Here is a 43,737-nt window from a genome sequence, read left to right as displayed (position 1 = left end):
GCTTATCGGTATGCTCTATGTTTATATTATACACTACATATTAAAATATGTCAAATATATCATTCGACTGCACAGCTTTGGCTGTGCTTTTTTGTTGTCAAAAGGAGGTGGTAATTTTGGAAGAAGTTAATTGGTTTATCTTTATTCCTCTTGGAGGATTATTGTTAATATTGATGTTTAGTGTAGGAGTTTTATTTAGAAATCCTTTTATTCCAATCATAAATATTGCACAGAGTATAAAAATAGGAATAAAATTCATCTTAAAAATAGCTAAGAGTTTATCAAAAAAAATATAACAGCAGCAAGGAGTGAAATTAATTGTATTGCTTTTTGGTAAATGTTTTTTTGATTTTAATCGGAATCTATATATCATATATAATTATATACTTAAGTCCTAAGAAACACAATATAAAACATGTTATCAAAGAAAAATCAGAAATCACAAAAAACGACCATAATAAAAATAAGAATAACCTATCTGTAAGACAACAAGAGGCACAAAAACACGTTGAAACTTTTAATTTTATGTTTGAGGAAATATCAAGATTGCAAACAGAAAATACTGAACTTAGGCTTGAAAATTACAAGCTAAAAGAAGAAATTCAAAAATTAACAGAATCTCAAGAACAAGAAAAACATAGAGGAATTAGACGATAATTTATGCACAGCTCAGACTGTGCTTTTTTGTTATCAAAAGGAGGTACATATGATAAAAGTCAAAATCACAAAGAATGTCATAAACAAAAGCGTAAGTCCTCTTGGAAGTGCAATGACTCCACGATTGATTGTATGCACTATACTCGGATTGATTGCTGCTGTTTCAACATTTTTTGCATTAAAAGACAGTGTTGAGTTCAATACACTTATGTGGATAGTTTTCGGAGAAATAGCACTGTTTGTTTCTTTAGGAATACAGATAAACGGAGTAGGCATATTGAATCTTTTGTTCGGTAAACAAAAAGATACACGACCATTTAACAGAAAGGGAGTATTTAACGATGATGATGGAACTATATTCTAAGATATTTTCGATGTTTTCTAAAAAGCCAAGTGATTTTTTTGGAAAGAGAAAGGCAAGAGTACCAAAAACGGCTCAAGATACGATACCATTTATAGAAGCCTATGAAAATGGAATTTTCCTTACTGGTGAAAACACATATACACTGATTTTTGCTTATAATAATATAGATTATTTTCTTTTCAGAGATGATGAAAAGGATGAAATTTATGAAAAGTATATGCGTTTGCTCAATGCTCTGCCATCAGATATAGAGTATCAGGAATTTACTATGAATACTGAGGTTGATTCCGATGTGCTTTATAAAACGCTTTTGCCGAATCAAGAAGCAGAAGTAAAATATCCTGATATTGCAAAGGACTACAAGAAAGTTATGGGAAGTTATATAGAAAATACTTCCTCTGCTGCAGCCAAAAAGATTATGCTTATTGCAATGACCTATACTCCTCAGAATAAGATAGATAATGCAAATATCCTTTTTAAGTATTATCAAAACTTACAGCAGTTATTTACAAATCTTCATTCAGAAACGCACCAACTTGGGGCTGAGGAAGTGCTTGAAATTCTATACAAGCTGTACCACCAATTCAGCAATATTCAGTTTATGCTTCCCAGAAATGTTTTATCTACAGGCAGCAGAATTAAAGATTATATCGCTCCGTCAATATTTGTATTCAGACAGAAGTGTATTGAAATTGGTGATTCTTACACTCGTGTGCTGTTTGTAAAAAGCTATGACCGCAGTATAGATGATGAATTTATCTATGATTTGCATGACAACAACGAAAAAATAGTCATATCTAAACATTTACGCAGGGTAGACAAAGGTGAAGCTGCAGATATGGTTAAAAAGAATTTAAATAACCTTGAGGGCAGCATACAAAAGCGTATGGAAATTAATCATAAAAATGGTACTAATTACATTCCGTATTCGTTAAGTGACAGAGAAAAGGAGCTTAAAGACCTACAAGACCGTCTTGGCGGAACAGGTTGTGAACTTTTTGAAGTATCAATTTTTATAGCTGTTACCGCAAAAACGGAAGATGAGTTAAATGAACTTACTCGTTATGTGCAAAATAAAGCTAAGACACATCAAGTAGTGCTTGATACTCTTACCGGACAACAGGCTAAGGCACTTGATGCTATCACACCATTTGCATTAAGTAAATTCAATTCAAAATTTAATAATAATATAAAGACTTATCTTCTTAGTGATGCTGCCGGGGTTATGATACCGTTCTCTCATGTTGAACATTTTGCAGAGGGCGGTATTTTTTATGGAGAAAATCAGATTACAAAGTCAATTATAACTCTTGATAGAACGCAGGAAATGAATGCTAACGGCTATATACTTGGCTGTTCTGGTTCAGGTAAATCTATGTTCTCAAAGGCTGAAATGTTTGATGTTTTGCTAAAATATCTAAATGATGAGATTATTGTTATTGACCCAGAAAATGAATATCATCAACTTGTTAAGTATTTTGATGGTTCAATTCTTAAGCTATCTCCGTCATCGCCGACAAAACTGAATATTTTTGATATAGACTTGACGGTATCCGAGGAAGGTACATCAGCTGTAGCAATGAAGTCCGAAACAATTATGACTATTGTTGAAACAGCAAAGGGTCAGGAACTTACAAGCGACGAAATAACCATTATTGACCGCTGTGTAAAGCTTGCTTATCAAAAATACATTCAAACAAACGGAGATGAGCGATTCCTTCCAACCTTTGAGGATTTTTATAATCTTCTACTATCTGCACCAGAGCCTGAAGCACGCTCACTTGCTGTTACACTTGAGATTTATGTTAAAGGTTCGTTCAACATCTTTTCCGGCAGGACAAATATTGACACAGGCAAGCGTTTTATGGTGTTTGATATTGCCCAGATGGGTGAACAAATTCGTGCAGTAGGTTTACAGGTTATACTTGAGTATGTGTGGCAAAGAGTTGTTGCAAATAAAAGGCGTGGGGTTCGTACTTGGGTATGGATTGATGAATTTAGCATTATGTTTAACGATGGTGCAGGAAGAACGACTCATAAATCAGGAGAATTTTTCTCAAAAGTTTATAAGCGTATCAGAAAATACGGCGGTGTTCCAACAGCTATGACACAGAATATAACGGAAGTCCTTGAATCTCCTCAAGCCCGAACAATGCTTGCTAACTCGGAGTTTGTCACACTGCTTCAACAGAAAAAAGAAGATTTGGACGCTGTTTCAAAGCTATTCTCATTATCACCTTATCAGCAACTGCCATTGAAATCTGGCAAAAAAGGTACAGGCATTATCGTCTGTGGCAGAAAGATTATTCCGTTTGAAAAGATAATTCCAGAGAATAGCTTAATGTACAAAATATGTACAACAAAATTCGATGACATTCGATAGGAGGTTATTATGTTTGGATTTGGCGAAAGGAAGATTAAAATTAACCAGCTTCCTGAAGATGTAATAGAAACTAAATCTCAAAGTAAAGCAGAACAAAAACTTACATATACAGAAAAAGAATCGGAAAACAAGGACAATAGCCATGATATAAAAAGCTATAAGCAGCTTGATAAGCTGCTTATGAAGCTTTATGATATATCTGCTTTATCAGTCTATTCTTACGATTATCAACAAGATTTTATCAAGCCTAAGCGAATATACGGTATTGAAATACCAAGATTGAGCATAGAAAACTATCTATCACTTAAATCTCCAACAGTAATGCGTAAGGCTACTGGCTTTGAGGATGCACCTTTATATCGTGCAAGATATATTTCAAAATATCGTGCCGGCAGCAAGGAATATCTTGTTATTATGTCAAGCACTCGCTTTGAAGGATTTTCTATTCCGGAATTGATTAATATACCTGTGTTAGTACAGAACGCAATATCTAATATAACGGGGTGAATTAAATGAACTTGGTCATAGCCTGTGATAAGAAAATTCAGAAACAGGTTTCTGGGTTTAATTTTAAAAAACATAATCATAATGTTTTAGTATATATAAATGAGGTTGGCAGCAACTTTGCAGATAGAATTGAGAATAATCTTCCTCATATTCTGATTGTATTCAATGGCATTAGGGATAAAGATAATATTCTTTTTAGAGAGCTTGAGCATATGCTTAAGCTCCTTCCGCATTTGCGGATTATATTTGTTTATGGTAAGCCTGATGATAACTTTCAGGAAACCAAAAATAAATTAATATCACTTGGGATTTATGATATTCTATTGACAGATTTATCTAACATAAGGTTTAAAAATAATCTTATGTCTGTTATTGATAAAAGTATGAATGCAGAAGATTTAGAGAAATCTATTGAGAAGTATGAATCAATGACAAAGCCTATTGAGGTTGAAACAGTCCGCAACTATATTGATGATGATACACCTGTAGATTTATCTAAATCATCATTAAACGAAGAATACCACAACGAAATCGAGCAAGTCGATATTCCGCAAGAATACATTGGAGAAGGCAACATTACGATTGCTATATCTTCTGTAATAGTCAATAGTGCCGGTGTAGTCCTGACTGCTATGGAAATAGCAACGGTTTTAAAGCAATCGAAAGAAACAGTTTCTCTTTTTCTGCGTGATGAAACATATAAACGATTCTTAGCATTTCATAATATTGAGAACGCCAACGGAGGTTTCACCCTCAATAAGTTGCCTATTTATCCGCTTTCTCTCTATGAACAGCGTAAACGACGCAGCCGTTTTGATGTTATAGACCTAACTAACAATGGCAATATGACTGATAGAGAAAGAAAAATCTTTGAAAAAGCCGAAATCAAGTTGCAAATGTGCAGAGGTACTGAATGGGATATAGCTGTGCTTCAGGAATATCTTAATTCAGGTCTGCCCTATCTTAAAGAGATAAGCTATTGTTTCTATCCAATTTCTCAAAAAGACTTTCTCAAGTATAATAAATCTATGATACAAGGTCATTGTAAAGCTTGCAGACTGCGTACCAGTCCAAATTATACAAGTCCTTGTGATTGGAACAGAGATGTGTATGCAGATATTTTGAGCCGATATACAAGTATCGGAAAATCTAAAAAGAGGAGATGGTAATATGGAGTGGATTATTATTTTAATGCTCTTAATTCTTGACCTTATTGAGGGACTTGTAATAAAAAAGCTTAGAAAAGAAATTGCTCGTCGTGACGGTGCAGAAATAAAGCCAAGTCGTGTAGGAAAATTCTTTAAGAACTTATTTAGGGATATTGTAGGATTTTAATAGACCCTAAAGGAGGTTTTCAAAATGTATGATAAAGACTTTCTTTACGATTATTTGATTAACTTTTATGAATTTTCCGGTCGTATAATTGATGGCATTTTGGATATGTACGATTACATAATAAATGGCAATGATGAAGATTTTCCTAATAATTTGCCAAAAAAACTACAGATTTTTTTGGCAGATTATTGGTCGGAAAAGCGATTAACTATATATAAAAATATATGTGAGAAAACATCTGAAGAAAAAATTTCATATTACTTTAAAAATTTTAATCTTCAACAACTGTCTGTAATATTTTTTGCACTTGGTTATGGAATAAGTGATGATGAAATTTATCTTCTAATGAAAAAAAGTATGTCAGCAAGAAATCTTGAATTGATATTGCGAGCATTAATTGAATGGGATTGGAAAGATACTCAACAACTTGAAAAAGAAATTGCTCAAAACTTTAAAACCAGTTTTAATGAAGAAAAATTTGTCACCTTTATCAAGGAATATGCACAACACAAAGATGTTTTGAACAGAAAGGTTAATTTTTATGATTAATAAATCTGATGGTTGGTATCAAGAACTGCATGAGCTTGTTCTTTGGATTATAAATACTAAAAATTTTAGTGAGTTTATCGAATCTAAAATTTATCTTCTTAAATCTGAAATAAAAGATAACTTAGATAAACATATTCAAGAATATAAAACAAATCCAAAAACTTCAAGTAAATGTTTAAGTAAATCAATTAATGATGAAAAAAAAGCATTAACATTTGATAGAATATGTAGATTAGTTTTAGCGGATATATGTGGTGTATCTAACGAAAATCAGGAAACATTAATGAACAAAAAGCTTTCTATCAAGCAAATGGATAAATTACTATTTGACTATATAAATAACTTAAATTAATCTAAATTACACATTTTCAAATATTAAGAATAAAGGTTCTCTTAAAACAGAGAACCTTTATTTATCCATTTAACTATATACATCTCGACGATGACCAATATTTAGTGCTGTTATGATAAGCCTATCATCTTCAATGAGGCATATAAGCCTATAATCACCTATTCTGTATCTCCATTGCCCTTTTCTGTTTGCAACTAAAGCTTTGCCATGAATTCGTGGATTTTCACAATCAATAAGATTTTTAGTAATCCATGATTTAATCATCAGTTGAGTATATCTATCAAGTTTTTTAAATTCTTTATCAAACCTTGAGGTTGTTTCAACTGAATATTTCATAAATCAAGGTCCTTCCACAATTTTTCAATAGGTGTACTTTTTTTGCCCTCTTTCAAATATTCATCATATGCTTCATTGGCAATAGCAATATCATATTCATCTTCGATTTTTTCAAATAAAGCCTTTTTAAAGGCTTCACCAATGGATATAGAGTGTAGTTTGGCATAGCTGTCAGCTAATTTTCTTTCTTCATCTGTTAATCTAATTGAAAATGCCATAAAATCATCTCCTTTATATAGTACATAGTACTATATAATTCTTATTTTGTCAATAGTTTTATCTTATGTAGATATAAAATTTTTATAATAAGGAGGAATACAATGAAAATCTTAACTTTTTCTGATTTACATACACCTTGCATTGAAGCTATATCCAATATTGATTTTAATAATCTCAATTATGATATATGCTTCACACTTGGAGATATAGATTTTGAAACATTGAAAACTATACGAAATAATGTAAAATGCAGTATTTATGCGGTTCTCGGCAATCACGATGAATATAATCTCTTATCTGATTTAAATATTCAAAGTATCAACAGAAAAAAGATTAATGTTGCTGGCATTTCTTTTGTAGGCTTATCTGGCTCATCAAGATATAAACTTGATAATAAATCTATGCTTACCCAAAAAGAAAGCATACAAGTTTGTAAAGAACTTGAACCAGCAGATATACTTATTTCTCACGATTGTGCGTTTGGTTTATATGGTTCAAAATCAGATAATACTCATTGTGGTTTGAAAGGTATATCGAAGTATATAAAAAAGTACAAGCCTTGGCTTAATATTCATGGACACTATCATCAAAATAAGATTATAAAGTGTCGTAACACAACGGATATTTGCATTTATGGTTGTGCTATTATTACTCTTAACACTAACCTCAATTTTGAGATTAAGCATATTTTTAGTTAATAAAATTAAAAACTGTTGATAGACAAGTAAAATAAATAATGATATAATTGAAAGGAAAAATTATGGAAAATCCAGAATTAAAAGAAATATTTTTTAACCGAGCTAATGTAGAAGAAACTGAAAGAGTAGTTTGTGACAACTGCTTTGAGCATATGGTCTTTATGCTGCGTGATAATCAACAACACGAATTTTCTGTTGGATTGAGTACAATATTAGAGTGTCTTACATATGCAATAGGTACCGGAGATTTGCCAAAGCTACCCTTAAGCTGGCTTGATGCTGTTGACCATGTTTACAACACAGCTTTTTCTGATAACAAAAATATTTCTTATTATGATGATAAAATGTATAAGGAGAGATACAAACATAAATGAAATATTTTAAAACAGAAGACACTCGTACTGCTCCAAGATATGAAATAACAACTAAGGTATTTGAAGAAGTTACCGGACATAGGCACCCATTTGAACAAGTAAATCATAACCGAACAATTTCACAATATGGGATTTGTCCATCATGCTTAAATCCTGTGCAGCTAATAGGTATTGCTAAACAAATAAAAGTGAGTCCATACGGTAAACACACAGGAAAAAATATAGCTGGATTTCCACAATGGAATTATATTAAATATGAATATTGTCCATATGCTTCAAAAAATGACCATAGAAATATAAATGATGATGAATTATTACCTGAAATAACTGAAGATATTATTGAACTATATGAATTGTTAAAGAATCAATTTGATAGAGTTGTATATGTTATATCTCAGGAATTAGATGTAAGATGTTCTTCTTCATTTTGGGAAAAAGCTATAAAACAGTATTTAGTGAATAGGTTTTATTGTTACCCTTGGCTTACAGAAGCAAATTTACCATATATCTTTGCATATAAAAGTATGCAGCATCAAAGCATTTATGGACAGCAATTTGTAGTTGATTCTGATTTATTTAACGCTTTAAAAAAGCATAAATATGTAGACTTTATACCATTAAAAGATGATAATAGTAACTATATGCGTTTGGTAAGTAATGGTGGTTTCTTAAATCTTCATTTTAGATTTACTGAACATACGCAAAAAGCTATTAATGGTGAAGAACTAAAGGAATCAATGATTTTTTGTATTGATGATTTGATAAGTGAACAAACTATCTTTCAAAAAAATATAAATTTCAGTGAGAATTATTTTATGAATATAGTAAATAAATCAGGAAATGAAGATAAACGACAACAATATCTACTTGATATTGCTATTGAGAATATGCCACCACTAAATCTGGGATAAACTTAATATAAAGAACAAAATTGCTACAGTATTTATGCTGTGGCAATTTTAATATGGAGTGATAAAAATGGTAGTAATCTATGCTGAAAAAGCAAGTCTTGCAAAAGAAATTGCTTCTGCACTACACGCAGGGAAAAGAATAGCTCACCCTAAAGAACCGACCATCGGACACTATGAATTTATATTCAAAGGTGAAAAAGCTATTCTCTGTCATGGTGTCGGACATTTATGTGAGCTTGCAAACGCTAAAAGCTACGGCGAACGATATGCAAAGTGGGATTTGAATGTATATCCTTGTATTCCACAAGAATATAAAATATCAGTAAAAGATAAGACAAAAACTTGCTTTGAGTATGTGAAAGGCTTTTTTGATAAAGCTGATTGGCTTATCAATGCAACAGACCCAGACAGAGAGGGCGAATTGATATTTGCGTACATATATGAAGCTATGAATTGTACAAAGCACTGGAAAAGAGTATGGATTGAGGACTTAACTCCTCAAAAAATCCAATACGCTTTTGCTCATCTCAAAGAAAGTGGTGAAGTTATAAATATACAAAAAGCTGGTCGAGCAAGAGGAATAGCAGACTGGATTTGCGGAATAAATCTTACTATCGCAGCAACTAAAAAACTATCATCATCAAAAGATATGCTGTCAATAGGCAGAGTACAGACACCTGTGCTTGCTATGGTTGTAGAGCGTGAGAAAAAGATTTTAAATCATATAAAAACACCTTTCTGGAAACTATTTGCAAAGTTTACAGCTCCGACAGGTGAATTTATCGCAGAATATGAAAAAGGTCAATTTGATAATGAATCAGAGGCAAAACAAATACTTGCAAGCTGCACTGGAAATGGCATAGTAAAATCTAAAACGATTAAAAAGAAAAGTGTAAGTCAACCTTTGCTTTTTAATGCTACGCAACTTCAAGCAACAGCGGGCAAAAAGCTTGGCTGGGATTTGAAAAAGACTGTTAAGATTATGCAGGAACTTTATGAACATAAGTTTATGTCATATCCTCGTACAAGCTCAGAGCATTTGACGGTAGCTATGCAGCCAGAAGTTACAACAACACTTAAAAAGCTATTTCAACTTCCTGAATATAGCCAATATGCAATTCCTGAAGAACAATGGCAGGCATATAGTAAAAGACACTTTGATGATAGCAAAGTTGATAGCCACCCGGCTATTATTCCAACTATGAATGTTCCCTCCTCCCTATCAGAGCTTTCTGAAGATGAAAAAATGTTATATGATTTGCTTGTTAAGTCGCTAATAAGAGTAGTATATCCAAAAGCACAGCTTGAAGACACAACAGTTATTATTGATGTAAACGGTAATAATTTTAAGACAACAGGCAGTATCATAACTGATAATGGTTGGTATGCTGTTGACGCTATTCCGGAAAAGAAAGCCGTATTGCCACAAATAAACGAGGGCGAAAGCTATCCTGGCAAATATGAACTTAAACAAGGCTTTACAGAACCACCGAAGCGTTATACTGAACCTGACCTCATAACAGCAATGGAAACAGCAGGGAAAAATCTTGAAGATGAAGAAGCTCGAACACTTATGAAGCTTGAAAATAAAGGTCTTGGAACAGCTGCAACAAGAGCAGCAACTATAAATGCTCTTTTCGCAAGAGAGTACATTGCAAAAAAAGGAAAGACGATATATCCAACAGAAAAGGGAATTTTCATAATTGATAATCTTCCGGTTGCAGAACTCAAAAGTGCTGAGCTTACAGGAGAATGGGAAAAGCGTTTGCACGACATATCTGAAGGCAAAGAAGAATATCAAAAATTTGTAGAAAATATAGAACAGACTGTTCGTAGCTGGTACGAAACAATAGCACATTCAAACACTGAAACTTATTCTTCTCAGACTGAACAGCTTTCCTGCCCTCTTTGTGGTGCAAAGGTGATAAAGGGTAAATTTGGATATTTCTGTTCATCAAAGAAAGAAAAGGGCTGTAATTTTTCAATTCCTGCTGAAATATGTGGTAAGAAAATATCGGATACACAGGCATTAAAGCTTATTGAAAAGGGCAAGACAACAGTTATTAAAGGCTTTAAGTCAAAAGCTGGAAAAGAATTTGATGCAGCTCTAAAACTTGATAAAACAACAGGAAAAATTGAATTTGAATTTCCTAAGAAAAAGAAAAACTAATACAGTAAAACTGAATAATCTAAAAGAAGAATGTGTTTAAATGCACATTCTTTTTTTATGCTCAAAATTAGGAAAGGAAGATATATTATGAATGAAAAATTCACACCAGAACAGCTTGAAAAAGCTTATAACGCTGATATAATTGAATTTTTGCAAATGTATAAGGGATACGATTTTGTGAAGAAAGGTAATTATTATCAGTGCAAACAACACGATAGCCTTATGGTATATGGTAATAGAAAAGGATTTGTTTGGAATAGTCAAAAAATTGGCGGTGGAGGTGCTATTGATTTTCTATGTAGAGTTGATGGATTAAGCTTTCCAAAAGCTGTTGAAGCAATTATAGGCGAACGAGCTGCAGAATACAGGGCGGCTCCTAAATATGAACCAATGGCTCATATAGGAAAATTAGTTTTGCCTGAACGAGCTGAGGGAAAATACAGCAGAGTTTTTGCATATCTATCTCAAACAAGAGGTATAACTCCAGAAGTTGTTGCCGATTTTATGAAATCTAAGCAGCTCTATCAGGATAAAAAAGGAAATTGTGTATTTGTAGGGTATGATGAAAAAGGTGTTGCTAAGTTTGCTTCTGTTCGAGGTACTCTGACCGAAAAGAAATATCGTGGTGACTGTAAAAATTCTGACAAAAGATATGCTTTTCAGCAGGTTGGAACAGATACAACAAAATTATACATATTTGAAGCACCTATCGACCTTATGAGTCACTGTGCATTAACGGATAAACAATTTGGTACTGGTACATATAAACAGCAAACAAGAATTGCTCTTTGTGGTACATCTGATGTGGCTTTGGAAGCTTTTCTTGCAAAACACCCAGAAGTCAAAACATTAAATTTCAGATTGGATAATGATGAAGCCGGAAAAAAAGCTGTAAAGGACTATAAAGCTAAATATGAAAAAATGGGATATATTGTTAAGGCTGTATTCAGTAATGGCAAAGATATAAACGAAGATTTAATTAAACAGAATAAATCAGCAAAAAGAGTGAGATAGAAAATTTAGAATAAAGGAGAGTAAAATGGATTTTTATAATATTTCAGAAGAAAAATTATTCGCAGAATATAAAGTTCAAAAACATTATAAAGAAATTGAGAGGCTAAATATTATATCTTTACAATTTATTACGGAGATGTTATTATGTAATAAAATAAAGATACAATGGTTACCTTTTGAACTAAGGATTTCTAATATAGATTTTTATATTTCTGCTTTTCGAGTAAGCAGAAACACATCAAAAGAACGATTTATAGATGATATAATGCTTCTTTATGATGATACAAAGAAAAATTTTTCTAACAACAAAAAATTTATGGAAATGTTGCTATTAACTTTAGAACGCTATGACTTTAAAGGTGAAGAACAATTTGAAATTATTAAGGCTAATATTACAAAAGAAATATTGCTCAAACTGTCTGTTAATAGAGAGTTATCAAAAAATCATAAATAAACTTTCTACAGAAAATGAACAAATGAAAACTCAATATGATACAGCTAATGAGCTATTAAAAACATTGGATGAAAAAATTGATATAAGAAGAAATGTAATTTATTTTAAAGCCAAAAATGAATCTATACAATTAATTACTATAGAACCTTTTTATGATTATGAATGCAAATTAAAAAGATTAGAACTTTATGGTTATTTTTTCAGAGTTCGGGAAATTGGTCGCATTACACCTCAAACTATGAGTGTTGATGTGTTTTATGGAGATTATATTTATAATAATATAATAAGTCATTATGTAAAGCACTTCTATATTGCTGCACTTGATTATATACCAAATAAGGGCTATGGTTCTATAATGATGGAGCAATTTTTAAAATACATAAAACCCTTTGGTGCAGAATATGTAAATGGTATGATCACTAATTACGATGCAAAGGATATTGAACACAAAAATAGATTATTTCATTTTTATAGAAAATTTAATTTTGAAATTGGTTCTCTTAATGAACAGGGGGATTACCCAATAAAACTAAATTTACATACTTGAATAATATTTCAATAATTTAGAGGTATTATTTATTTTTATAAAATTAAATAAGGAGCGAAAAGCTATGCAGGCATATTTTAAACTTGGAAACGATGTACTTGACTGCGGACTCACACCAAACGAGCTTAAAGTAGCAGTGTGCTTGTATAGCTGTGTTTTCAGAGGTTGTTATATAATCAAAATCAAGCAAAAAACAATCGCAGAAAAATGCTGTATAAAGAAACTGGAAACGGTTGCGAATATTATATGCTCTTTACAAAGAAAAGGTATTATACAAAGCGTTAGCCGCCGTCAGAAAGCTAATGGCTTGCTTGGAACATATATTTATAGATTAAAAACGATTCCCTCAAAAGGCTACTTTAAAGTTAAAAGGTACATTCTTGGAAAGCTGAGTAATGTTCAGCTAAGAATGTACCTTTTTATTTGTCGCTGTCTTACTAAGAGAAATGATATGTGGAATAGCTTTAATGACATTGCTCGTGCCTTGCAGATTGGCAGAAGTAAAGTAATATCAACTATAAATGAGCTTGTGCAACTGGGATTTATTCGTAAGCTTAAGATTCTAAAAAGTGATGGCAGTTATTCTGATAATCACTATTCAATCTCTGAACCTGAACAGCTGATAAAAAAAGAAGAAAGCCCCAAACAAGCCACTACACCGTTCAGAACTTTCAATAAAAGCAATTACAGTTCTGATTATAAGCGTTGTGTGGCTATATGTCAAGTGAAGTTCAATAGCTTGCTTGACTTTTTTAGTGGGGTAGTCCCCTAAAACGGAGTATGTATAGTATATACCCATTTCTTTATCAAAAAAGAAAAGAAATATTTTATTATATACTAAGAGTATAATATTTACTTAGGGTGATACCTGAACAGCTCTGATAGGAGAGGAAGCTTAGCCTGGCGGAATTGCAATGCCAGGCATAATTATTTTGCAAACATTCTTTCTTTTTCTTTCGATAATTCCTTTCCTACATACTAAAAGTGTTCGTAAAGGTGTCTGCAAGATTTTTCGGAAAAAGTGTTCGTAAAATAGCTAAAAAGTGCCTTTTTTACATAAAATTTAGGTATTCGCAAAGGTATACTTTTGCGAATAGAAGTAACTTAGAAATTCGAATTTGACAAACTTTATTTATATAGAATAGGAGATATATTATGATTTCAAAAATAAGCGGAATGAGACAAGCACAATTACAAAATAGTTTTGTTTCTGATAATAATGATTTATCCCAATGGCAATACATCATATTTTCTGATGCGGAAAATATGAATAAATTCAAAGGAATTATGTTTAAAAAGCTTTATATAGAGGATTTTTGTATGAAATATTCAAGGAATGATTTATGCTTTTGCGGAAGCGGAAAAAAATATAAAAATTGTCACAGTGATATAAATCCCAACAGTCTTGTTGCACACCAATATAGGATAATGCATTTATTGGATGAAGAAATTAAAAACTGCCCTTATACTATATGTCAAAAAGGTTGCAGTGATTGTTGTACAGATGACTTTGAAGTTTCAGTAACAGAATTTTTTACAATTCTGAATTATCTGCAAATACATTGTAATAACCAACAAATCGAAAACATATGTAAATTATCAAAGGTAAAAATTTCTAGTATTTTATCAAATGAAAAGACAATTGCTTTTTCAAGATGTATTTTTTTGAATGAACATTCAAATGCTTGTGAAATATATGAAGTACGTCCTATTATATGTCGTAAGTATGGTTATTACAGCACTACAACAGATTGTAGTAAAATAATATCAGATAAAAAAGCAAGTATGTCACTTCTTAAAAATACAGAGGTTGATACTTCCAGTAATATTTTATCGTTTATTCTCCCAAACAACACAAAATTGCTCCAAAAAAGTCATCCCTTAATCTATTGGTTTTCAAGAGTTGAACAAGGAAAATTATCCAGTAATAAAATGAATGATTTATATAGGGTAGCAGTTAACTCGCCTATCTCAGAATATATTCGTATTTTACAACTCTAATAACAGCAGAGAAAACACTTGCCATATCTTTCAAAACTTGAAAGATAGTGACAGAGCATAACCGTTATCAGTACGATTATGCTCTATTTTTTTAATATTGCAACTATTACGGAGGAAAACAAAAATGAGTGAAACAAGAACTTACTACTATGCTCGTGTCAGCACAAATGAGCAGAGTTTAGATAGACAGCTTGAAGCGTTTCATCAGCTTGGTGCAGAAGAAAAATATATCTTCGCAGACAAGCAATCAGGAAAAAACTTAGAAAGAACCAACTATCAGATTTTGAGAAACAACATACTCCGAAGTGGTGACACCCTTGTTATAAAATCTCTCGACCGCCTGAGCAGAAATAAGCTTGACATAAAATCTGAGCTTGAGTATTACAAACAAAACGGTATTCGTGTAAAAGTCATAGATATGCCTACAACTATGATTGACCTTGAAGGACAAGAATGGATTATTGAAATGGTTAATAATATCATTATTGAGGTTCTATCTGCTGTTGCAGAGCAAGAGCGTCAGGAAACAAGAAAACGACAAGCCGAAGGAATCGCCGCAGCAAGAAAGCGTGGACAACATCTTGGCAGACAAGAAATAGACTTCCCCCCTAATTGGTTTGAGGTTTACATCAGATGGAAAAAGAAAGAAATCAGAGCTAATACAGCTATGGAAATCTTAAATCTGAAAAGAACAACTTTTTATAAGCTTGTTAATAAATATGAGCAAGAAAATAAGTGGAATATATCTGTAGAATAAGTGGGACTTGAAGTCCCATTTATTACTCTTGACATACGATAACTAATATGTTATCGTATAAATATATTAAGGAAGTGATAAAATGAATAACGCTACTACTAAAAAATATCAAAACGAATTTGAGACTAAGTTGATTAGCAAACTAATAGAAGCAAGAGAATCAAAAGGACTCTCACAGCGTGAACTTGCTGAAATAAGTGGAATTAAACAACCTGCTATTGCAAGATTGGAAAATATGCGTTCTACACCTCAAATCGACACATTATTTAGACTTCTTGCTCCTTTGGGATACACATTATCGATTGTCCCAATAGAAATAAAATGATTTAAGAAAGGAAGATTTTTATGAGTAATTATTTGGTTACAGCACAAGCAGAAGTTTTATACGAAAAGGCATATGGAATATTAGCAAAATACTCAAATTTAAGTAACGAAAATGATATTCCTGAATGTATTAAAAAAATTGAAGATAACTTAGCTGATTTTGCAAGAAAAATTATTTTATGTGACACCATAGAAGATATAGAAAATGTTAAACAAAATCTTACTATATATGAAAATATAATTGATAATATATCAATATTATCTTCAAAGGATATGGCGGTATGAATAATATTGAAAAATATTCAGAAGATGAATTTCTTATTAAATATAATTTTATTATAGAAAAAGCAACAAAACCATTATCGCCCGTTTCTCAACCAACAGCTTACATACTGGGAGGTCAACCGGGTGCAGGAAAAACAACAATTCAAAAAATTCTTGCAAAAGGTGATAGCAACATATTTATTGTTAATGCAGATGCTTATAGACAATATCATCCACACTTCTACGAAATTCAATCAATATATGGCGATGATTCGCCTAAATATACACAATCATTCATAAATAAAGTTACAGAGAAACTGATTGATGATTTAAGTGACAACAAGTATAATTTACTGATAGAAGGTACTTTAAGAACAGCAGAAATTCCTATAAAAACGGCACAAAAATTAAAACATAAAGGCTACCGAGTAGAATTATGCGTAATGGCTGTTAAACCTGAAATATCATTTGAAAGCACAATTTTAAGATATGAAAACGCTTTGCTTTTTGGTGAAATCCCAAGAGCTACAAGCAAGGAACATCACGATTTAGTTGTTAATAGGATTGCAAATAATTTAGATACAATATATAACAGCAATATTTTTGATTGCATTAAAATGTTTACAAGAAGTAAAGGCTGCATTTATTCATCTGACTTATCTAGCCAAAAACCATCAGAAATTGAGAAAAATATTATTTTAGGAAAATGGTCTAATTCTGAAAAAGAAAATTTATTAGAAATTATACAAAGTATAAGAGAGTTAAAACAAAGCAGAAATGCAGATGATTTATCTGAATATATAAAACATTCGGATAAATTGCTTTTTATGCTAAATAATTTGTCTACTCAAAGCGAACTTGTTAAAAAATCCAACTTATCATTAGAACAAGTAGCATTACTTTATAAATCAAATATTCCATTTAAATGCAAGAAGGTAGCAGAGGATAATTTTACGATAGTGTTTAATAGGTCAAATTCAGAAATAGTAAAGCATATATTAAATACTACATTAAATAAACAAAATAAGCCTAAAAGATAGTGAATAAGTGGGACTTCAAGTCCCACTTATTCTACAGATAAAAATTTTTAAAAATTGGATATATTATTTATAGAGAAAGGAATATCCAATCTCGGTGTAACTGACACCTAAAATCTGAGATATGTGCTGAATATGTATGTCAGCAGGTTGGGAAGCAACAGAAAAACTTCAGATATGTGCTAGATATGTAGGCTAGCAGGTTGGCAGACAACAGAAAAATCAGTTAATTTGATATTTCAAAGCGGGATTGTGCTTATGTACAATCTCGCTTTTAGTTTTTAATTAGGGAATGTAGAAAATGAAAAATTACTCACATGAAGAAGCTTTAAAAATAATATTAAGATTTATTTGAAAATAAAGATTTTATGATAATATATAAGAAGAAAAAATATAATGATAAGGTTAATCAAATACTTAGCCAAAACTCTCGTGGAAATTTAAAACATAAATTATAAAGAAAGCCGTAGCCTTGCAAATAAATACTTGCAAGGCTACGGCTTTTTTTGCGTAACTGGGACTTCAAGTCTCAGTTATAATTTTATTCGTAAAAAGAAATGAATAATTAATTATAAATTTTTATTGACAAATATATCCAAACGAGGTATAATAGTTTTGTAGATAAAATAAAAAACATCTACAGCCCATTAGTTGTTGGAAGCAACCAATGGGCATACGCCGTAAAGGTAACCAAACTTACCTAACGACTTATAGATGCCATTCTTAGGTTTCATTATAACCTATTTTGGATATATTTGTCAAGTTTTATGCCTTTACGATTGCAGTTACAGGGTATAAAACTTGACCTTTTTTATTTTACTCTTAAAGTTTGCCCTTATCAAGTTTCATAGATATATTATTATGGAACTTGATAAGAGCAAAATACTTACAATATTTTGCTCTTAACACAAAATCAAATACACAAGTATACAAGTCAAACCGGTTTTAAGGCTGTGTGTTTACACACGCTGTAGTGGAGATGTCTGTGGAAGGCTCTCCCGTGGAGAATAGTTCCCACATTCAGGACGATAACGATTAGCGGGTTATGCGTCGGTACGGTCACTGACAAATGTATACTTAATCTAAGGCTTTTCCCCTCCCACCTAACAAAGAGGGGATTGCCTTTGAATAAGGACACACACTGTATATCTTTATTCAAGGGCAAAGATTTTTTCTTAGCCTTTGTTCTTCTCTCTTTTAAGGTAATCTTAATTTCAAGGTTGCCTTTGAGCAATACCATCGCAACTTGATGATACTGCTCAAAGACAACAGGTATACACCTATTGCCTTTGAAATCTTGGTGGGAGAGGGTGGATTCGAACCACCGAAGCCGAAACAACAGATTTACAGTCTGCCCCATTTGACCGCTCTGGAACTCTCCCATATGTAAGGGCTGTCTTTTGAACAGCCCTCTTTTTAGTCTGGAGCTGGTGGACGGATTCGAACCCCCGACCTGCTGATTACAAATCAGCTGCTCTACCAGCTGAGCTACACCAGCATCTCCCTGACGCTCATATATAATAACACAACGAATTTTATTTGTCAACACTTTTTTTAAAATTTTTTGATTTTTTTTGAATCTTTTTCAGATTATTTATCCCACTCAAATTCTCTTAATCTACCATGCTCAAGAAGCTCAGGATAATCCCATTGTCTAAGAATTTCATAAACACCAATCGCAACTGAATTAGATAAATTAAGACTTCTCGCCTCATCAATCATAGGAATACGAACTGTTGTTTCAGGATTATTATGTAATAACCATTCCGGTAAACCTTTTGTTTCTTTGCCAAAAAGTATGTAGCAACCATCGGGATAAGAAATATCTGTATGCTTTTGAGGCGCTTTTGTAGAAAAATAATAATATTTGCCGCCCTTTGTACGCTCAAAAAAATCATCAAGACTTTTATAATAAGTTATATCCAAAAGATGCCAATAATCTAAACCAGCTCTTTTAAGTTTTTTATCATCAACTTTAAAACCCATAGGTTCTACAAGATGAAGTCTTGCACCTGTTGCCGCACAGGTTCTTGCAATATTACCTGTATTCTGCGGAATCTCAGGCTCAACTAAAACAACATTTAATTCTACCATAAAAATTTTCCTCCATACAAAACATAAATAAATGATAATACTTTGCAAAGGATAAATCAAGAGCCTTAATTCTTAAAGTTTAAAACTGGTAAATTTTTTCAGGCTTAAATTAAGCAAAAGGAAGAACACTATGAATACGGTTAATTTCATACTTTTTATTTGGAGGTCAACAATTATGGTTAAAAATACAATGAGTGTTGTTAAAGGTGTCGGTGCAGGCCTTATCGCAGGAGCGGTTGTAGGTTATGTAGGAAGTCAAATGAAACAGCAGCCAAAGAAAACAAAGAAAAAAGCTGTTCATGCTGTGAATGCTGTAGAAAGTCTTCTCGACAATGTACAGGCAATGCTTAAAAGCTAAAAAAATTTATTAAGGGCTGTCGCAAATGATATGTACCCTCTTTGCTGGACAAAACCAGTAAGGAGGGTTATTTTTATGCGTTATAGTTATGAGTACAAAAGAAATGCCGTAGAATTATATCGACAGGGTCAATGGCCTGATACACCAGATGGTCTAAGCACTAAGGCGTTTCATATAACAGTTCGTAAATGGGTTAGAATTGAGGATGCATGTGGTCCTGATGCATTAAGACACAAAGGGAATAACAAAGAATGGACTCCAGAGGAACGTTATGCCTTAGTTGCACGTGTTTTGGCTGGTGAATCTAACAAATCTGTTGCATTTTCTGCAGGAATAGGTGATGGTCTATTATATCAATGGGTTCACAAATATATGATTTTGGGATATAATGGTCTTGTAAATTGTAAGAAAGGTCGTCCCAAAAAGAATCTAGATATGAAGAAGATTAATTACAATAAGCCAAGGAAGTTAGAAGAATCAGAATATGAAGAATTAGTTAGACTTCGTGCCGAAAATGAATATATCAAGACAGAGATTGAAGTAATAAAAAAAGAGATCGCCTTGAGAGAAAAAAAGGAAGCTGCGCATCTCAAGGCGAAAAAGCGGCAATAATCAAAGAACTCAGAGAAAAAGGATATCAATTAAAGTATCTTCTTAAAGCTATGCAAATGGCTAAATCCACTTACTACTTTGAGCTTAGCAAAGAAGATGTTATTGCTGTAAAAAATGCGGATTTGGTTAAAGAAATCGAAATTATCTTTGAACAAAACAAATGCAGATATGGCGTTAGACGTGTCTACAGAGAACTACGTAATAGAGGCTATGAGGTGAATCACAAACGAGTACAGCGCATTATGCACGAAACTAGAATGATAGGCAAGCGTCCAAAGGAGAAATATCATTCTTACAAAGGTGAAATTGGAAGAATTGCTAGCAACATAATAGATAGAAATTTTACTGCCGATAAACCACTTCAAAAGTGGACAACCGATATATCTCAGTTCAATTTTTCTTGGGGTAAATGTTATTTGTCTCCAATACTTGATATGGCAACAAATGAAATAATATCTTATGACATCTCATTAAGCCCCAATATGGAACAAATAAAAAGAATGCTTGATCAAGCATTTAGAAGTTTCCCAAATGTAACTGGATTGATTTTTCATTCAGATCAAGGATGGCAATACCAGCACACTTACTATCAGAATTGTTTAAAAGAACATGGCATTATCCAGAGTATGTCACGAAAGGGCAATTGCTACGATAACTGTATTATGGAAACATTCTTTGGTAGGATGAAGAATGAAATGTATTATGGGTACGAAAATGCTTATAAAACATTTGATGAGTTTGCAAAAGCTGTCAAAGAATATATAGATTATTACAACAATAAAAGAATTCAGGCAAAAACAAAATGGATGCCTCCTGTACAATACAGGAAGACATCCATGTGTTCAGCTTAATTTATAAATATGTGTCCAGAATTCTGGGTACATATCAAAATGCGATAGCCCTTAAGGTTTATTTAAAATCAGTTTTATTCAGATTTTGTTGAATTATCTGTATTTTCAGATTGTGATTTATTCATATCCAAGCCTAAGAACAAATTATCTGAACCATAATATGTTGGCATTTTTCCGTCCCACTTGTTTATAAATTCAAGATAAATAATATTCTGCGAAATTTGTTCATTCTTGAGTTTCATAGCTTCAGCTTCGCCTTTAGCTTTTGTAACAGCTTGTTCAGCCTCAGTTTTTATTCTTTCAAGGTCATATTTTGCTTTTAAAGCATTCTGCTCCGCTATTTGCTTTTCTTCTATCGCTGTATTAAAAGCGTCTGTAAAATCAAAATTAACAATATTAAAACTATCTACAAGAATATATTTTTCTCCTAACTTAGTCTGTAAGAATTTCTTCATTTCATCAGAAACTTCAGTACGCTTTGTTATAAGTTCTTCTGCGGTATATCTTGATGTGACAGACTTTATACATTCTGAAATAGCCGGATTTATAACCGTAGATTCATAACTCATACCTATATTCTGATATAAATCAGCTACATGGTCTTGGTCTATGCGATAGTTTACTGCAATAGAACTTTTAATTGTTTGCAAATCCTTACTTGCGGAAGAATTATCTTTAGACTCATACTTCTTAACTCGAACATCAATAACCTCTGCACTCTGAACAAACGGAATTTTAAAGTTAATTCCCTCATTCATAACCGCCCCTGTGACCGCTCCCATATTGAGAGTAACACCCTTGTGGCCGGCCGGAACTATTGTTATTGATGCAATAGCTATCACCGCTATAAGTAATACTGCAACACAAACACTAACAATGACCTTAATCTTCTTGCTTTTAGGATTGACCGTAAAAATTTTCTTTCCTTCTTCAGCCATAATTACAATTTCCTTTCTTTTTAACACATAAAATATGAATATTCTTTTTATATTTTAAAACGGATTATAGCATATAAATTTTATACATTAATTCTTTAATAGAATTATTGCGTTAATATATTTAAGATTTAAAATATATTAACAATTTTCTATAAAATTGAAAAATCCTCACAGAAATTTATTCTGTGAGGATTTTTCAGGTTTTAAAGCTTATTTAACTGTTACTGTAAAATACTTAGTAACATACTTGCCTGTTGAATCAATTACTCTGACTGCATACTGATAATCACCTGTTTTTGTTGGCTTATTAGTATAGCTTGTTACTGTTGTTGCATTCTTGAGAGTTACCCAATCAATCGCTCCATCCGGTTTGCAGAAATAGCTGTACTTATATGGCGCAGTACCGCCTGTTGCCTTTGCTGTCATTTTAACTGATGAACCAAGATTGATTGATGTTGCGCTGATTGTAGAAGCATTTGCAAGAGCTGCAACACCATTAACTTTTACAGTAAATGTCTTTGTAATATATTTACCTTTTGAATCAATTACTCTGACGGCATATTGATATGTACCTGCCTTAGACGGCTTATTTGTGCAAGTTGTTGCTGTTGTTACACCTGTAAGAGCTGTCCAATCAATATCTCCCTGTGGCCTAACAAAATACTTATAACTATATGGCGCAGTACCGCCTGTTGCCTTTGCTGTTATCTTAATTGATGAACCAAGATTGATTGATGTTGCGCTGATTGTAGAATTATTTGCAAGAACTGAAACATCATTAACTTTTACAGTAAATGTCTTTGTAATATATTGATTCTTTGAATCAATTACTCTAACTGCATACTGATATGTACCTGCCTTAGACGGTTTATTTGTACAAGTTGTTGCTGTTGTTATGCCTGTGAGAGCCGTCCATGAAGTGCTGCTCTGTGACTTAACGAAATACTTATAATTATATGGTGCAGTGCCACCCGTTGCCTTTGCTGTCATCTTGATTGATGAACCAAGGTTGATTGATGTTGCACTGATTGTAGAATTATTTGCAAGAGCTGCAACACCATTAACCTTTACAGTAAAGTACTTAGTAATATACTTGCCTGTTGAATCAATTACTCTAACTGCATACTGATATGTGCCTGCCTTAGTTGGTTTATTTGTACAGCTTGCTGCTGTTGTTATGCCTGTGAGAGCTGTCCATGAATTACTGCCCTGTGATTTAACAAAATACTTATAACTATATGGTGCAGTACCGCCCGTTGCATTTGCTGTCATCTTGATTGATGAACCAAGGTTGATTGATGCTGCACTGATTGTAGAATTATTTTTAAGCTCTTGAGTTACTTCAGTAACTGCAATAGTCTTATCATCTGAAGCTGTATTTCCAGCTGAATCCTTAGCTGTTACTTTAATTGTATAAACACCGGCTTTTGATGGCTTCCATGTGCAAATCTTAGATGAACCATAAGCTTGAATAACCTCATTGCCGACTGAGAACTGATATGTAACAGAACCGTTTCCGCCTGTACTGTTTGCCGTCAATTTAATTTCATTGCCGAGGTCGATAGAAGATGCTGAGCTTGAAAGACTTACTTTAAGCTCTCCAGCAGGAGTTTCAGGGAGGTCAATAAGATTACCGTCTATAAAGAGCTTCTTCTCTGTTGCAGCCATTTCAAGACCTGGCTGGTTTGCACCTGGAAGCTGTGTGCCTGAACCATTGCTGAAAATAATATTAACTGTTCCACTGAATTTATCAGGAAGCTCATATGTCCAGTAATCGCCGTCAACCTCTGTCATTGCAGCGCCTGGCCATGCACCATTGTTGCCGTCCTTTGCGCTATAAACATAAGCATAAACATTAGACCAACCGTAGCTTGCATTATCAAATACTATGCCAGCCTTGCTAAGCTTTGGATAGCCTGTTCTTGGTGCTTTCTTTTTAAAGATAAATGTTTTTTCTTTACTTGTTCCGTCATCAGCAGTTGCCTTAATAGCAATTGTAACAGTCTCACCTGATGCAATAGAAGAACCTACTGTAATTGTCTTGCTGCCTGTGAAAGAACCCTTATCGCCTTCACTTGTTTCGTAAGTAGCAGATGTAGCATTCTCTGCCTTCATAATAACATCAACAGAATCTGTTGTAAATGTTGTTGAACCGTCCTGTACGTTTGCTGAAATTTTAATAATTGTTGGTTCTACTGGAGATGGGTCAGCATATTGCTTTGTAGGATTATATACAACAGCAATACCGTCCTTGCTTCCAACTGTACCAGAAATTTCACCACCAGAAACAGTAAACTTATTGCCAGAAACCTGGTCTGTATAAGTGCCGTCTTTCATATCTACGCTAAAGCTTACATCGCCTGCGCCGTCCATCTTAGAGATGACAACACCGCTGTTGCCTCTTACATTATAAGCACACTCGCCTGAAGAACCAAGCTGTTCACTTTGACCAACAAAGAAGTTATGGAATCTGTTGACCTCAACAACTTCCTTATCAGCCCATGTTAATGTACCAACATCGCCCATCTGTGTATAATCTGTTTGTGCAAGGATTTCATCATCAGTCTGTCTTGCACTTGTAGTATCATCCTTGAGAATATACTTTGAATAGAAAGGACGAGCAAAGAATAAAGCTGTTGAATCCTTTTTAGAAGCAACCATAGCCCAAGTTTTCTTTATATCGCTATCTGTACAGTCATAAGAAGAACCGCCACCCATATATGTATCGTGAGATTCTGCCCAAAGAACGCACTTATCACCTTCGCCTGCAATATATCCGCAGTAACCACCCTGTGCAGCACCACTTGCAGACTTATACTTTACGCTGTTTCTGATATTATCACTTGTAGAGTTGTCTGTTATAGACATCTTACTTCTGTAATAAGCCTCAGCATTTGTATCATCAATACGGTTAAGAACTTCGCCATAGAAATAAACACCATCATAGTGATTTACTTGCTTATAGTAATCTCTTGCACCGTCAAGAACTACATCCCAGAAATTACTTGCAAAAGCTGGGTCATCAGCAGGAGTTTCTATATGCTTAGCTGCGTCAAAACGGAAACCGTCAGCACCGCAGTCTATACACTCTTTCAAAAGATTAAGTACCATCTGCTGAACCTTGCTATCACCTGTATTAAGGTCAGGCATACCCATATTTCCTTGAGTAACATCAAAACGACCATCGCTTGAATGAACCCAAGATGTGCTTATATGCCAATAAGATGAATCTGTAAGCATATCAGGGTTCCAGAATTCACCTACCTGTGGAGAAATATCTCCCATAACTTCTTCAACGCTGCCGATTTTCCAGCCCTTGATATTGCCCATATGGTTAGCAACTATATCAACAATAACTCTTACACCATACTTCTCAGCTTCATCACACATAGCCTTAAATTCAGCCTTTGTGCCAAACCAAGTGTGACCATTATCACAGATAGACATAGTAACAGGCTGATAAACCTTCCACCAGTTTCCGTGGTCAGAATCGCCAGTACCATCAGGAATACCAACATTGCCATAAGCAATACCCTCCCAATAGTAGTCCTTTGGCTGTGTAACAGGAGAAGTCTGAATAGATGTATATCCAGATGCAGCAATATCCTTCATATACTTCTTGATATTGCTATAAGACCAGTTCCAGCAGTGAAGAATAACGCCTTCCTGAGAAGATTGTCTAAGACCGTTATCAACAATAGCTGCTGCCTCTACTTTACTCTGCTCAGAATTAATCGCACTCAATCCTGAAAAAGCAGAAGTAATCATAGCCGCTGAGAGTGTAAACGCAGCAGCCTTTTTAGCAAACCCGCTTTTTTTAATTACTTTCACTAAAATTCCTCCAATTTTCTTTCCTTAAATAGCTTATGGGCGAAATATAGAATGCTTTTATTTTTGTACTATAATAACTTATCCTCCTTTATATGAAATCGTCTACATTCTTAAACTATTATATATTATCAATCATCTTATGTAAAGGACATAATTTGTTCATAATCCCCAATTAGCACAATTATTTCATTAAAAATTAATCATTAAAATCATTTTTTAGTTTATTTTGCCAAAAAAATAAGCTCTAAATTCAGCTTATTAAATAACACAAAAACAACACAATATGCAAAATGCACAATGACATTTCTTTCAAAATGTCATTGTGCATAAATTTAAATTATAAATATCTAATCAAAACATCATAAAATCGTTAGCTAAAACTTAAGTTCAACAATAGCTTTGAAAAGTTACAGATGCGAATAATAAAGTATTAATTTTCGGAATATTTTTCTGCCCTCCTACGCTTTGAGAAGTATAAAGTGTTTCGCTTTCTGCGGAAAGCGACCAAAGGCTCTGCCGTAGGTGACTACCTTTGGAAACTGCAAGCTTTTGAAAAAGCTTGAGCAAAACTTTTAATTTAACTCCATTTTATTCTGATAAACTCTTTTCTATTGCCGAAATAATAACTTCTAAAGCTTTAATTCTTGCATATAGCTTACTATTAGATTCAAGCACCGTCCATTCAGCAGCTTCTGTTGTTGTTCTGCGGAACATTTCATCAACTGCCGCTTCGTAAAGTTCCCACTTTTCTCTGTTTCGCCAATCCTCGTCAGTTATTTTCCAACGCTTCTGAGGATTTTTTTCTCGTTCTTTAAATCTTTTAAGTTGCTCATCTTTATCAATATCTACCCAAAACTTAACAATGACCGCTCCCCAGCGTCTTAGTTCGGCCTCAAATTCGTTCATCTCACGATAGGCTCTTTTCCACTCATTTTCTGTACAAAAGCCCTCTATTCTCTCAACCATAACTCTGCCATACCAACTTCTATCAAATATAGCAATATGTCCGTCTTTAGGTAAACGCTTCCAGAATCTCCATAGATAATGATGAGCAAGTTCATTTCTGTCAGGTACAGCGACAGGATTAACAACATATCCCCTTGGGTCTAAAGCTTCACTGACGCGCTTAATATTTCCGCCCTTACCGGCTGCGTCCCAACCCTCATAAAGCACAATAACAGGAATTTTTCTGTTATAAATAACACTATGCAAATATCCAAGGCGCTTTTGAAGTTTATCAAGCTTTTTGTTATATTCTTCCTTATCCATACTAAGAGTTAAGTCTATATCATTCAGAACCGGATAATTTTTCAGAATCGGCTTAACAACTATGCTCGGGTGAAGTCCTCTTTCATTTTCAACTTCGTGACTATCGTATAAAGCTTCTCCAGACTCAACACATTCAACCGCTCTTTTAAGTTGAGTTGTAATAACCTTATACATTTCAAGAATTGCATACTCACTCTGCTCCGATGGAATAACATTCCACCTTGCATAAGGTGTATTTGTTTTCAAAAGAAGTTCATCAATTCTCTTGAAGTATTTTTGATATTTTTCATTTTGCTTAATATCCTTTTTGCTTACCTTCCAAAGAGTATTTTCGTCAGAACGCAAGTCATCAAAGCGTTCGCTTTGTTTTTTCTTGCTTATGTGCAAGAAAAATTTCAGAATAAGGGTTCTGTTATCTGCAAGCTGTCTTTCAAAGGTATTTACACTTTCAATCCTTTTTTCTATTTCCTCATCAGAAAGTCCGCCATTATAAGCGTCGCTATAAATATCGCTATACCAACTCTTATTAAGAATCAGAATTTCTCCGTCCTTCGGAATGTTATCCCAATAACGCTTCAAAAATGGATAACGCTTATCCACTTCTGTAGGAATCGTGCCGGAAAAAACATTAAAGTTTCTTGGGTCAAGCGGTTCAATAATTTTCTTAATTGCTGTACCTTTTCCAGCCGCTTCCCAACCTTCTATGAGGATTATTACCGAAATTTTATGCTTCTGAATAGTTCTTTGAAAAATCTCAAGCTCTGTTTTCAAAGGTTTGATTTTTGTTTTATATTCGTCCTTATCAATTTTCTTAGAAATATTAACTTCAGAAAGCATATCAAAATCTCCTTACTTCTTTTTACTATTTGATGAACGTCTTTTAATTGAATATGTAGTTTTTTTCTTTAAAGAATTTATAACTGACTTAGCCTCTCTGCCCTTTTCGCTATTAGGATTTACCGCATGAATAGGTGTAGTCACAAGAATTTTTGATGTTTTAATCTTATTCTTGGGGATTTTTCTCTTTCTTAAACGAACATGAACAACTCTTCTTAAAATTGTATATAAAACCGAAACAATCGGAACTATAACAAGCATACCAACAAAACCAAATACCTTGCCGCCTACAATAATTGATGTCATAACCCAGAGTGCAGGTAAGCCCATAACACTACCCGCAACTCTTGGATAAATCAAGTTACCCTCGATTTGCTGAATAATAATCATCATAACAACAAACCATATAGCCTGCGTAGGATTTACTGTAAGAATCAGCAAGGCACCTATAATAATACCTATTGTTACACCAAACATAGGAATCAAAGCCATAACCGCTACAATAACACCAATCATCATAGCATAAGGGAAACCAAATATAAGCATAGCCGTAATAGTAATCGTACCAAGAATAGTACATTCTATCATAGAACCGGCAACAGAACGAGAAAATGTTTCTCCTGTTAGCTTAAAGATTGAAACAACCATATCCGCTTTTTTTTCTGGAATAAAAGCATAGGTCAGCTTCTTAAATTGTGCATAAAGCTGTTCCTTTTTGAGTAGAAAATAAATAGAGAAAATCAAGCCAAGAAAAATATTAACTACAAGACTTACAGTTCCAACAAGAATATTGAGAGCTTGAGAAACAAAGTTTATAGAAATATCCTGAATAGTCCCAATAAAGCTATTTACTATTGAGTTCCAGTTTATATTCGTACTCATAAAGAATTCTTTAAACTGTGGGTGGTCTTCAGAAATTTGTTCTATCCAGTTTTGTAAATTTATAAATGTATCAGGCAAATTCTGAACCAATGTAATTATACTATTTATAAGTTCAGGAATAATTAAAAGCAAAATAGCTGCAATTATTGCAAGCACAAGCAAAACGGAAATCAAAAGTGAAATAGGTCTTGTTGCCTTACCAAGTCTTAATGTTCCATCTTTTCTTGTAAAAATCTTACGCTCAAAAAATTTCAGAGGTACATTAAATATAAAAGCAAATGCGAGACCTATCAGCATTGGTGTAAAAACTGAAAGTATCCACCCTAAAAAACCGAATACCAAATTCATATTTTGCAGACCAAGGAATATGAGTATTCCCATCGCAATTACGAAAATCAGCATTTTAACATTTTTCTTGTTTAATTCCATCAACTCAGCTCCCAAGTCTTAAATCTTCAAATTTTCACTCCCTGTCACCGCTCAAAACATCGGCAACCTCATAAATCGAAATATATGCCTTTGCATCTATTTCATGAATAATTTCCTTCATCTTACCAATTTGAAATCTATTTACAATAAAATAAATCATTGTCTTGTCATTCTGTGAATACCAACCCTTTGCGTTAAGGGTAGTAATTCCCGTTTCAAATTCCTCAGAAAGCGCTTTGCAAATTTCATCAGGCATAGTTGTAACAATCATAGCTGCCTTTGCTCTGTCAATACCTTCAACAATATAGTCAATCGTCTTTAATGCCGCAAAGTATGTAACAATAGAATAAAGCGGAAGAATCCAGCTATTTACAACAAAGCCGCAAACAATATAAAGTAAAATGTTATATATCATAACAAAACTACCAACAGATATTCCTATTTTTTTTGCAAATATAACTGAAAGAACCTCAACTCCGTCCATAGCACCACCATAGCGTATTGCAAGGCCACTTCCTATGCCTGAAATAACTCCGCCAAATAACGCACACAAGAGTAAGTCTGTTCCTGCAAGCGGTGAGGCGAACGTTACATCAACAGGCAGGATATCAGTAATCAACCACGAACATATAGAATAAACTGCAACAGTGTATATCGCATAAAAAGTAAATAATGCTCCCTGCTTTTTTAATCCATAGATAAAAAGTGGAATATTCAAAATCAAAAGGAACATTGAAAGTGTTAGATAATCTGGTGTAATCTGAGCCAACAGCATAGATGTTCCTGAGATTCCGCTGTCATATAGCTTTACCGGCGAAAGAAATATTGTAATTCCGATTGCATTAACTATGCCTGCTATTGTAAGCATAATCATATTTCTAAGTTTAATTCGTCTAAGTTTGGCCATCTATCATCACTCCCATTTTTTACATATAATAACAACAAAGTTATAAAATTGCTCTTATTATATGCTTTTATAAATTTTATTATAATATAGCCACAAAGAAAAATCAACCATACAATCTGTCTGTTACGATAATTAGTATGCGCTTGATAATAGTTATTAGTTCATATCAAAGTTATATTCAACATTTATCTTTCAAGGAACCCCTTGTGAGGGTTCCCTACGAAAAACATTCCACTGGAGTGTTTTTCTACCCTCCTGTACTTTGTGAAGCATAAATTATTTTCCTCTCTGCGGAAAGCTAGCAAAGGCTACGCTGTAGGTTACTACATTTGAAAACTGCAAGCCTAAAATATTCCGGTTCATAAATACCTTAGACGCGAATATTAATTAAGAATTTATCAAAAGAATTAAACATGTCTTGAGAGCGGCGGCTCGCCACAAAAGATTCAAGCGAAACTTTTAATTTTTACCAAATCCACAATAACCGAAAACTGCCACAGTTCATTGTTAAGTGAACTGTGGCAGTTTAAATTACTTAAAAATATTATTCTACAGAAACAAGGAAATAGTACAACGGTTGACCGCCATTAACTAAAGTAACATCTACTGAAGAGCCATATTTTGCCTGAATAGTATCATACGCAAGATTGGCCTGAGCCTCACTAATATTTTCTCCATATATAAGAGTAATAAATGTTGTAGATTTACTTACCATTTCCTTTGTAAGCTTGATAACCGCTTTAATAGGGTCTTTATCTTTAAAGACAAGTTTTCCGTTATTAAGAGCTATAATATCTCCCTCGCGAAGCTTAGTTGAACCAAATTCAGAATCTCTTGCCGCATAAGTAACCTGACCGGTGAGAATCTTCTTTGCAGCTTCCATCATATATTCGATATTAAGTTCAACAGTTGATTGTGCATCATAAGCAAGCATTGCTGCAATACCCTGTGGAACGGTTCTTGTTGGAATAATTACAGTTTTTCTGTCTGTAACCAATTCACAAGCCTGTCTTGCAGCCATAAGAATATTCTTGTTGTTCGGGAAGACGAAAACAACCTTAGCAGGCACAGCCATAATCGCATTATAGAGATTTTCTGTGCTTGGATTCATACTCTGACCACCGCTGACAACTCTGTCAACGCCCAAATCCTTAAAAAGCTCGTGTAAACCTTCGCCTGCTGCAACAGACACAAAGCCGATTTCTTTTTCAGGTTCAGCCGGTTCAGGAGATTCCTCTAAAAGCTTAAGCTCCTGCTCGTGTTTTTCTGCAGCTATACGATGCTGTTCACGCATATTCTCAACCTTAACAGTAAGAAGTTGACCATATTTAAGAGCAGCCTCAAGTGCAAGACCGGGATTTTCGGTATGAACATGAGTCTTAATAATATCATCATCTTCAACAACTACAACACAGTCGCCAATTCCCTCAAGATATGCACGAAGTTCTGCCGCAGAATCGGCAGTAGCCTCATCGTTCTTGCCTATAATAAACTCTGTGCAGTATGTGAAGTTAATTTCGCTATCGAACTCAGCCGCAGCATTCTTAAAGAAATCGTCGGTATTATCCTTTTTAACTTCAATAGGTGCATCAACATTTATCATTACACCATCACGAAGCAAAGAAAGCATACCCTCAAATATAATGCAAAGTCCCTTACCACCTGCATCGACAACGCCAGCCTTTTTAAGGACATGGAGAAGTTCAGGAGTCTGAGCCAAAGCGTCTTCCGCGGCATTATAAGCTGCACCAAGGACAATTATAGGGTCATTTTCAACATCAGCAGCAATTCTTGCAGCCTCAGCAGCAAGCCTTGCAACTGTAAGGATTGTTCCCTCTGTCGGATTCATAACTGCCTTATAAGCATATTCTACACCAAGAGTAAGCGCATCCGCAAAAAGAATACCGTCAACTTCTTCGCTTTCTTTTAAAACTTCTGCAATTCCCTTAAACAAAAGTGAAAGAATAACGCCAGAATTTCCTCTTGCACCTCTTAGCATAGCAGAAGAAGTCATCTTAGAAACTTCAGCAACTGAAATCACATCTTCGTTCTCAGCAAGAAGCTTTGCCGCAGAAGTAATTGTCATAGACATATTTGTTCCTGTGTCGCCATCAGGAACAGGAAAAATATTAAGCTCATCTACTTCTTTTTTATGGCGTACTATATTATTTGCACCCGAAATAATGGCATTTTTCAAAAGAACTCCATTTATCATCTTAAACACTTCCTCGTAATATAGTAAATTATTAATAAATCATCTCAGTAAAAAAGCTACCAAGTTTAAAGACAATATCAAATAATCAGCGAATCTCTACGAGAAGCTTCATAGCGGTGCGTTCTGCGCCATCAATCTCTATGCTTGTAAATGCCGGAATGCAAATAATATCAACACCCATAGGTGCAAGATAACCTCTTGCAACAGCAACCGATTTCAAAGCCTGATTAGTAGCACCTGCTCCGACAGCCTGAACCTCAACACAGCCGTAATCTCTGATAACGCCTGCGATAGCACCTGCGACAGAATTTGGTGAAGATTTTGATGAAACCTTTAGTATTTCCATTTTTAATTCCTCCTAAATATCGTCAAAGTAGTCAACCCACCTTAACATTAACCATGATATAATAATATAGCAAAATGCAATATTTTGCAAGGGGTTTGTTAATTTTTTTTGTTAAAATATAATTATTTTATTTCTATACGCTCAATATTTATTGTTTTTCCGCTTTTTTCGTCTATTTCAAATAAGATACAATCCATTTTGCAATTACCGTCTGCCGTTTCAAAACGAACAGGCAGTTTCTCTCTTTGCTTCTTTATGGCAAGCTCAGGTTTAACACCAAGCACAGACTTTATTGGCCCTGTCATTCCAACATCGGTTATATATCCCATACCATTTTCAAAAATACATTCATCAGCCGTCTGAACATGAGTATGAGTTCCAAACATAGCCGAAATTCTTCCGTCAAGATAATATCCCATTGCAAGCTTTTCGGCAGTAGCCTCCGCGTGAAAATCAAGTATCGTAATTTTCGCTGTATTTTTCTTCAAAATTTCATCAATCGTTTCATAAGGATCTTTGAGATTTTCGAGAAAAACGCAACCCATAAGATTTATCACACAAACCTGAACCTTACCCATATCATATATAAGCGTACCATTTCCCGGCGTAGTTTTTTCAGGAAAATTAGCCGGCCTTAAAATATATGGTGCATCATCATAATAGGGATAAATCTCTCTGCGCCTGAAAGAATGATTGCCTGTTGTTATAACATCTACTCCACTCGAAAATAAAAAATCTGCCGAAACCGGTGTAACGCCGTTCCCGTCTGCGGAATTTTCTCCATTTGCTATAACGAGGTCTACACCTTTTAATTTTTTAAGCGTAGGAAGTCGCTGACGAAGAAAACGGCAACCAATACTCCCCACAACATCTCCAATGGCAAGTATCCTCATAAACTATCCTCCAAAGCAAATCTATTCCAAATTTTTCTCGGACTTAGAATATATTGTATCACAAGAAAATTAAAAATAAAAGTCAATTTTAGCTTTTATATATTTTAAATAAAAAAAGCCTGAACGAAGAAATCCTCGCTCAGACCACTTCTAAAAATTATCCTATCCTTACAGCCTGATATTTAACCTTTTTCTCCTTAATATAATTAATTATAAATAATACCGCCGCAACAATATAAGACATCAAGCCATAAATCATATCGCTGGTCATTCCGGTTTTAAACTCCTTTATAGCTGATGACATTCCGTAGCCAACATCGCTAAGACTGCTATCAAACAAGATTCTATTCAAAAACTTAAAAGAATCACCAAACGATAATCCTAATTCTGCCCCACCCTGTGTAAATATATTTATACCCACAGCAAGATATTCAGAAACAAATACCATCGCAAGTGAAACAACCAAAGCAGTAATAAGTCCGCCTACGGTGAATTTTCCACCCATCTTCTTCAGAAGCATACACGAAAGAAATACTATAACCGCACCTGTAATAAAGAGTAAAAATCCAAGCTGATAAGTAACAACCCAGATAAGTCCACCAATAAATGCTCCTAAAACAGCTCCCAAAATTCCCATAGGAAGATTAAACTGCTTATTAGCCTCTGCCATAGCCATATTGCTTGTTTCAGCTTGTCTTCTGTTAAAACACTGTGTGCACATAGTATCAACAGTTCCACCGATAGCAAAAAATCCTAAATCCATTTGGTTCCCGCAATACTTACATACCGGAATAAATCCAAACTGATTGCAAAAATAAGTAGCTGCTCCAACAGCCTCCTGTAAAGCAGGGATGGTATTTTTACCCATATCTCGGACGCTTATCGTAACTACCTTATCAAGATAGCTTGTATAATTTATAGTTCTTTTACGCTCAGCTGCAAATTGATTTAAGCTTGAAACCATACCATTTACAGCCTCATTAGATGTTGCTCCGGCACTGACAAGAATAATATACTGTCTCTCAGAAACCAAGTATTTAACAACAACACCAAAGTTGTCAAATACTCCAAAAACAGCAGGTTCAGGTTCTTTTACATATTGAAGCCTACAGTTAGCCGCCAAACCTTGAAGTACAGAATTATTAGCCATAATCTTCCCCACATTCATAATTTTATTACATATAATAGCTTACTATACAATTATAATGACTGTCAATAAACACTCAAAAATTTTGTTGAATTAATAAACAATATACTATATAAGACCTACAATAAAGTCAATCTGCCTAAAACAAATACTTTTTAAAAATAAAAACTCTCCCCAAATCTGCAAAACACAGATTCAGGGAGAGCTAAATCGCTATATCATTTTAACTTACGAGTGTAAGTTTTAAATTACATAAGCTTCCAGAGTTCCTTAGCATATTGAAGGATAGTTCTGTCACTTGAGAATGTGCCGGAGTTAGCTGTATTCTTAAGGCACTTTGTACCAAATGCGATTCTGTCTTTATAGTCAGCATTAGCCTTGAGCTTAGCGTCAATATAATCAGGAAGGTCTCTGAGAATGAAGTAGTGATCTGGTTGATGCCAGCTTGCACCCTCGAGGATTGACTGACGGAGTTCTGCAAAACTACCCTCGCCTGTCTTGTCGCCACCGTCTGTGAAACGGCCATCAATAAGAGTATCAATAACTCTCTTGATTTCTGGGTTAGCTTCATAGATAGCCTTAGGATCGTAGTTGTTCTTAAGTTCGTTGATTTCTTCAACTCTTGCACCGAAGATGTAGTTGTTCTCTTCGCCAGCCTTCTGAACGATTTCAACATTAGCACCATCGAATGTTCCGAGAGTAACAGCACCATTAATCATAAACTTCATATTACCTGTACCAGAAGCCTCTGTACCAGCAGTAGAAATCTGCTCAGAAATATCAGCAGCCGGCATAATCTTCTCAGCATAGGAAACATTGTAGTTAGCTACGAATACAACTCTGAGCTTGTCATTAACATCAGGGTCGTTATTTACGAGCTTAGCAATCTCGTTGATATACTTAATGATAGCCTTAGCTCTTGCATAACCAGGAGCAGCCTTAGCACCAAAGATAAATGCTGTTGGTGTGAAGTTAGGAAGCTTGCCTTCCTTCAAACGGAAGTAGATAGCCATAATGGAGAAAGCATTGAGGAGCTGTCTCTTATACTCGTGAAGACGCTTAACCTGAATATCAAAGATGAAGTTAGGGTCGAGTTGTACGCCATCGTGCTTTGCGATGTAATCAGCAAGCTCTTGCTTCTTCTCAAGCTTAATAGCGTTAAATTGCTTAACGAGGTCTTCATCAATCTTGTCATTAAGCTTAGAAAGCTCGTCAAGATTTCTTACCCACTTTGTACCAATCTTATCAGAGATAAGCTCAGAAAGCTGTGGGTTGCAAAGTCCAAGCCAACGACGCTGTGTAACACCGTTTGTCTTGTTCTGGAATCTTTCTGGATAGATAGCATACCAATCCTTGAGAACATCGTCCTTGAGGATTTCTGTATGAATCCAAGCAACACCGTTTGTATAGCTTGAAGCATAAACTGCAAGTCTTGCCATATGAACAAGGTTGCCGTCGATAATTCTCATACCGTCAAGCTTTGTCTTAACAGGCTCTTTTTCCTTCTTAGCGTCTGCCTTAGCACAAGCACACTCACACTCAACAGGAACATTAAGACCCTTAGCTGTAAGGTCAGCTACAAGGCGAGCGTCGATATTCTTGATGATTTCAACAACATCAGGAATAACATCTGTGAGGAGGTTGATATCCCACTTCTCAAGAGCTTCTGACATAACGGTGTGGTTTGTATATGCGAATGTCTTCTGAGCAATATCGAAAGCAGCGTCGAATGAAAGGCCGTCAAGCTCAAGAAGTCTGATAAGCTCAGGAATAGAGATAACCGGGTGAGTATCGTTGAGCTGAATAGCACAGTGATTAGCAAAATTAGAATAATCATTGCCATACTTAGCCTTATATCTCTTAATAATATCTTGGAGAGAAGCACTGCAGAAGAAATACTGCTGCTTTAATCTAAGAACCTTACCTTCATACTGATTGTCGTTAGGATAAAGAACCTTTGTGATGTTTTCTGCATCATTCTTATCCTGAACAGCAGCATCATAGTGGCTATCATTGAACTGGAGGAAATCAAACTCGTTAAGAGCTTCTGCTTCCCAAAGACGAAGTGTGTTGATGTTGTCTGTGCCATAGCCGATAACAGCCATATCATAAGGAATAGCCTTAACAACCTGGTCTGCAAACTTAACGATAACAGTATCCTCATTTCTTCTGATGCACCATGGGTCACCAAAGCTCTGCCAATCGTCAGCTCTTTCTACCTGGAAGCCGTCCTCAATGCTCTGCTTGAAAAGACCGTACTTATAACGGATTCCATAGCCATCGAGAGGTACATCCTGAGTTGCAGCAGAATCAAGGAAGCAAGCTGCGAGTCTGCCGAGACCGCCGTTACCGAGAGCAGCGTCATCGATTTCCTCGAATACATTGATATCAATGCCCTTGTCAGCGAGAAGCTTCTTAACCTGGTCAAGAATGCCCATAGCATAAAGGTTGTTATACATCATACGTCCCATAAGGAACTCTGCTGAGAAATAGTAAGCACGGCGTGAATTTGCGTGGTTCTTCTTAGCCTTAGCCCACTTTTCAGTGATTTCGCCCATCATAGCTCTGCCGAGGCATTCATGAAGCTCTGCAGGAGAAAGCTCCTCAAGCTCCTTACAATACTCGTTCTTCGCTGTCAAAATAAGGTTGTCGATGATGTTGTTCTTCATTTCTTTTTTGTCCTCCAGCCTTCTGTAGATTTTTGATAACTTATAAAGCTTTTTTGAAATTTCAGGCGTATTGGCACCTGCTTTCATTCTCCAAGCCCAGTTGCCACCGAGCGTTGAAGGGATATTTATACGAGCCTCAGAGCCAAGTCCGAGGATATCCTGCATCTGAACAATCGCATAATCGCTGACGCTCTGATATGCTGTGCGTATAAAGCCCCAGTTTATGCCTTCTTTTTCATTCAAATTACAATATTCGGAAGCAAACTTCTGGTCTTCCTCACTTGCCTGCTTAAACCAACCGCAAACAGTATCATTATCATGAGTACCGATATAGCAAACTGTATTTGAACTAAAGTTATGCGGAAGATAGTCGCTATCCTCCTTAGAATCGAATGCAAATTCAAGAATCTTCATTCCTGGGTATCCAGTATCTTTAAGAAGCTTGATTACGTCAGGCGTCATAAGCCCGAGATCCTCAGCGATAATCGGAATATTGCCCAGACGCTCTTTAAGCTTATTGAAGAAATTCATACCGGGTCCTTCAATCCAAGAACCGTTTATAGCATTTTCCGCAGGATACGGAATAGCATAGAAAGAAGCAAAAGCTCTGAAATGGTCTATACGAGTTACATCGAACATCTTAGCTGCACTTGCAACACGCTTAACCCACCAATCATAGCCTGTTTCTTCAAGATAAATCCAGTCATAAAGCGGATTGCCCCAAAGCTGACCCGTTTCTGAAAAATAATCCGGAGGACAGCCCGCGACGCATACAGGTTTACGGTCGCTATCGAGCCAGAATACGTCAGGATTAGCCCATGTATCCGCACTATCCATTGCAACATAAATAGGCATATCGCCGAAGATGAGAACACCGTTGTCGTTCGCATATTTCTTAAAGTCTGCCCATTGGCTATAAAACTTATATTGAACAAACTTCCAGAAACCCACATCATATCCAAGAAGCTTATTATAGTAGTTTATGGTATCAGGGTTACGATGTCTTATAAGTTTATCAGGCCACTCTGTCCAAGCTTTGTTTCCGAAATAGTTCTTTACAGACATATATAAAGCATAATTTCCGAGCCAGCTGTCATTTTCGTCACAGAACTTCCAGAAATCCCACTTTTCCTTGTCTTCAAGAGCCATAAAGCGGTCATAAGCAATTTTCAGAACCTTAAACCGATTATTATAGATTTTTGCATAATCTATCTTTTCCTCGTCTTCTCCCCAATCTAAAGCTGTAATCTCATCGCGAATCAGCAAATTTTCCTCGCAAAGGAAGTCGAGGTCAATCAGATATGGGTTACCTGCATAGGTTGAGAACGACTGATATGGCGAATCGCCATAGCTTGTCGGTCCGACAGGAAGAATCTGCCAGTATTTTTGACCTGAATACTTCAAGAAATCAACGAAGTCATAGGCCGCTCTGCCAATAGTACCAATTCCGTAGGGTGACGGAAGGGAAGTAATCGGCATAAGAATTCCGGCACTTCTTGCCATGAAATCATCTCCGTCCATATAAAATTTTCTCCGCCTGAGTTTATAATGGCGAAATAATTACAAAATAAATTTTGGCTGTTCAAGCAAAATTAAATGATGTATAAAATTCCGAATAAAATCTACACACCAATTTAAATTATACTAACTTCATTTTACAAATATGTCAAAATAACAGCCCACAAATAGATATTAACACAATTTTATGATTTTTTCAATACATAATAGCGAAAATTCATTAAAATAATGTGTAATTTTTGGCTAAAATACGATGTGCATTTTGCACATATCAAATCTTTGAAAATTTTCTTTGTGTTTTTTACACCCTTATTTCTATTATAACATATAATTTTGAATAATCATAGCATTAATTTTAATTTTCAGTCAGAAAAAAGATTTTTCGTCAATTTGTGCATATAAGCTCAAAGAAACTTCTCAATTTCACCTGTTGTTTCGGCAAAATTCACAGCACCCTCAGCTTCCATTTCTTCACGAGTTCCATATCCATATAACACTCCTACAAAGCCACAGCCACAAAGCCTTGCTCCCTCTGCATCGAACTTTGTATCACCAATCAATGCAGAAGTTTCAGGTGTAGCACCAAGATTTTTAATTCCATAGTTAAGCACATCAATTTTCTTCTGACGCTCTGCGTCTGCTGTAGCACCCGAAACAAAATCAAAATATTGCAAGAGTCCGATATTATCTATAATCTGTCTTGCAAAAAGTTCATACTTAGAAGTTGCAACCCCAAGCTTATATCCCTTTGCACAAAGCTTTTCCAAAAGTTCCTTAATTCCGTCATAAGCTTTGTTCATATATTTGCCCTTAGTATCGTAATAGTTCTTATAGGTTTTAGTGGCAAGTTTAACTTCCTCTTCATCATCAAGGCCAAGTCTATAAAAACTACTTGCAAGCGGCGGACCAATAAAAGATTCCAATTTAAAATTTTTGGGAACAACTATTTTTAAATCTTCTATCGTTTTTCTGACACACCAAAGTATCCCCTCGCCGGATTCGCTCAGAGTTCCGTCAAGGTCAAAAAATACAGCGTCATACTTTCTCATTACCCAACTCTCCTTCAAGTTGAAAAATCCCTTTTTCTTTGTTATAATTGTAGCATATATATTTGATTACGAAAAGCCCTACTAAGATATTTCGGCATTATTGGAGGAAATAAAATGAATATTGAAAAATTTTTCAACAAAACCCAAAAACCGAAATCAAATCGAAGGCGAATTTATGCACTCGATGAACTAAGAGGCTTTTCAGTATTTTGCATGGTATTCTATCACGCATTTTTTTCTATAGGTGAAATTTTCAAAGTTCCGTTCTTTTTATCTCTACTGAAATTCTTTATGCCGGCAGAACCATTTTTTGCGGCAATTTTTATTATAATATCGGGAATATCTTCAAATCTTAGTCACTCAAACCTCTCTCGTGGTGCAAAGCTTTTTTTAGTAGCAATGGCAGTAACACTTGTAACGGCAATCGTAGAGCCAGATTATATAATCCAATTTGGCGTTCTGCATATGCTTTCCGTTTCTATGCTAATATATGGATTATTACAAAAGCCTCTCTCAAAAGTGCCACGGATATTCGGAATGATTTTATTTGCAGTTCTATTTGCAATAAGTTACTGTGTACCATACAAATATATTGGCATACCAAATCTTTTTGCAATAAAGCTTCCAAATATGCTCTACTCAACCTCATGGCTATATCCGATAGGCTTCCCGAATGACAGATTTTTTTCGTCAGATTATTTTCCGTTAATACCGTGGCTTTTCGCCTTTCTTTTCGGAACATATATAGGTAAGTATGCCGCAGAAGAAAGATTTCCGAAATTCACTTATAAAAGCCATATTCCGTTTTTCTCATTCTTTGGCAGACACGCACTTTTAATATATGTTGTGCATCAGCCAGTAATATTCGGTATAACCTATGCCATAGCCTTTATATTAGGTAAGTTGCCTTAAAACCTACAGATAAGCTAAAAAACTTCTCTAAAACAATTAAAAATTTCACGCAAGCCTTTGCGGCGGGCCGCCGTTTCCAAGACACGGAATTGCTCGACAAGTCTTGCTTGTGGTAAGCGTGGAAAGATTATTGGCGCGGTCGAAAAAACTGCCGTTTATGCGAATACAGTTCTCCCAAACATTTTCTCTTTCTAGAATACAATGAAAGTTTAGGTCAAGCCTTTTTTAAAGGCTTGCTGTTTTCAAAGGTAGTCACCTATGGCAGAGTCTTTGGTGGGTTTTAAGGGCAATACCCTTAACATTTTTCTTCATAAAAAAGCGAACGAAGTTCGTCTTGTCGGTAGCTCATTGATAAAATCTTCGACAGTGGCAATAAACTTTTCTTACAAAATCAACTATCCAACTTAACTGAAAACCTACTACAACATTTTTAACTTAATTTTAGTTTTCTGCTATATAATATAAAATAAGTTTGATGACAGGCTTTTAGTTCAAAATAAATTTGTAGCTTATTAGTATTTCGTTATCCGCATCTTGGGAACAGTGGCTCGTCATTAGAGTCCCCACTGCGAGGGTTCCATATGAAAAACATTACGTTCTCTGCGGAGAGCGAACAAAGGCTATGCCGTAAGTGACAACTTTTGGTAACTACAAGCTTTTGAAAAAGCTTGCGCAAAACTTTTAATTTCTGGATTTAGGTTAATATCAATAATAAATTCAAAGGTTGTGAGATTATGAAACTTCTACTTTGTGAAGACGAAAAAGAACTTTCCAATGCGTTAAGAGCAATTCTCCGCCATAATAATTATACCGTCGATGCAGTTTATGACGGGGAGGACGCACTTGCCTATGCAGAAGCCGACCAATACGACGGCATTATTCTTGACCTTATGATGCCGAAAAAGAATGGCTTAGAGGTACTCTCAACACTCAGAAGTCACGGAAACAACACCCCTGTGCTTATCCTTACCGCAAAATCCGAAACTGAAGATAAAATAACAGGACTTGACCTCGGCGCTGATGATTACCTTGCAAAGCCCTTTGATATGGGAGAACTCCTCGCAAGAGTAAGAGCGGTAACCAGACGAAGCACAGGAAGTGCTAGTGATACAATCACCTATGGCGACTTAACGTTAAATAAACAAAGCTTTGAGCTTTCAACATCTAAAGAAACCATTCGTCTTGGCGGAAAGGAATATGGCATAATTGAACTTCTCATCTCGAATCCCGCAAGTTTGATTTCTACAGAAAAAATTATGGAACGAGTATGGGGCTATGATTCCGAATCCGAAATAAATGTCGTATGGGTTTATATCTCATCACTTAGAAAAAAGCTTGTACAAATAGGCTCAACTGTCGAGATTAAAGCGTCACGAGGACTTGGTTATACCCTCGAAAAAGCTGATTAAACGAGGGTTGACATATGATTAAACGACTTCAAAAAAAATTTGTACTTATAGCAATGTGTTCATTTCTTGCAGTTATAGTATGTATCATAGGTGGAATAAATATAGCTGTCACGATTCATGAAAATGAAGCGACTGAAAATATTCTAAATATACTTTCCGATAATGACGGTAAATTTCCCAAAAATGACAACCATAATGAGCCTAAAGATTTCAACAAAAGAAAACCTTTCTTTGATTTCAGTATGATGACCGAAGAGACACCTTTTGAAACACGCTTCTTCACGGTTATGGTTGATTCGGATAATAATATTATTCAACTTGATACAGGACATATCGCCGCAGTTTCTTCAGATGAAGCAGAGAATATTGCTCTTGAAATGCTGAATAGCGGTTCAAATTGGGGAAGCTATGGTTCATATAAATATCGCATAACAGAAAAAAACTATGGAAAGCTTATCATATTTGTAGACCGTAGCAATCAACTAAAAACCTTATCAACATATCTCATATGGTCATGCTCTATTGGTGCAATAAGTCTTTTGATAGTATTCATTCTCGTTTCGTTGCTTTCACGCCGAGCAATAAAACCTGTAATAGAAAATATGGAAAAGCAAAAGCAATTCATAACTGATGCCGGTCATGAAATTAAAACCCCGCTTGCTATAATTTCTGCCAACGCTGATGTTCTTGAGCTGGATATAGGTAAATCTGAATGGATAGACAGTATCCGCAACCAGACCAAGCGTCTTAATAGCCTTGTTAAATCATTACTTGAGCTTTCTAAGGTTGATGAGGGCAAATCCACTTTAAATATGTGTATGTTCTCCATTTCTGATACGATAGAACACGCTGTTGAAGATTTTCAACCTGTCGCAAAAAAGCTTGCTAAGACTCTCGTTTCCGAGATAACTCCACAGCTTTCTATAAAGGGAGATTGTGAAAGCATAGCAAGATTAACAGGTATTCTAATAGATAACGCACTAAAATATTCTGATAAAAATGGTACAATAAAAGTAACTCTTACCCGAAATAGCAAAGGAACAATTCTTACTGTCAGCAATACAGGCTGTACATTAAAACAAAATGAACTTTCAAGATTGTTTGATAGATTTTATAGAGCTGATTCGTCAAGGTCGAGAGAAACTGGTGGTTATGGAATAGGCTTATCTCTTGCAAAAGCAATAGTTGAGGCACATAAAGGAAAGATTTCTGCAAAGGTTGATAATGGTATAATCACATTTAAAGCTATACTGTAATTTAATGAAATTAAAAGTTTTGCTCAAGCTTTTTCAAAAGCTTGCAGTTTCCAAAGGTAGTC

Annotated in this window: 42 protein-coding genes, 2 tRNA genes and 1 pseudogene; 28 read left to right on the top strand and 17 right to left on the bottom strand. The window is 34.7% G+C overall.

Annotated features, from left to right (window positions below; genetic code table 11):
* Positions 1–116 precede the first annotated feature (116 nt).
* From ACLU24_RS11655 to ACLU24_RS11615, 9 genes are read left to right on the top strand one after another with little or no spacing between them, the layout of a single operon-like run.
* The gene (locus tag ACLU24_RS11655) at positions 117–296 is read left to right on the top strand and encodes a hypothetical protein (RefSeq protein WP_412612825.1); all 180 of its coding nucleotides are present in this window, start codon (positions 117–119) and stop codon (positions 294–296) included.
* A 22-nt stretch (positions 297–318) separates the two neighbouring features.
* Positions 319–657, top strand: a complete 339-nt coding sequence (locus tag ACLU24_RS11650) for a hypothetical protein (RefSeq protein WP_412612824.1) — start codon at positions 319–321, stop codon at positions 655–657.
* 49 nt (positions 658–706) lie between these two features.
* Positions 707–1,021, top strand: coding sequence for a hypothetical protein (locus ACLU24_RS11645; protein ID WP_412612822.1), 315 nt, complete (start codon positions 707–709; stop codon positions 1,019–1,021).
* Positions 999–3,404 carry a VirB4-like conjugal transfer ATPase, CD1110 family gene (locus ACLU24_RS11640; protein ID WP_412612821.1) on the top strand — a complete coding sequence of 802 codons (2,406 nt, stop codon included), beginning with the start codon at positions 999–1,001 and terminating at the stop codon, positions 3,402–3,404. The genes ACLU24_RS11645 and ACLU24_RS11640 overlap by 23 nt, the downstream gene beginning before the upstream one ends.
* 9 nt (positions 3,405–3,413) lie before the next feature.
* Entirely contained in the window at positions 3,414–3,911 is a 498-nt protein-coding gene (locus ACLU24_RS11635) for a hypothetical protein (protein ID WP_412612820.1), read from the top strand.
* Between the two features lie 5 nt (positions 3,912–3,916).
* Positions 3,917–5,080: a hypothetical protein gene (locus tag ACLU24_RS11630; protein ID WP_412612819.1), complete on the top strand. Its 1,164-nt coding sequence runs from the start codon at positions 3,917–3,919 to the stop codon at positions 5,078–5,080.
* 1 nt (position 5,081) lies between these two features.
* Positions 5,082–5,246, top strand: a complete 165-nt coding sequence (locus tag ACLU24_RS11625; RefSeq protein ID WP_412612818.1) for a hypothetical protein — start codon at positions 5,082–5,084, stop codon at positions 5,244–5,246.
* 24 nt (positions 5,247–5,270) lie between these two features.
* Positions 5,271–5,795 (top strand): hypothetical protein, encoded by a 525-nt coding sequence (locus ACLU24_RS11620; RefSeq protein WP_412612817.1) that lies wholly within the window; start codon positions 5,271–5,273, stop codon positions 5,793–5,795.
* The gene (locus tag ACLU24_RS11615) at positions 5,788–6,147 is read left to right on the top strand and encodes a hypothetical protein (protein ID WP_412612815.1); all 360 of its coding nucleotides are present in this window, start codon (positions 5,788–5,790) and stop codon (positions 6,145–6,147) included. The genes ACLU24_RS11620 and ACLU24_RS11615 overlap by 8 nt, the downstream gene beginning before the upstream one ends.
* Before the next feature lie 69 nt (positions 6,148–6,216).
* Here ACLU24_RS11615 and ACLU24_RS11610 read toward each other — a convergent pair whose 3' ends face one another.
* On the bottom strand, positions 6,217–6,483 hold the full coding sequence (locus ACLU24_RS11610) for a type II toxin-antitoxin system RelE family toxin (protein ID WP_412612813.1): 267 nt from the start codon (positions 6,481–6,483) through the stop codon (positions 6,217–6,219).
* Positions 6,480–6,701 (bottom strand): type II toxin-antitoxin system RelB family antitoxin, encoded by a 222-nt coding sequence (gene relB / locus ACLU24_RS11605; RefSeq protein ID WP_412612812.1) that lies wholly within the window; start codon positions 6,699–6,701, stop codon positions 6,480–6,482. Before relB ends, ACLU24_RS11610 begins: the two co-directional genes overlap by 4 nt.
* Positions 6,702–6,803: 102 nt before the next feature.
* Here relB and ACLU24_RS11600 point away from each other — a divergent pair, with 102 nt between their 5' ends.
* The 13 genes from ACLU24_RS11600 (at position 6,804) to ACLU24_RS11540 (ending at position 17,256) form a co-directional block, all read left to right on the top strand.
* The gene (locus ACLU24_RS11600) at positions 6,804–7,400 is read left to right on the top strand and encodes a metallophosphoesterase family protein (protein WP_412612811.1); all 597 of its coding nucleotides are present in this window, start codon (positions 6,804–6,806) and stop codon (positions 7,398–7,400) included.
* A gap of 62 nt (positions 7,401–7,462) precedes the next feature.
* Positions 7,463–7,774, top strand: a complete 312-nt coding sequence (locus tag ACLU24_RS11595) for a hypothetical protein (RefSeq protein WP_412612809.1) — start codon at positions 7,463–7,465, stop codon at positions 7,772–7,774.
* On the top strand, positions 7,771–8,685 hold the full coding sequence (locus ACLU24_RS11590) for a hypothetical protein (protein ID WP_412612807.1): 915 nt from the start codon (positions 7,771–7,773) through the stop codon (positions 8,683–8,685). The genes ACLU24_RS11595 and ACLU24_RS11590 overlap by 4 nt, the downstream gene beginning before the upstream one ends.
* Positions 8,686–8,752: 67 nt before the next feature.
* Positions 8,753–10,855: a type IA DNA topoisomerase gene (locus ACLU24_RS11585; protein ID WP_412612806.1), complete on the top strand. Its 2,103-nt coding sequence runs from the start codon at positions 8,753–8,755 to the stop codon at positions 10,853–10,855.
* An 87-nt stretch (positions 10,856–10,942) separates the two neighbouring features.
* The gene (locus tag ACLU24_RS11580) at positions 10,943–11,869 is read left to right on the top strand and encodes a DUF3991 domain-containing protein (RefSeq protein WP_412612804.1); all 927 of its coding nucleotides are present in this window, start codon (positions 10,943–10,945) and stop codon (positions 11,867–11,869) included.
* Between the two features lie 25 nt (positions 11,870–11,894).
* On the top strand, positions 11,895–12,323 hold the full coding sequence (locus ACLU24_RS11575) for a hypothetical protein (RefSeq protein WP_412612803.1): 429 nt from the start codon (positions 11,895–11,897) through the stop codon (positions 12,321–12,323).
* 22 nt (positions 12,324–12,345) lie between these two features.
* A complete protein-coding gene (locus ACLU24_RS11570) occupies positions 12,346–12,870 on the top strand; it encodes a hypothetical protein (RefSeq protein WP_412612801.1) in 525 nt (174 codons plus the stop codon).
* A 64-nt stretch (positions 12,871–12,934) separates the two neighbouring features.
* Positions 12,935–13,642, top strand: coding sequence for a helix-turn-helix domain-containing protein (locus ACLU24_RS11565; protein ID WP_412612799.1), 708 nt, complete (start codon positions 12,935–12,937; stop codon positions 13,640–13,642).
* A 383-nt stretch (positions 13,643–14,025) separates the two neighbouring features.
* Positions 14,026–14,871 carry an SEC-C metal-binding domain-containing protein gene (locus ACLU24_RS11560; RefSeq protein WP_412228610.1) on the top strand — a complete coding sequence of 282 codons (846 nt, stop codon included), beginning with the start codon at positions 14,026–14,028 and terminating at the stop codon, positions 14,869–14,871.
* Between the two features lie 124 nt (positions 14,872–14,995).
* Positions 14,996–15,628, top strand: coding sequence for a recombinase family protein (locus ACLU24_RS11555; RefSeq protein ID WP_412612797.1), 633 nt, complete (start codon positions 14,996–14,998; stop codon positions 15,626–15,628).
* An 82-nt stretch (positions 15,629–15,710) separates the two neighbouring features.
* A complete protein-coding gene (locus ACLU24_RS11550) occupies positions 15,711–15,953 on the top strand; it encodes a helix-turn-helix domain-containing protein (RefSeq protein WP_347993374.1) in 243 nt (80 codons plus the stop codon).
* A gap of 20 nt (positions 15,954–15,973) precedes the next feature.
* Positions 15,974–16,237 (top strand): hypothetical protein, encoded by a 264-nt coding sequence (locus ACLU24_RS11545; protein ID WP_412612795.1) that lies wholly within the window; start codon positions 15,974–15,976, stop codon positions 16,235–16,237.
* Positions 16,234–17,256 carry a zeta toxin family protein gene (locus ACLU24_RS11540; protein ID WP_412612793.1) on the top strand — a complete coding sequence of 341 codons (1,023 nt, stop codon included), beginning with the start codon at positions 16,234–16,236 and terminating at the stop codon, positions 17,254–17,256. The genes ACLU24_RS11545 and ACLU24_RS11540 overlap by 4 nt, the downstream gene beginning before the upstream one ends.
* 1,295 nt (positions 17,257–18,551) lie before the next feature.
* On the opposite strand, the gene ACLU24_RS11535 is transcribed toward ACLU24_RS11540, so the two are convergent.
* From ACLU24_RS11535 to trmL, 3 genes are all read right to left on the bottom strand, one after another.
* Positions 18,552–18,635, bottom strand: a tRNA-Tyr gene (locus ACLU24_RS11535).
* 40 nt (positions 18,636–18,675) lie between these two features.
* A tRNA-Thr gene (locus tag ACLU24_RS11530) sits at positions 18,676–18,751 on the bottom strand.
* Between the two features lie 92 nt (positions 18,752–18,843).
* Complete coding sequence (gene trmL / locus ACLU24_RS11525; protein ID WP_412612792.1) at positions 18,844–19,347, bottom strand: tRNA (uridine(34)/cytosine(34)/5-carboxymethylaminomethyluridine(34)-2'-O)-methyltransferase TrmL; 504 nt, start codon at positions 19,345–19,347, stop codon at positions 18,844–18,846.
* A gap of 175 nt (positions 19,348–19,522) precedes the next feature.
* On the opposite strand from trmL, the gene ACLU24_RS11520 reads away from it, so the two are divergent.
* From ACLU24_RS11520 to ACLU24_RS11510, 3 genes are all read left to right on the top strand, one after another.
* Entirely contained in the window at positions 19,523–19,705 is a 183-nt protein-coding gene (locus ACLU24_RS11520; protein ID WP_412612791.1) for a hypothetical protein, read from the top strand.
* Between the two features lie 75 nt (positions 19,706–19,780).
* Positions 19,781–20,317: a helix-turn-helix domain-containing protein gene (locus ACLU24_RS11515; RefSeq protein WP_412609989.1), complete on the top strand. Its 537-nt coding sequence runs from the start codon at positions 19,781–19,783 to the stop codon at positions 20,315–20,317.
* A complete protein-coding gene (locus ACLU24_RS11510) occupies positions 20,314–21,168 on the top strand; it encodes an IS3 family transposase (protein ID WP_412610972.1) in 855 nt (284 codons plus the stop codon). The genes ACLU24_RS11515 and ACLU24_RS11510 overlap by 4 nt, the downstream gene beginning before the upstream one ends.
* 74 nt (positions 21,169–21,242) lie before the next feature.
* Here the strand turns inward: ACLU24_RS11510 and ACLU24_RS11505 are convergent, their stop codons facing one another.
* From ACLU24_RS11505 to ACLU24_RS11450, 12 genes and pseudogenes are all read right to left on the bottom strand, one after another.
* Complete coding sequence (locus ACLU24_RS11505) at positions 21,243–22,106, bottom strand: prohibitin family protein (protein WP_412612789.1); 864 nt, start codon at positions 22,104–22,106, stop codon at positions 21,243–21,245.
* Between the two features lie 210 nt (positions 22,107–22,316).
* On the bottom strand, positions 22,317–25,937 hold the full coding sequence (locus ACLU24_RS11500; protein WP_412612788.1) for an alpha-amylase family glycosyl hydrolase: 3,621 nt from the start codon (positions 25,935–25,937) through the stop codon (positions 22,317–22,319).
* A gap of 588 nt (positions 25,938–26,525) precedes the next feature.
* Positions 26,526–28,043: a polyphosphate:AMP phosphotransferase gene (pap, locus tag ACLU24_RS11495; RefSeq protein ID WP_412612787.1), complete on the bottom strand. Its 1,518-nt coding sequence runs from the start codon at positions 28,041–28,043 to the stop codon at positions 26,526–26,528.
* 12 nt (positions 28,044–28,055) lie between these two features.
* Positions 28,056–29,354 (bottom strand): AI-2E family transporter, encoded by a 1,299-nt coding sequence (locus ACLU24_RS11490; RefSeq protein WP_412612785.1) that lies wholly within the window; start codon positions 29,352–29,354, stop codon positions 28,056–28,058.
* Between the two features lie 34 nt (positions 29,355–29,388).
* The gene (locus tag ACLU24_RS11485) at positions 29,389–30,261 is read right to left on the bottom strand and encodes a YitT family protein (RefSeq protein ID WP_412612784.1); all 873 of its coding nucleotides are present in this window, start codon (positions 30,259–30,261) and stop codon (positions 29,389–29,391) included.
* Positions 30,262–30,805: 544 nt separating this feature from the next.
* Positions 30,806–32,476, bottom strand: coding sequence for a DAK2 domain-containing protein (locus tag ACLU24_RS11480; protein ID WP_412612782.1), 1,671 nt, complete (start codon positions 32,474–32,476; stop codon positions 30,806–30,808).
* An 85-nt stretch (positions 32,477–32,561) separates the two neighbouring features.
* The gene (locus ACLU24_RS11475) at positions 32,562–32,822 is read right to left on the bottom strand and encodes a stage V sporulation protein S (protein ID WP_412612780.1); all 261 of its coding nucleotides are present in this window, start codon (positions 32,820–32,822) and stop codon (positions 32,562–32,564) included.
* A gap of 122 nt (positions 32,823–32,944) precedes the next feature.
* A complete protein-coding gene (locus ACLU24_RS11470) occupies positions 32,945–33,715 on the bottom strand; it encodes a TIGR00282 family metallophosphoesterase (RefSeq protein WP_412612778.1) in 771 nt (256 codons plus the stop codon).
* Between the two features lie 157 nt (positions 33,716–33,872).
* On the bottom strand, positions 33,873–34,865 hold the full coding sequence (locus ACLU24_RS11465; protein ID WP_412612776.1) for a hypothetical protein: 993 nt from the start codon (positions 34,863–34,865) through the stop codon (positions 33,873–33,875).
* Positions 34,866–35,110: 245 nt separating this feature from the next.
* Complete coding sequence (locus tag ACLU24_RS11460) at positions 35,111–37,531, bottom strand: glycogen/starch/alpha-glucan phosphorylase (RefSeq protein ID WP_412612899.1); 2,421 nt, start codon at positions 37,529–37,531, stop codon at positions 35,111–35,113.
* Positions 37,532–37,561: 30 nt separating this feature from the next.
* Positions 37,562–39,034 (bottom strand): annotated as a pseudogene (gene malQ, locus ACLU24_RS11455) (4-alpha-glucanotransferase); the annotation flags it as partial.
* Positions 39,035–39,453: 419 nt separating this feature from the next.
* Positions 39,454–40,098, bottom strand: a complete 645-nt coding sequence (locus ACLU24_RS11450) for an HAD hydrolase-like protein (RefSeq protein ID WP_412612774.1) — start codon at positions 40,096–40,098, stop codon at positions 39,454–39,456.
* Between the two features lie 114 nt (positions 40,099–40,212).
* Between ACLU24_RS11450 and ACLU24_RS11445 the strand changes: the two genes are divergently transcribed.
* The 3 genes from ACLU24_RS11445 to ACLU24_RS11435 all read left to right on the top strand — a co-directional run bounded on the left by ACLU24_RS11445 (position 40,213) and on the right by ACLU24_RS11435 (position 43,675).
* A complete protein-coding gene (locus tag ACLU24_RS11445; protein WP_412612772.1) occupies positions 40,213–41,010 on the top strand; it encodes a heparan-alpha-glucosaminide N-acetyltransferase domain-containing protein in 798 nt (265 codons plus the stop codon).
* 734 nt (positions 41,011–41,744) lie between these two features.
* On the top strand, positions 41,745–42,419 hold the full coding sequence (locus ACLU24_RS11440) for a response regulator transcription factor (protein ID WP_412612770.1): 675 nt from the start codon (positions 41,745–41,747) through the stop codon (positions 42,417–42,419).
* A gap of 14 nt (positions 42,420–42,433) precedes the next feature.
* Complete coding sequence (locus tag ACLU24_RS11435; protein WP_412612768.1) at positions 42,434–43,675, top strand: sensor histidine kinase; 1,242 nt, start codon at positions 42,434–42,436, stop codon at positions 43,673–43,675.
* Positions 43,676–43,737: the final 62 nt, after the last annotated feature.

It is taken from the genome of Pseudoruminococcus sp. (assembly GCF_047012705.1).
Classification (GTDB): Bacteria; Bacillota; Clostridia; order Oscillospirales; family Acutalibacteraceae; genus Pseudoruminococcus.
Note: the sequence above shows the minus strand (reverse complement) of the source record. Positions and strands in the feature narration are given on the sequence as shown.

Excerpts from the sequence above, each read along its gene's own strand:
- ACLU24_RS11645 (WP_412612822.1), top strand. The coding sequence starts at position 707 with ATGATAAAAGTCAAAATCACAAAGAATGTCATAAACAAAAGCGTAAGT.
- ACLU24_RS11640 (WP_412612821.1), top strand. The coding sequence starts at position 999 with ATGATGATGGAACTATATTCTAAGATATTTTCGATGTTTTCTAAAAAG.
- ACLU24_RS11635 (WP_412612820.1), top strand. The coding sequence starts at position 3,414 with ATGTTTGGATTTGGCGAAAGGAAGATTAAAATTAACCAGCTTCCTGAA.
- ACLU24_RS11630 (WP_412612819.1), top strand. The coding sequence starts at position 3,917 with ATGAACTTGGTCATAGCCTGTGATAAGAAAATTCAGAAACAGGTTTCT.
- ACLU24_RS11625 (WP_412612818.1), top strand. The coding sequence starts at position 5,082 with ATGGAGTGGATTATTATTTTAATGCTCTTAATTCTTGACCTTATTGAG.
- ACLU24_RS11620 (WP_412612817.1), top strand. The coding sequence starts at position 5,271 with ATGTATGATAAAGACTTTCTTTACGATTATTTGATTAACTTTTATGAA.
- ACLU24_RS11615 (WP_412612815.1), top strand. The coding sequence starts at position 5,788 with ATGATTAATAAATCTGATGGTTGGTATCAAGAACTGCATGAGCTTGTT.
- ACLU24_RS11610 (WP_412612813.1), bottom strand. The coding sequence starts at position 6,483 with ATGAAATATTCAGTTGAAACAACCTCAAGGTTTGATAAAGAATTTAAA.
- relB (WP_412612812.1), bottom strand. The coding sequence starts at position 6,701 with ATGGCATTTTCAATTAGATTAACAGATGAAGAAAGAAAATTAGCTGAC.
- ACLU24_RS11600 (WP_412612811.1), top strand. The coding sequence starts at position 6,804 with ATGAAAATCTTAACTTTTTCTGATTTACATACACCTTGCATTGAAGCT.
- ACLU24_RS11595 (WP_412612809.1), top strand. The coding sequence starts at position 7,463 with ATGGAAAATCCAGAATTAAAAGAAATATTTTTTAACCGAGCTAATGTA.
- ACLU24_RS11590 (WP_412612807.1), top strand. The coding sequence starts at position 7,771 with ATGAAATATTTTAAAACAGAAGACACTCGTACTGCTCCAAGATATGAA.
- ACLU24_RS11585 (WP_412612806.1), top strand. The coding sequence starts at position 8,753 with ATGGTAGTAATCTATGCTGAAAAAGCAAGTCTTGCAAAAGAAATTGCT.
- ACLU24_RS11580 (WP_412612804.1), top strand. The coding sequence starts at position 10,943 with ATGAATGAAAAATTCACACCAGAACAGCTTGAAAAAGCTTATAACGCT.
- ACLU24_RS11575 (WP_412612803.1), top strand. The coding sequence starts at position 11,895 with ATGGATTTTTATAATATTTCAGAAGAAAAATTATTCGCAGAATATAAA.
- ACLU24_RS11570 (WP_412612801.1), top strand. The coding sequence starts at position 12,346 with ATGAAAACTCAATATGATACAGCTAATGAGCTATTAAAAACATTGGAT.
- ACLU24_RS11565 (WP_412612799.1), top strand. The coding sequence starts at position 12,935 with ATGCAGGCATATTTTAAACTTGGAAACGATGTACTTGACTGCGGACTC.
- ACLU24_RS11560 (WP_412228610.1), top strand. The coding sequence starts at position 14,026 with ATGATTTCAAAAATAAGCGGAATGAGACAAGCACAATTACAAAATAGT.
- ACLU24_RS11555 (WP_412612797.1), top strand. The coding sequence starts at position 14,996 with ATGAGTGAAACAAGAACTTACTACTATGCTCGTGTCAGCACAAATGAG.
- ACLU24_RS11550 (WP_347993374.1), top strand. The coding sequence starts at position 15,711 with ATGAATAACGCTACTACTAAAAAATATCAAAACGAATTTGAGACTAAG.
- ACLU24_RS11545 (WP_412612795.1), top strand. The coding sequence starts at position 15,974 with ATGAGTAATTATTTGGTTACAGCACAAGCAGAAGTTTTATACGAAAAG.
- ACLU24_RS11540 (WP_412612793.1), top strand. The coding sequence starts at position 16,234 with ATGAATAATATTGAAAAATATTCAGAAGATGAATTTCTTATTAAATAT.
- trmL (WP_412612792.1), bottom strand. The coding sequence starts at position 19,347 with ATGGTAGAATTAAATGTTGTTTTAGTTGAGCCTGAGATTCCGCAGAAT.
- ACLU24_RS11520 (WP_412612791.1), top strand. The coding sequence starts at position 19,523 with ATGGTTAAAAATACAATGAGTGTTGTTAAAGGTGTCGGTGCAGGCCTT.
- ACLU24_RS11515 (WP_412609989.1), top strand. The coding sequence starts at position 19,781 with ATGCGTTATAGTTATGAGTACAAAAGAAATGCCGTAGAATTATATCGA.
- ACLU24_RS11505 (WP_412612789.1), bottom strand. The coding sequence starts at position 22,106 with ATGGCTGAAGAAGGAAAGAAAATTTTTACGGTCAATCCTAAAAGCAAG.
- pap (WP_412612787.1), bottom strand. The coding sequence starts at position 28,043 with ATGCTTTCTGAAGTTAATATTTCTAAGAAAATTGATAAGGACGAATAT.
- ACLU24_RS11490 (WP_412612785.1), bottom strand. The coding sequence starts at position 29,354 with ATGGAATTAAACAAGAAAAATGTTAAAATGCTGATTTTCGTAATTGCG.
- ACLU24_RS11485 (WP_412612784.1), bottom strand. The coding sequence starts at position 30,261 with ATGGCCAAACTTAGACGAATTAAACTTAGAAATATGATTATGCTTACA.
- ACLU24_RS11480 (WP_412612782.1), bottom strand. The coding sequence starts at position 32,476 with ATGATAAATGGAGTTCTTTTGAAAAATGCCATTATTTCGGGTGCAAAT.
- ACLU24_RS11475 (WP_412612780.1), bottom strand. The coding sequence starts at position 32,822 with ATGGAAATACTAAAGGTTTCATCAAAATCTTCACCAAATTCTGTCGCA.
- ACLU24_RS11470 (WP_412612778.1), bottom strand. The coding sequence starts at position 33,715 with ATGAGGATACTTGCCATTGGAGATGTTGTGGGGAGTATTGGTTGCCGT.
- ACLU24_RS11465 (WP_412612776.1), bottom strand. The coding sequence starts at position 34,865 with ATGGCTAATAATTCTGTACTTCAAGGTTTGGCGGCTAACTGTAGGCTT.
- ACLU24_RS11460 (WP_412612899.1), bottom strand. The coding sequence starts at position 37,531 with ATGAAGAACAACATCATCGACAACCTTATTTTGACAGCGAAGAACGAG.
- ACLU24_RS11450 (WP_412612774.1), bottom strand. The coding sequence starts at position 40,098 with ATGAGAAAGTATGACGCTGTATTTTTTGACCTTGACGGAACTCTGAGC.
- ACLU24_RS11445 (WP_412612772.1), top strand. The coding sequence starts at position 40,213 with ATGAATATTGAAAAATTTTTCAACAAAACCCAAAAACCGAAATCAAAT.
- ACLU24_RS11440 (WP_412612770.1), top strand. The coding sequence starts at position 41,745 with ATGAAACTTCTACTTTGTGAAGACGAAAAAGAACTTTCCAATGCGTTA.
- ACLU24_RS11435 (WP_412612768.1), top strand. The coding sequence starts at position 42,434 with ATGATTAAACGACTTCAAAAAAAATTTGTACTTATAGCAATGTGTTCA.